We start from the raw sequence: 57,671 nt of genomic DNA, 5'->3' as shown, positions 1-57,671 counted from the left end.
TGGTAGTGATCCCATGCCTCGGTGGACTCAAGATCGTCCACTGCATCGGGGCGGAGCGCGGCGGCTTGGGCGGCGACTGCGGGTGGCAGTGTGGGTTCGGGGGTAGGGGTGGGACTCACACGAGGGGCAATGAAGCGATCAAGCGGTATCCAGGCACTTATCGTTGATACGCTACATCCGCTGAGGAAGAGGCTGCATAGGAGAAGTAGGCTGAATAGGGGGCGGTTCATGGGGTCTACCTTCAGGTAAGGAACGATTCTCGCACCCCAGCGGGGTGATTTCTCCCTAGTATCGTCGGGTCTCTTGTGCTATGCTCATAGTAACGGCTGTTGACACTGTACCACAGAAAGAAGGTGGCGTTATGGTGTCGAACAAAAAACATTATGAGCAACTGAACCAGAGCGACACCTCTGTTGCAGAGATAGCTGAAGCCCCAGTCCATACTCGCTTCTCGGTTGCCCCCCAGCCGCCAACCCTAGTCAATGAGCCACGCTATATTCATGCTCTCATGCTTGCTACATGGTTTGGGCGGTTGATCGATCCGGTGGATGTTGTGCACCACCCGGTGCGTAGGAACTAAGCATGCCATTGTAGCGACGCAAGATCTTGCGTCGCTACGGGCTTTACAGGACTCGCAATACATCCTGCGGTGTCATAACTGTGACTATAGGTGCAGCACGTTTGGCTTGTTCCTGATCAAGCGTCACCAACGTGCAACCATATCTATGGGCAACTGCGATATAGACGGCATCAGCACCTTTGACTGCTCGATCAGCCGCAATGTCTGCTGCTGCCTGTCCCAATGTGCGGTCAAGGTCAACAAACTCCATAAAGGGCAGGCTCTGTAGTGCATCAACAACTAAGCGTGCGCGAATGGGATCGCGACGTACCCGACTAATGGAAGCGGCGAGTTCAGCTAACAAGAGGGTTGGCACGATAATTGACACATCCCCTCGCTTGAGGCGCTCAAGCAAAGCGTGACAATCCTCAAAGTTGGGATCGTTTGGGTCAATGTCGCGAGCATAAATGTTTGCATCAAGGGTATACATTGGCAATCGCCTCCCGTTCTAGCGGCGTGATGCCGCAAGATCTTCAGCGATAGTCGGTGAGACTGGCCCTTGAGCCGCAAAATGAGCACGTACCGCATCGAGGGTGGCGTAGGCTTCTTCATGGCTCATTCTCGGTCGGCGGGCTGGCTCAGGTACTTCGCTCACAGCCTCACTGACAAGCGCACTCGCGAGTCGTAACCGATCAGCAAGCGATAAGTGACGTGCAGCATGGAGCAGGATGTCATAGGTTGCTAAAGACATATTGTGGCTCCCTTCGTTTATCACCCCACCAAAATAACATGCACCTCTGGTGGCCCGTGGATGCCCAACGACAATGTCATCTCGATGTCGGCGGTGCGCGAGGGGCCGGTGATGAGGGTGAGGTTGCTGGTGGTGGTGAAGATCGCTTCATCGTAGCGGTTGCGCAGCAGCGCCAGCGCCTCGCCTAGCCCGCGCACCAGTTGGCTGCGGCGCAGGATGGCGATGTGGCACGGGGCGAGAAGTGAGGCCAGCCGGGGCCTTCCGGGGCCGTGGCGCAGTACGAGGCTGCCGCTCTCGGCAATCCCCGCCTCGACTCCAGAGATGCAGATCGCCAGCGGCTCCATGTTCTGGAGGTGGGCACTGCGGCTGGCTCCGTGCAGGTCGCTTGCGGCGAGCGTTACCCCGTGCGCTTCGAGCAGTGCGGGTAGCCCCGCGAGGCCGATCTGCTCCACGTCCCAGGCGATGATCTGCGGGCTGGGGCGCTCTGCGAGGAGGGCTGCGATCTGATTTAGGGCGGCGCGCTCGTCGGCTACCACGTAGACCTTGCCCGCAATGGTGCGCAGTTCCGCCGCGAACTGTTCCACCAGATCATCAGCGGCGGGCATGACGTAGGGCGGAATGGTGTGCGGCGCACTGTTGGCCACGCTTTCGAGCCAGGGGCGGTTCGAGGCGAGGCTGGTGTGGAGGTTGGCGAGGATCTGGCTGCGGGTCATTCGGGTTCCTCTTCCCACATCTCGCTAAAACTTTTGGCGGGGAGGGTGGGGAAATCGCGCTCCCGGCTCCATGGGTGCAGGGGTGGCGGTAAGCGCCGGATGCGCCCTTTGCGCCCCAGTAGGCGGCTGCCGTTGCGGGCGGCGCGTCCGGCGGCGCGGTAGAGGAAGGGGTTGGTCATCATGCGCTTGTAGCTGCTCATCGCGGCCTGTTCGATGGGGTGGGCTTTGCCCGCCTTGACTGCGTCGGCGCGGTGGCGTAGCAGCAGATCGGGGAGGGCGATTCGCACCGGGCAGACCTCTTGGCACGCGCCGCAGAGCGAGCTAGCCTGGGGTAATAGATGCACATCGGGCAGATCGGGTTGCAGGATGGGGGTAAGCACCGCCCCGATGGGGCCGGAGTAGACCCCGCCGTAGGCGTGGCCGCCAATCGCCTGGTAGACCGGGCAGGCGTTGAGGCAGGCTCCGCAGCGGATGCAGAGTAGCGCTTCGGCGTATTGGCTGCCCAACATCTTGGAGCGCCCGTTGTCGAGCAGAACCAGGTGGAACTCCTCTGGCCCGTCGGCCTCGCCGGGGCGCGCCGGGCCGTTGATGATGCTGGTGTAGACGCTCAGTTTCTGGCCCGTGGCGGAACGTGCCAGTACTTGCAGCATCACCCCTAGATCGTCCATGCGCGCTACGATCCGTTCGATGCCCATAATGGCGACATGGATGCGCGGTACACTCGTGGAGAGGCGCGCATTGCCCTCATTCTCCACAATCACTACCGCGCCCTCGTCGGCGACGCCAAAATTGACCCCGCTAATCCCCATGTCGGCCTGGAGGAAGCGCTGCCGCAGCGCACGCCGCGCAGTCTGGGTCATGGTGGGGATGTCGTCGGTGGGTGGCACGCCCAGGTGTTGGTGGAAGAGATCACTCACCTGCTCGCGGGTTTTGTGGATGGAAGGGGCCAGGATGTGCGAGGGGGTCTCGCCCGCCAACTGGATGATATACTCGCCGAGGTCGGTCTCGATCACCTCCAAATCGGCGGCTTCGAGCGCCTGGTTGAGATGGATCTCCTCGGAGGCCATAGACTTGGATTTGACGATGCTCCGCACCTGGCGCGCCTGGGCCAAGTTGACGATATAGTGCTGGGCTTCGGCGGCGTCGCTGGCCCAACAGACATGCCCGCCGCGTGCTTCGACCCGTTCCGCCAGTTGCACCAAAAGGGTATCGAGTTGCGCCAACGCCCCGGCGCGGATGGCCCGCGCCGTATCGCGTAGCCCATCGGCATCACTCAATGCCCGCAGCGCCCCGGCGCGATTGCCCACAAAGCGCCCGGTCGCCCGGCTCAGCGCCGTCTTCAGCGAGGTATCATCAAGCGCCGTAGCGACCCGATTATAGAAGGAGATGGACTGACTAGGCATACAGGCTTCCTTTGACTACGGGCGTTCGTTGGTCATATTCGCCAGCACCTCAACCAGATGGCGGGCACGGGTGCGGCGACCCTGACGGCTCAACCCGCCGCCGATCTGGGTCATACAGGAAGCATCGCCCATCACGACGAGATCGGGGTCGGTGGCTTCAATATCGGTGAGCTTATTCTTGAGCATCGCCTCCGAGATCGCTGCCTGCTTGACCGCGAAGAGGCCACCAAAGCCACAGCATTGGTCGTGGCTGGGGAGCGGGCGAACGTCAGCCTGGGCCACATGGCCAAGCAGGGTACGCGCTTGGCGACCGAGGCCGAGGTAACGCAGCCCGTGGCACGAGTCGTGGTAGGCGAGGCTGCCCTGGAAACGCGCGCCGACATCTTCCACACCGAGCACATCCACCAGGTACTCGCTAATCTCATAGGTGCGGGCGATCAGATCGGCAGCCGGATCGGCGTAGGGGCTACGCTGGAAGAGTTCGGGGTAGAGGTGGCGAATCATGGCGGTGCAGGAACCCGAAGGGATGACCACATCACCCTGGCCACGCAGCACCTCAATAGTGCGGGCGGCCACCGCGTATGCCTCGTCGCGGAACCCGGCATTAAAGGCCATCTGGCCGCAGCAGGTGAGGCCACGCGGAACATGCACCTCGATCCCCTGGGCTTGGAGCAGCTTGGCCGTGGCAAAGCCGATCCCAGGGTAGACCTGATCCACGATACAGGTAACAAACAGCGTAACACGGCGGCCGGGCTTCTTTGTCACGGCGGCACTCCTAGGTGGGAAGGCGGTAGGTAGTGGGATTATACCAGAATCAGGTATCTATGCTTGGGGCTGCGCCCCAAACCCGCTTTTTTCTCGTAAGAAGGAGGGCATCATCCTCGGTGGTACACCCTATCAACCGCAGAGGACACAGAGGTACGCAGAGGGATGGGGCTCGCGCTTTGGGGTTACAACCCATGGTTCTTCCTCTGCGTTCCTCTGCGTCCTCTGCGGTCAACAACCAGGGCGCAAGAGGACGCTTAACCGAATGCCCATAAGGCTTTGCCTCCCCCGAACCCCCGACGGGAGGCTCACAGTTACGAATGCGCCACCTGCAAGTGCAGCGTATGACGCTGATAGAGCGTCCCGATCCCCACCCCCAGCAGACACAGGGTTGCACACATCAACAACGTGTTGGGCACCCCGATCACATTCGCCGCCCCCCCGATGAGCAAGCCACCAATCGGCGTACTGCCCGCAAAGAGCGTGAAGTAGAGGCTACTCACCCGACCACGCAGTTGGTCGGGGACGCGCAGTTGGATGCTGGTGTTGGCGGCGGTGGTGAAGCTGATGCCGGCGAAGCCGAGGGCGAAGAGCAGCCCAAAGGCCAGCGGCAACCATGTTGTGAGTGCCAGCGCCCCCAGCAACAGGCTGAAGGCCGCCGCCGAGATGATCATGCGTAGCGGGGTGAAGGTGCGCATATAGGCGTTGGCCAGCGCCGCCGCGAGTGAACCCAGCCCTAGGAAGGCACCGAGCATGCCATAGCTGACCGCATCGGTATGCAGGACAAAGCCGCCGATTAGGGGCATCGTCACACTAAAGTTATAGCCGAAGGTGCCAATCGCGGCCATCAGGATCATCACCAGCAACACCTCTGGTGTGCGCCACGTATAGGCTAAACCCTCGCGCAGTTGGCGTAGCACCGGCTGCGGGGGGCGCTGTTCATTCTTGATCAGGCGCGTGTCCATCAGCAGCAGGCCGATCAGCATGGCCATGAAGCTGGCCGCATTCATATAGAGCATCGTGGCGATACCCAGCGGGCCGATCAGGATGCCCGCCATGGCCGGGCCGATGATACGCGAGCCATTAAAGACAATCGAGTTAAGCGCCACCGCATTGGGGCGATCCTCCTTACCCACCAACTCTATCGCAAACGCCTGGCGCACCGGCGCATCCAGCGCGTTCACGAAACCCTGTAACAGCGCCAGCAGGTAGACCTGCCAGAGTTGGATCAGATCCAATGCCACCAGACTGCCAAAGATGATCGCGAGAGTCATCGCAATTACCTGGGTACTCAAGATCATCCGGTAACGTGGCACGCGGTCGGCGATGACCCCGCCAAAGAGCGAGAAGAGCATTACCGGCAAGAACTGGAAGGTGGCCACCAAGCCGACTGCAAGTGGCTCGCTGGTGAGTTGCAGCACCAGCAGCGCCTGGGCGGTGGCCTGCACCCACGAGCCGGTCATGGAGACCAGTTGACCGAACCAGTAGAGGCGGTAGTTACGCACGCGCAGCGCACTGAAGCCACGGAGCAGGCGGCTCGGTGGGCGCGGAGTAGCAGGTGTGGTTGACATAGTGATTCCCTTATTGATCGGCGAGGGCGTGGTGGAGTAGTGGCAGGGTTGTCTGAAGCGTGGCCAGATCGGAACTGCTGAGACGTTCAGCCAGCAACGTGGCGAGTTGGCGCAGCGCCAGTGCATAGGTAGCGGCGTAGCGCTCCTGACCGGCAAGACTGAGGGAGAGTTGGTACTGGCGGCGGTCTTGCGGATCGGGACGCCGCTCAACCAAGCCGCGCTCGACCAGCGCTTGCGCGAGTTGACCCATGGAGGCCAGAGTCACCCGGCGGCGGCGGGCAAGTTCACTCACCGTCTTTGGCCCGTCACTCAGGTGGGCCAAGACGCGGAACTGGGGCATGGTGAGCGCATCTGGTTCATCCACCTGAATGGTGGTGAGCACGGCGCGGTTGAGTAACGGCAGCATGTCGAGCAGCATCTGGGCAATGCTGGCAGCTTCAGCAGACATGGGGCGGCCCTTCGCACGAAACAAAAAACATCAGGTATCCTGATAGTAAGGATACCTGATGTTTTTGATTTGTGCAATCGGCGAATATTCAGGGGCAGCGCCCCCAACTCCAATTCTTGTTGTGTTTTGGCGGCGAAGCCGCCAAAACACAACAAAAAAGATCTTCGGGGGCGGCGAAGCCGCCCCAATGTGCTACACCCGATCCACCCAAGGCAAAAACGCCTGACAGAACGCCTCCGGCGTCTCGTCGAAGGGGCAGTGGCCCGTAGCGGGGAGCACCACAATCTCGGCTTGGGGGATGAGATGCGCCTTGATCGCCTCGGCATCCGACGGCGGGATGGAGCGGTCTTCCGCCCCCCAGATCAGCAGCGTGGGCGCGCGCACATCACCGGGGAATGCCTCCAACGTCAGCCCCCGGAAGTTGCGCGATGCTGCCAGGTAGGAACTCGCCCCATACTTGCGCAACGGCGCAGTGAAGGTCTGCACCAATTTCGGGGTGACGCGCTCTTTGTTGTGGTAGGCCGAGAGCAAGCCCTGGCGCACGCTGTACTCTAGGGTACACGGGTTGGTGAAGGCACAGGTTACAGCTTCGCCCAGGATCGGCAAACTGAGCGCATTCATCATGACTGTATCGAAGAAGGTGGGCGGGCGCTCGTACATCTGCATGCCAGAACTATTCACCAGCACCAGCGCACGGGTCAGATCGGGGTAGCTGCGCGCCACCTCGGTGGCGACCACGCCGCCCATCGAGTGCCCGACCACCACCGCCGGTTCGCCCACCACTTCGCGGATGAAGGTGGCTACCTGGGCCGCCCAGCGCTCACGGCTGGGTTCGCCGCGTGGCCGCGCCGATTCGCCAAAGCCGTAGAGATCGAGGGCGTAGAAGGTGTGGCTGCGGGCCACTTGGAGTGCGATGCGTTTCCAATGTTCGACCATGGCGGCATAGCCGTGGATAAAGACGACCGGCACGCCTCGTTTGGGTTCCGAAACCCAGTAGCGCATCGGGCCGTGTTCGCCCTGGAGCCAGTCTTGGTAGATGCTGGTGCCATGCTCGCTCATCGGGGTGGTGGGTGTATCAGATGTTGTGGTTGACATGGTTGGTATCCTTGCAATAGGCTTGGGTGTTTGGTGTTCCCTTCTAGCATACCACAAGTTGCAAAGTTTTTGCACTGGTTTTGCAAAGAATTTTAGGGCCGATAACGAAAGATCAGAATGAATTGATGCATCTGGTTGGACACAAAGGCGAAGGGGTAGCCGAAGGGGTAGAGGTTCTGGCTCTGGTCGTGCCAGATCTGGTAGCCCCGATACTCCAAGCCGGGCAGGTCGCGCAGGTTGGCCACGATGTCGGCGTGGAGCATGTTGTGGTGGTCGGGGCTAGGTTGCAGGTCTTTGGTGAAGAGGACGAGGTGGCCGCCGGGGCGCAACAGGGGGATCGCGTTGGCGAAGAGGTCGCGCAGGGCGCTCAGGAATTCCCAATAGCCCAGGTTGCCTAGATCATCTGCCGAGTCGGTAAACGGGGTTGCCTCACCCTGCCCGCGCTTCTTGCGCTCGCCGGTCTTCGGTTTGGCCAGCATCTGCGCGTAGGGCGGATCGGTCAGGATCAGGTCGAAGGGCTGTGCGGTGATGGCCGGGTAGCTGTGCAGGTGGCGCGAGTCGCCAATGATGTAGGGTTGCGGTGCGATCTCCAATGTGGCACATACTTCGCTGTAGCAAGCGGCGTACACTTCGGAGAGATCCACGCCGATGGCGCTGCGGCCCTCTAGCGAACAGGCGAGCAGGGTGCCGCCCACGCCCGCAAAGGGATCGAGCACATGGCCGCCGCGTTTGGTGAAGAAGCGTACCAACTCGGCCATGAGTTGGGGCGGCTTGGGCGAGGGGTGCAAGCGCCGCAGATGATGCGCGTAGGCTTCGGGGCCACGGGTGGGGTAGCGTGTGCTGATCACCGAACGTAGCGCGTAGGTCCACTCGCGCCCGCTCAGGTCGTTCAGCCGGTTGCGTGGGTCGATCCGGGTTGGTTCTTCTTGCGCATCATCCATGGTCGGCTTTCGACAAGGCTTCAGAGGGACTGCGTCAAGGCATGGGATACATCCCAAACCTAAATGTTTGGTGGTGTTTGGCGGCGCAGCCGCCAAACACCACCAAACAGTATCTTCGGGGGTGGCGCAGCCACCCCCGAACCCCCACACTACATCCGGTACAACACATCCGCATGGGTGATGATCCCCAACGGCGGTTGGTCGCGCTGCCCGTCACGAGTGACGATCAGGGCGTCAATGCCGGGACGCCGCAGCGCCTCGACGACGGCGGGTTGGCTGGCGTCGGCGGCGATGACCCCGAAGCGGCGGCGCGACTGGGGTGTCAGTGCCTCGGCCACCGTCATGCCGTCGGCTTTGCCGCCGGGGATGAGGTCAGCAACGACAAGGTCGCGCTCACTCAGTAGTGCCACGACGGTCTCCTTGCGCAGCACGGGCAGCCGCCCAAAGCCCTCGCGCAGCATGGTGTCGCGGGCATCAACAAGGCGCGATGTTTCATCAATACTGCGGATGTGGCGGCTCATCATCTGGGCGGCGGTGTTGGCCTCTTGCTGGATGAGTACCCCCAGAAACTCGATCACCTCGGCGGCGAGGTCGGGGCTAGTTTGTAGCCCGTAGGAGTGGGCGAGGCAGTTGCGCACCTGGGCGTAGACTTCGGCGCGATCCAGCAACGCATCAGGGATCGGCCCGCGCCGCCGCAGCCAACTGGCGTAGCGCCCGATGCTGCCATGTTCTTGGTGGTAGCCTACCTCAACCGCCTCGTACTCCAGGTACTCCTCAAGCAGCTTGAGACCCTGATCCCCGGCCTCCGCCGCATCACGCGCCAGCAGCCCGCGCAGGTGGGCGAGGCGGCGGGCAAAACTGCCGATGATCGAGTGCTCGCTCATGATCACCTCTGAAGGGTGGAGGATTCAGTATTGACGCAAAGACGCAAAGGCGCAAAGGCGCAAAGGCTTGAATAGTATGACCAATGACAAACCTTTGCGTCTCTGCGCCTTTGCGTCAAAAGGCGCACAACCTAACTCCGCCGCGCCGCCATCATCTGGGTGAACTCGTGGAAGAGGTAGCTGGCGTCGTGCGGCCCCGGCCCGGCTTCGGGGTGGTACTGCACGCTGAAGCATCCCATCCCCACGTGGCGTAGCCCTTCCACCGTCTGGTCGTTCAGGTTGATGTGGGTGATCTCCACCTCCGGCGGCAGGCTCTCCGGGTCCACCGCAAAGCCATGGTTCTGCGAGGTGATCTCCACCCGCCCAGTGGGGATGTGGCGCACCGGGTGATTCACGCCGTGGTGCCCAAAAGGCAGTTTGAAGGTCTGTCCACCCAGCGCCAGACCCATCAACTGGTGGCCCAAGCAAATGCCGAAGACCACCGTCTTGCCCAAGAGGCCGCGCAGGTTCTCGAAGGCATACACTGTCGCCGCCGGGTCGCCCGGCCCGTTCGAGTAGAAGACGCCATCCGGCTTGAGCGCCAGCACCTCTTCGGCGCTGGTCGAACCCGGCACGACCGTCACCCGGCAACCATGATCCACCAGGCGGCGCAGGATCGTGCGCTTGAGGCCAAAGTCGTAGGCCACCACATGGAATTGGGTGGAGCGGGCAATGCCGTAGGAGTAGGGCGGGCTGAAGGGTAGGCTGTTCTCATCCCATTCGTAGGGAGTCGTGCAACTGACTACCCGCGTCAGATCTTGGCCCTCCATAGGCGGGGCCGAGCGCGCCTTCTCGATCAGGCTCTCCACCGACTCGCCGGTGGTGGAGATGATGCCGCGCATTGCCCCGGCGGTGCGGATGTGGCGCGTCAGCGCCCGTGTATCCACATCACTGATCGCCACGATCTGGTAATCGCGCAATAGTTGGGCCAGACTGCCCCGCGAACGCCACGAGCTATACTCCTCGCTGTAGGAGCGCACAATAAACCCCGCCACCTGCGGGCGGAACGATTCGGGGTCAAACTCATTCACCCCGGTATTCCCGATATGCGGCGCGGTCATCGTTACCAACTGGCCGCAGTACGAAGGGTCGGTCAGGATCTCTTGGTAGCCGGTCATCCCGGTATTAAAGACCACCTCGCCGATCCGTTCGCCAGCCGCGCCAAACGAGCGCCCTGCGAAGACTCGACCATCCTCAAGTACAAGCACTGCGTCCATAGACTCCCTATTTTCCATGTTGCCGATCATCATCGGCTGGCTATTGTAGCATGGATAGACGATTTATAATCAGGTACTATGCACATCCTCAAGGGCATGTGCATCGTTCTTGGGGCTACGCCCCAAACCCCAATTTGTGTTGTTTTTTGGCGGCGTAGCCGCCAAAAAACAACACAAAAGATCTTCGGGGGCGGCGCAGCCGCCTCCAAACCCCCACCGGAGGTGATTTACACATGCTCTGGCACATCCTCCATATCTACAAAGACTATTACCCCGTGATTGGGGGAATCGAAAATCATCTGCGCCTACTCGCCGAGGGCTTGGTGGCGCGTGGCCATCGGGTGACGGTGCTGACCAACGCGCTGGATGGGCGAGGTGGGGAGTATGAGGTTGGCGGGGTGCGGGTGGTGGCGGTGGGGCGGCTGGCGACGCTGGCCTCTGCGCCACTCAGCCCGGCGCTGCTCGTGCAGATGGTGCGCCAACGTCCTGATCTCGTCCACCTGCACATGCCCGATCCTACCGGCGATCTGGCGCTCGCCCTGGCGGGGCCGCGCACTCCGTTGGTGGTCTCCTACCACAGCGATATTGTGCGCCAGCGCCGTTTGCTCCAACTCTACGCACCGCTGCTGCGCCGCACATTGCGCCGCGCCACGCGCATTATCGCCTCAAGCCCGGCCTACAAGCGCAGTTCGCCCTTCCTGGCTGCGCACCAGGATCGTTGCGTGGTGGTGCCATATGGGATCGATCTGTCGCGTTTTGCCCATGCCGATCCGGCTAAAGTGGCGGCCATCCGCGCCCGCTACCCCGGCCCGCTCAGCCTCTTTGTCGGGCGTTTGCGCTACTATAAGGGCGTTGAGTATCTGGTACGCGCCATGGCCCATGCCCCCGGCCATGCCCTGATCATCGGGGCCGACGCGACGGTGCGCCGCGCCGATCTGCAATGCCTAGCCCAGCAGGTGGGGGTGGCCGAGCGGGTTCACTTTCTGCAAGCAGAAGATGACGCCGCGCTGCGGGCCTATTTTCATGCCGCCGATCTCTTCGTGCTACCCTCAGTTGAACGAAGTGAAGCCTTCGGCATCGTTCAGATCGAAGCCCAGGCCGCTGCACTGCCGGTGATCACCAGCGAATTGGGCACCGGTACCAGCTATGTTACTCAGCACGGGCAGACCGGCATTGTGGTGCCACCCGCCGACCCACGCGCGCTGGCACGGGCCATGCGGGTCATTCTGGAGAACCCCGGCTTGGCGCGGGCATGGGGAGCCGCCGGACGCCAACGGGCGCTGATGGAGTTTGATCATACCCGTATGCTTGACCGCATTGAGGCGATCTATGCTGGAATTATTCCGTAGGGGCGAAGCATCGCCCGCCAACTTCGTTCGGGTTCCCCTGCTGCATGGAGGGCGATGCTTCGCCCCTACTACGCCCATACCGAGAGGAATCTAATCCATGACCAACCTGCTTGACCGTCTGCGCACCAACCTGCGCGCTGCGAATATCCCGGTGAGTGTTGCGGATCTGGAGGGCATGAGCGCGAAGGGCTTTCTGAGCCGGGTGGCCGATGTTGAGCGCCTGCTTGAGAGTTTTTCCAGTGCTACCTTGCCCGATTATCTCGATATTGATGTCTTGCCGGTGGCGGATACGGCGCTGGCCAGCCCGCAACCGATGACAAGTATCCCGCCTGCCAACACCATCACCGCGCTGGCACCCCAATTGCGCACTGGCCGCCTCTCGCCGGTGGAACTGACCCGTCAGGCACTCGATCTGCTGGCCGCGCACGACCCGCACCTGAACGCTTTTCAGCTTGTGCTGGCCGAGCAGGCACTTGCCGATGCGCAGGCGGCTGAGGCCGCGATCAGTGCCGGGGAGTACCGTGGCCCCCTGCACGGGGTTCCCGTGGCGGTCAAGGATCTGCTCGATCTGATGGGAACTCCCACCACCGCCGGCTCAAAGATCCTCGCCGACCACTACCCCAGCCAGGATGCGACCAGCGTGGCCCTGTTACGCCAAGCCGGTGCGATCATCATTGGCAAGACGCGCATGTCCGAGTTTGCCTACTCGCCCGGTTCCAATAACGGCCACTACGGGCCAACCGCCAACCCCCACAACCCCGAACGGGACAGTGGGGGATCGAGTAGTGGCTCGGCAGCCGCCGTCGCGGCGGGGATTGTGGCGGCGGCACTCGGCACCGACACCGGCGGCTCGATCCGCATTCCCGCCGCCCAGTGTGGCATCGTGGGCCTCAAGCCCACCCACGGGCGCACCAGTCTCGCCGGGGCAGTTACGCTCTCCTGGTCACTCGATCACCTGGGGCCACTGACGCGATCTGTCAGCGACACCGCGATCATGCTGGAGGTACTCGCTGGCCCCGACGGGCATGACGGACGCACGCTGCGCTCGGTGCCGCCCTTCCACGCCAATGGACTCCAGCCACTTGCACGCGGAATCCGCGTGGGCGTGTTGGGTGCGGATGGCAGTGGCGCACCCCAGGCCGACCCGGAGACGTTGGCGGTGGTACGTAGCGCGGGGGCGCAGTTGCGCGCTGCCGGGGCTGAGGTGGCAGAAGTGGACGTGGCTGAAATCGAGGCGCTACGCCTGCTCAACCCGGTCATTCTGGCCATGGAGGCGGCGGCCTTACACCTGCCCAACCTGCGCACGCGGCTCAACGACTACGCCGAATTTATGCGCCAGCGCATCCTCGCCAGCTTCGTCTATGGCCCGGCCACCTTCGTGCAGGCCCAACAGGCGCGGGCGGTGCTACGCCAGCGCATGACGGCACTCTTTGAGCAGATTGACATCCTGGTGCTGCCGGTCGTTCCCCACCCCGCCCCGCCCTTGGGCGTGATCACCGCGACCACCTTCACCGGCCCCTTCAACTGTCTGGGCTGGCCCGCGATCAGCATCCCCGCCGGGTTTAGCCGCGAGGGCTTGCCGCTGGCGGTGCAGTTGGTGGCGCGTCCGTGGGAAGAAGCCGAGTTGTTGCGGGTGGCGATGGTGTTGGAGGCATGATCCAGGGGGCGTGTTGGCGGCAAAGCCGCCAACACGCCCCATTGGCGTTCGGTTAAGCGTCCTCTTGCGTCCCGGTTGTTGACCGCAGAGAACGCAGAGGAACGCAGAGGAAGAACCAGAGGTCGTAACCACAGGTAGCGCAAAATCCATCCCTCTGCGTACCTCTGTGTCCTCTGCGGTTGATATGTGATGCCCTCCGTAACCGAATGCCTATGCCAACACGCCCCCCCTAGATCATCCCTACTCCGTCCGGGCCGCTGCCTCCAGCAGTCGCAGAATACGCGGCACCATCGTGGCCGGGTTCTGGTGCAAGCCCTCCAACAACAGCGCGTTGTCGTAGAGTTGCTCCGCCGCCGCCGCCAGAATCGGGTCGTTGGGGTCGGCGGCAGCCCGGTGGGCCAGCGAGACAATCAGCGGGTGGGACGGGTTGAGTTCGAGGACTCGCGGCAGGTTGATTGTCTCGCGCCCCAACATCTGCTGGATGCGCTGCATCTCGCGCCCTGGCCCGTCATCATCGCTGACGAGGCGCACCGGGTTGTCACGTAGCACCTTGGAGGCGCGGATCTCCTTGATCTCCTCGCCCAGGATGGCCGCCAACTGCTCGGCCAACGTGCTGAACTCGGCATCGCTCAGGCGCGATTCGGGCGCATCTACCTCACCCGGCAACTCAAGATCGGCCTCGTCCACGTTGCGCAGCTTCAGCCCCTCATACTCGCGCAGCCCGGAGAGCATGAAGCCATCCATCAGTTCGCCGAAGAGTAACACTTCAATCCCACGCGCCGTGAAGGGGTCGAGGTGCGGGCTGGTGCGCGCCGCCTCCAGGCTGCCGCCCATCACATAATAGATCTCCTGCTGGCCCTCGACCATACGCCCCTTGTAGTCCGCCAGTGTGATCAGGTCATCGCCGCTCGTCGTGCTGTTAAAGCGCAACAGCTTGAGCAACTCCTCGCGCTGCTCATAATCGGTGGCCACGCCCTCCTTAATAAAGACACCGAACTCCTTCCAGAAGGCAGCGAACTTCTCCGGCTCCTTGTCGGCCAGTTCGTTCAGTTCGCGGTGCATGCGTCCGGTGAGGGTCTTGCGGATGCGCTGCTGCACCGGCGACTGAATATTGGCCCCGACGTTACTCTGCACACCCTCACGCGAGACGTTCAGCGGCAGATCTTCGCTATCCACCACGCCCTCGATGAAGCGGAAGTAGTTCGGCAGCAGATCCTTGGCATCCTCCTGGATGAGCACCTTGCGCGAGTAGAGCTTGATCTTGCCCTCGATACGACGCTCGATCAGCCCACGCTCACGTTTCGTCGGAACAAACAGAATGCTATGCAGATCAATCGGCACATCAGTGGAGAGATGTAGCTTATGCAGCGGCTCATCATAATCCATCGTCATCTGCTGGTAGAGGCTCTTATATTGCTCGGCCTCCACCTCACGCGGCGCACGCCGCCAGAGCGCCTTCTGCTGATTGACCTGGCGCTCGCCCATATAGATCGGGAACGAGACAAAGTCGGAGTGGCGCTTGATGATCTGCTCCAACTTCCAATCGTTGGCGAACTCAGCCGCATCATCCTTGAGGTGCAGCGTGATACTCGTGCCGCGCTCGGCGCGCTCGGCCACCCCCAACGTAAAGCTGTTGCCCCCCGTAGACTCCCACACCGCCGCTTCCGCATCGGGGTGGAAGGAGCGCGACACCACCGAGACCTTATCCGCCACCATAAAGACCGAGTAGAAGCCGACGCCAAACTGGCCGATAATCTCACTCGCGCTGGCCTGCTGCTCCTTGGCCTGCTGCACAAAGGCGCGCGCACTCGATTGCGCAATCGTCCCCAGGTGGTCAATCATCTCCTGGCGGGTTAGACCGGTACCCGTATCGCGCACGGTGATCGTCTTGGCCTCTTTATCCACCTCGATCCAGATCCCCAACTCGGCTTCAGGATTGAGCACGTTCTGGTTGGTGAGCATCTCAAACTGCAAGCGGTTGATCGCATCAGAGGCATTCGAGATCAACTCACGCAGAAAGACATCGCGGTCGGTATAGAGCGAATGGGCCAGAATATGTAGAACCTGCTGTACCTCAGCACGGAAGGACATCGCCTCCGGCGGTGGCATCGTCTCCTGGTCGGTCGTCATCGTGGCAAGCTCCTTTGTTGCTTATCGTGTACCCAATCATGCTGCATTGTACGATACATGACCAGTATTAGATTCTCGTTAGCGGAGCGCAAAAGGTGTGTTAGAACCCCCACCGCAGGTGACTTTGCACATGCCCTGGTACTAGCCTATTGTAACTGTTCACACTTCTCCTAGCCTCCAGGCTTTGACGCAAAGACGCCAAGGCGCAAAGCCTGCAACAACCCTTTGCGTCTTCGCGCCTTTGCGTCAATCAGAAGCTTCCTTTACCCCAAGTGTGAACAGTTACAGCCTATTTCGATATTGACAACCCACACCACCCTATGCTATCCTAACCGCTAGATATCCGGGCTTAGCCGCAGAGGAGTATGTTGATGAACTTGACAGCCTACAACAACACCGCCGGTTGCACCGGCGCGGGCTACGCAGCCCGTGTTGTGCGCCGCATCAACGCTCGCGATGATGAGCCTGGTCTCCCTTTGCACCTACTCAGGAGTTGAACACAACTCCATTTAGTGAGTATGAGGCTGTGGGGAACCAAGAGGTACCCACAGCCTCAACTGTTTCCATGAGGCTGTGGCGTCCCATCAAGGCGACCACAGCCTTTTTGTGTTCTCTCGCAGGGCGTCGCAGTGATCGCATCGTTCGGAAGTAATGAATTCAGTAAAGGAACCGTGAAATGATACACATCGAACAATCGGTCGGGGTCACCCATCTGCCGCCGTCGTCAGATTTGCAGCCTACCTGCGAGAGGAACACGACCTTGATTATTCTTGAACGCGATGGCACCATCAGCCATTCTGCAACAGATATAGCACCAAAGAACATACATCGCGCACGGGTTGAACTCCCTGCCGATCTTGAGGCTGGTCAACCGGCCCCTTCCATGATTGAGCGCGTGCTCGATTTTGCCTGCGATATTCTGGGGATTCGCAATCTAGAGGTACGCATCTATGAGCCCCAGAAACGCTAAGTTGTCCGCTCCTAGTGCCACAAAGCCCGACACGATCAACGGGGTTATCCTGCGTGCCCAGAGCGGCTTCTTCTGGGTACAGACCGCGCAAGGCGTGATCGAGTGCCGTCTACGCGGGCGGCTCAAGCGCGAACGCCAGCGCAGCGACATTGCCGTCATCGGTGATGATGTTGCGATCAGTATTGTCAGCCCCGGCCACGGCGCGGTGGAGGAGGTGCTGCCGCGTCGCTCGCGCTTAGCGCGGCGCGCCGCTGGCACCCGTGATGCCGAGGATGTCATGGTGGCCAATGTCAGCCAGGTGTTGCTGATCTTCGCCTGTGCCCAACCCGCCTTCACCCCGCGCATGCTGGATCGTTACTTGGTGATCTGCGAGCATAGTGGCCTCGAACCACTGATCATCGCCACCAAAGTCGATCTGGTCAGTGCCGAGGCCGCCCAGGCCATGCTGGCTCCCTACGAGCGCATCGGCTATCCGGTCATCTACGCCAGCACCCACACCGGCCAGGGGCTTGCGGAAATCCACCAGCGCCTAGTTGGTCAGATCAGCGTCGTCACCGGCAAATCCGGGGTCGGCAAGAGCAGCCTGCTCAACGCCGTCCTCCCCGGCCTAAACCTCGCCACCAGTGCCGTCTCGACACTGCTCGGCAAGGGCCGCCACACCACCACCGTCGCCGAACTGCACCCCGTAGATCTGGAAGGTGGTGGGTATGTCGCCGACACCCCCGGCATCCGCGAGATCGGGCTGTGGAACCTGCCGCCCGAAGATCTCGACTGGTGTTTCCGCGAACTGCGCCCATTTCTGGGCCAGTGCTACTACGCCGGGTGTACCCACGTTCATGAACCCGACTGCGCGGTGCGTGCGGCAGTCAGTCATGGGCAGATCGATCCCGTTCGGTATGAGAGCTACACTCGCTTACGCACCGGCGAGGCAGAGGCCAGGTAGTAGGTCACAACATCAAAAGAGGAAGAACATGCCCCGTCTACGCATCAACCTGCGCGATATGAGCGCACTGGACGAGTTCGACCTGATGGACGAAGTGGATCAGATCAACCCAAGTGAAGAACGCGGGAATGAGCGCGATGATCGCCGCCCGATCAACCCGGTCGCGCTCCAGCGCCGCCAGGACTCGCGCAAGTTTGGCAAGGACATCGCTCGTGTCCTGCGCCAGACCAAAGATCGCCTCAAGCCATAATATCCGCACACAATCGGTTTGCTCATACTGGCGGCGAAGCCGCCAGTATGAGCAAACCGATTACACCTCAATCTCCTCACCCTCACGCGCCGCATCAAACAACAACGGACTCCCCTGCGCCACTAGGCGATCCTGATAGTGCCTCACAATCGCGTCCAACTGCGCATCGGTACGGGTTGGCGCGTGGTGGAAGATCATCAACTGTTCCGCCCGCGCCTTCTGGCTCAACTCAATCGCATCCTCCACCCGGCTATGACCATAATCCTGCACCTGCTCGTGGCGCGTATAGGGCGCACTATGCACCAGGATGCTGGCCCGGTCGGCAAAATGCAACGCCTGCTGCCAGATCTGATCGTTGGTGTAGCGCACATCGGTGATGTAGACGACTGAGCGACTGCCCTCCTCGATCCGGTAGGCCCAGATCGGCGAGTGTTTGCGCTGTGAGAGCGGCATGGCACTAATCCGCAACCCGCCCACCATAAACGGCGTGGTCGAGATGGGCTGGAAACTGTGGGTTGCCCCGATATGCGCAAGGCCATAGACGGGCGAATAGACGGGCGAGAGCATCCCATCGTAGACCATCTGCAACGAACCACGGGTACTATCGGGGCCATAGATATGCAGGCGGTTGCCGGGGATATGTACGAGAGCCGGAAAGGGCAACCCCAAGATATGATCCCAATAGGTATGGCTAATCAGCAGGGTCATCTCGCCGCCACCACGGCCAAACTCGCGTCCCACCAACGCATCGCCAAACTGACAAAAGCCGGTGCCGGTATCAATCACCACCAACTCGCCATTGGCCCCCGTGAGCGCGGTACAGCAGGTATTCCCGCCATAGCGCAGATACTCTGCGCCCGGCGTCGGCACATAGCCACGCACCCCCCAAAACTGTAGTCTCATAACGCAACTCCCTTGCGCAACTCCATGCCCTCGAAGGCTGCGCTGATCCTCAGGTTGGGGTTGGGGGGAGTCTGTTGGGCAGCCAGCATAGCATCAATCTGCGCATCGGTATGGTGCGGATCGTGGTGGAAGAGGAGCAGGTGCTTCACCCCCGCCGCCTCGGCGATCTCGCGTGCCTGCCCAGGGGTGCTGTGGCCCCAGTGCGGGAAGCGGGCATACTGCTCATCCGTAAACTGCGAGTCATAGATCATCCAATCCGCCCCTTGCGCCAAGGCCACGATCTTCGCCCGCATATCGGCGAGGATAGATAGCTCTTCTTCTGTATTCGGCAAGGGTCGCCCCGTCCATGCAATGCGTTCATCACCAAAGAGAATGGTGTGGAACGGCCCCGTATCGGGGATGAAGACCAGCGCACCCGCATCACTTTCGATGCGGTAGGCGAGTGCCCGATAGGGATGGTTGGCTTGGGCGGTTGAGATGCGTACCTGTCCTCCAATCTCAAACTCTACCTCATCATGAATTTCGTGGAAATTCATTTCGGCCCGCAAATCCTCTAAACTAATCGGCATCAATGGGTCACTCAGCGCATTGGCGATGGTGGTGCGTAGGCTTGATTGTGTGCGTTGAAGGCCATAGATCTCGATGCGTTTGTGCGGATTGAAGATCGGCGCAAAGAAGGGAAAGCCAATAATATGATCCCAATGGGTATGGGTGATCAGGAGGTTGATGGTGTCGGGTGGGTTCGCTTCGCGGCTTAAGGCTTCACCGAGTGGGCGTAGCCCGGTGCCAGCATCGAGAATGACACAGATCTCGCCGACTCGTACTTCGACACAGGTGGTGTTGCCACCATAACGCAGCATCTCCGCACGAGCCACCGGATAGGAGCCACGGGTTCCCCAAATTCGTATAATCATAGGTATTCTTGATGGTTGATCTGCATCACCAAAGTCTAGTTTACAGCATAAACGAGCCTTTTTGTAGGTTTAGGAGCCATAGAAGTAGGGCAGGGGTAAAGTTCTTGGGGTTACGCCCCCGAACCCCCATTGGAGGTGGAAACACAAACACGGCCTGCATTGCAGGCCGTGTTTATACACACAGAGAAGTGCTACCCGCTACTCTAATGTGCTATACCAATCGGTATATAATTCCTCGAACGTCTTCCCGTAGATGCCTTCATAGTTGGCCGAACCCGGCGCACGCCCATTCCCGGTGGTGTAGAGCAGGTTAAACTTCTCCCAGCCATACGTGCGGGCGAGGTAATCCACAAATCCGGCCCACATATCATAGGCATTATCAATACTGGTCGTCTTGCCGAGAGCGGCCAAGTTACCTCTAATGCCAGATCGGTAGAGTTCACTGGCGCGTGCTTGGAACGAAGGTGACTCGGAGAGGCTCAACCAATACTCACCAGAGATCCAGCAGGCCAGCCCTTCCAGCAATACCAGATCGACACGTGCTTGTTCTTCTTTCCCATAGGCTGCCGCCTGAAGGGCGTGGGAGAGTTCGTGGACAAGGATCACTAGCGCGTTATGCTTGTCTTCACCGGCTTGGTAGTAGATACGCACATTGGTATTGCCATAGGTGTAGGCAATGCCCCGCGTTCCACGCCCCGGCGCTTGGCTGGTGTGATAGACACCTACCGAGACCCGCTCGGTGAGTTGGGCGTCGAAGCGTTTCTGGATATAACTCACCGCCCATTCGGCTTTGACCCCCAAATCAGCCACTTCCTCAGCCGAGAAGGTGCTGCTTCCCACATACACATCCAGACGGCGGCCACTAAAGACCATCTCACCAGGTAGGGTTGGCCCGCGCCCCGGTAGATAGACCGTTGGCACAAACTTGATCCCATCACCTTCGTTGAAGTCACGCCGAGCCAGGGTTGCGGTGGGGGGTGGGGTCTCAGTGGGGAGGGTTGGGGTGGATTCCTGGTTCAGGGCGGTATGGATAGCGGCATGGTTGGCCGTAGTTGAAGGTAAGCCAGCACCGGTCAACCCGATCAGAGTGATCAGGGTGGCGGTTATGATGAGCGCGATCAGGGCGCTTTTATGTCGTGACACTGAGTCAACCTCCTGCGGCACACCACGGGGTGATCGCAAAGAGCACTGCGATAGTTTGTAGAGAGACGGTATGCTTATACCACGAGGTAGTGGAGGTGTCAACTTTCTGGGGGGCGACTTCGTCGCCCCAGAAGATCTTTTTTGGTGTTTTTTGGCGGCACAGCCGCCAAAAAACACCAAAAACTGGAACCCCACCGGCGGTGGTTTTGCGGACGCAGCAGCGTCAAAAAATGGTACGATGGCATTAGGCACAATCCAAGGGAGATGATCACCATGCCCATCCTTATTGATGGCCACAACCTGATCGGGCACTTACACGGGGTGAGTCTGGCTGATCCTGACGATGAGGCGCAGTTGGTGATGTTGCTGCGCCGCTATGCCACTGCTAAGCGCGGGCGGCGTGTGGTGGTTATCTTTGATGGTGGGGTGTATGGCCATCCCGACAATCTGAATGGCTATGGGGTTGAGGCGCGCTTTGCGAAGTCGCCTAGCGATGCAGATAGCGAATTGATCCGCCGTATTCGGGCGGTGAAGCGCCGCGATGAGTGGCAGGTGGTGAGTTCCGACCGTGTGGTGATCGGTGAGGCGCGAGCCAAGGGGTTGACGGTGATTAGTTCGCAGCAGTTTGCGCACCGTCTGGAAGTGTTGAATGCTCCCAAGCCTACGGTCTCCATCCGCGAGAAGCGCAACGACCGCCCGCTCAGCCCCGCCGAGATTGCCGAGTGGATGCGTTTGTTTGGGATCGTGGAGGAGGAGGAGGAGCAGCAGCAGCCGTAGAGATGGCTCGATGGGTGTGAGGGGTTTTACCTATACTCTTCGCCTAAAACTACCGTATGGTCACGCTGAGTGGAGCGAAGAGGAAGCGTCTCCAACCGGAACCCTTCGCTGCGTCTATGGCTCCACTCAGGGTGACCACATTCCTTCTGCTCTACTGCGGCATTGGCCTTACCCCTTCACCGCATCCTTCAATGTGCTGCTGGCGCTGAAACCGGGGGTCTTGGTCTCAGGAATATGAATCTTGTCGCGGGTCTGCGGGTTGACACCCTCACGCGCCCGGCGCGAGCGAACCTCAAAGGTTCCAAAACCGGTCAAGGTCACCTTCTCGCCCCGCGCCAATGCCTCGGTAATCACGTCCAGCGCTGAATCGACGACGAGTTTGGTCTCCTTCTGCGAGACGCCCGCCTTCTCAGCCACTGCCTTAATAAAATCAGTCTTCTGCATGGGTGCAGTCCTCCCTAGTTGGTATGTTTGTACGACGTATTTCCCTTCAGAATGCAGTATACTGCGCTTGTCAAGACCCTTAAGTGATATAGAAGCCCTAGAGCGCCTTTCAGAATTTCCAACTCGGTTTTAGGGCATTGCAAAGCCATGAAATTTTAGTACATTTGTTTGATATGTATGTTCGGATTACACAAACACACGGAGGCCGTTTTCTGCATCCTAATGCAGAAAACGGCCTCCGTGTGGAGCGCAAGCAACGTTTAAGAAGTCTCACAACTGATCAGCGTTGGTTTGACTCCGACGGGCGCGGCTTGGGCGCGCAGGAAGCGCAGCAAGACATCATTGAAGAGCGTGGCTTCGTCGAGGAAGGGGAAGTGGCGACTGCGTGGCATCATCACCACCTCGGCCATCGGCACATGATCGAAGAGATCGGCTTGGTTGGGGTTGACAATGTCGTCGCGGCCACCGTGGACGATCAGCGCGGGCACCTTGAGCCGCCCCAACTCTGGACGCAGGTCGGTGCGCCACATCGAACTGACGGCTCGGCGTAGCGAGACCGCGCTCGACTTGACACTGTCATCAATCATCTCGCTGATCGCGTGGTCGCTGGTTTCGCCCAGGAAGAAGCGGAAGAGGCGGCGGCGCAGCCAGGGCATACGCGCAAAGGCATCGGCGAAGAAGGGGCGGTCGGTGAGTTTGAGGAGCCACGAGAGCGAGTCGCCATCAATCGGGGCACCTACGGTCGCCACACGCTGAATCCGGTTGGGGTAGCTAATCGCCGTCTTGAGCGCGACCATCCCACCCATCGAGTGGCCCACCAGTTGCACGCGATCAATACCGAGGGCATCGAGGAAGCGAATCACCTGATCCGAATAGCTCTGGATACTCTCTTGGGTCAGCTTGCGGCGCGAATCGCCAAATCCCCAGAAGTCAAAGGAGTAGGTACGGAAGTGATCGGAGACCACCTCCATGGTGGGGAACCAGTAGCGCCAACTGCCGAGCCACCCGTGCAAGAAGAGCACCGGGCGACCTCGACCGAATGCCTCATAGTGAACCGCTTGATTGTCAATGACAACGATGCTCATAGGAGTCTGCTAACGCTACGTGGGCGAATCTTACCAGTCGTATATCCATAATAACGTAAGTATATAACGGTTTTGGATTGGGCCGGTTGAAACCGGACTGTAGGCCCGGCAGCAGAACATGTGCAAAGTCCTTGGGGCTGCGTCCCAAACCCCCAAAAAGATTTTCGGGGGCGGTTTCCGCCGCCCCCGAACCCCCACCGGAGGAGACCTTGCACATGCCCTGGGCCCAGCGGGCCATCTACGGACTGGTGCGCGCCCGCAGCGAGGGGATGTTGCTCTCGCGTTCGTGCAGCGAACGCCGCAAGCGCCATTGGAGCGTCGAAATATCCTCGGAGATACCGCGTAGTTGGGACATCTCTTGCTCCAATTCATCGAGCAGCGCCCGCGCATGCACACTTACCTGCACATTACCGTGATCCACCGAGATCTGGCCCACCCGCTCCTGGATCGCGGCCAGCAGACTCATCAGATAGGCCCAGGATTCATTATCCTGCGTACTCGCGACACGCTGCGCCTTGCCGCGTGTATCGAGCCAACCCTGGATCTGGGCCTGCAAGGCGCTAATCCGATCTTCAAGTTGATGCAACGCGGCCTCATCGGCGGCGCTACGCGGGCCTGCCCCACGCTCTCCCGCTGTGTGCGCTTGGTTCACCATCTGCTCAAGTTGTTCTTGCAGGTAGGCGATGGATGATCCAAGCTGTGATTGGCGCATCGTCACCGCTTCCTGTTCATTGAGCATATCGAGCAACATATCCCGCAACTTCGCGGCCTCGTCGGAACTGCGCAGCGCCTGCTGGTGGAGCAGGTGCGGCACAAACCAGAGCAACAGGGCGAGCAATGTGATAACGGCAATGCCGAGTGCAACAAAGAGTGCTGTCATAGATCCTCCTCCTACCTATTGCTAGTATAGGAAGAGGCTGCGCCGTTGACTACGGCTATGGATGACAGGTGGATTACGTTGCGGTGGCCACGCGCACCACCCGTGGATGTCCGGCCAGATCATGGAAGAGGCGCACCTCGGCCATGGGGAAGGCGGCCTGTGCCAATGCGCTCACGATCTCGCCCTGCCACGCGCCGATCTCGCACAACACGCTACCGCCAGCCCGCAGATACCTGGGGGCAGCCGCAAAGATACGCCGGTAGAGGTCGGCCCCATCTGCGCCGCCACCCTCCAGGGCTAGGTGGGGTTCGTGGGCCAGGACATTCGGCTCGACTTCGGCGAGGATGGTGTAGGGCGGGTTACTGACGATCAGGTCGTACTGCCCGGCCAAGGGTGCGCAGAGATCGCCCAGCACCAGCCGCACCCGCCCGCTGAGCGCGTGGCGCTCTACATTGGCCGCCGCCACCTCCAGGGCAGCGGGGGAGAGATCCACCGCCTCGATCTGCGCGTGGGGGAGCTGTAGCCCCAAGGCTATCGCTATCGCCCCGCTGCCGCTGCCGAGGTCGGCAATGCGCCACGCGGCTGTATGATCGCCCAGCATGGCCAGCGCCACCTCCACCAGCAGTTCGGTCTCTGGGCGGGGCACCAGCACGCGCCGATCTACCAGTAGCTCGTAGCCGTAGAACTCCTTGTGGCCCACCAGATAGGCCACTGGCTCTCCACTTGCGCGGCGCTCGACCAGCGCCATGAACGCCTCGGCCACCTGCGGCGGGATCGGCGCATCGCGCTCGGCCAACAGCCTAGCCCGCGACCAGCCGAGTAGGTGGGTGAGGAGTAGCTCTGCATCCAGGCGCGGGGTGGTACTGGTGACCACGAGGCGTGTGGTGGCGAGGTTGATGAGATGAAGGAGGATCACTGGTACCTGTTCATACTTGTAGGGGCGAAGCATCGCCATGCAACCCAGGTCGTGTTCTCCAGACCCCATGATGAGCGATGCTTCGCCCTCCGGCTGGTTCCTAATCTATCCGCCGTTCAGTGAAGTCACTGCCATCAAATGAGAGCAGGCGCTTCTTGTCATCAATACGGGTCTCCAAGTGTATCGGGCGTGACCAGATGTGATGCAGATTGCGAATCGTGTCGCGGGCGTAGTCCATCTTCAGATCCACGCCTTCGTGGCGATGGCGTAGGTAGATTTCGCCGCGATTATTATAATTACCATCTTCAATTGCAATGAAGGGTTGGCCAAAGTTGGTGAGCCGGAAGAGCAACTTCTGCTTGATCTCCTGAAACTCACGCGAGGCGATCTCGTAGAGGTCGGTGTCGCGGTTGTAGCGGAAGGAGAAGAGTTTGTTCTCGATCACAAACTCCGGGGTGAGGAACTCATCAATAAAGGTGACATCATTATACAGCTTGCGGATCTCAAAGATCTTCTGTCGCCCCAGGCCCAACTGGCGATCCCAGGTACGCTTGGCGGCGATGTCGTCACACTCCTCGTACTCCTTGCCGAAGCGGCCCCGGTTCCAGCGATCTTCCACATCGCGCAGCAGTTCCAGCCCCAGCTTGTACGGATTCAGCCGCCCGCCGCCCGTCGCCACCACCCCACTATGCAGATCAGCAAACGCGACGATCTCCGCCGCTGTCGCCACCTTGCGGGTCATGATCATGCTGTGCCAGTAACTGGCCCAACCCTCATTCAGAATCTTGGTCATGCCCTGGGGCGCAAAGTAGTAGGCTTCATCGCGCACAATCTCTAGCACCGTATGTTGCCAACGCTCCAGCGGCGCATAATTCAAGAGGAAGAGCAGAATATCGCGCTGCGGATGTTCGGGGAAGCGGCGCTGTTTGGCCCGTTCTTCCTCGATCTTCTGGCGCTGCGCGGCCAGATACTCCGGCGGATTGATGTAATCGCGCATATAGTCGCGCTCTACCCGCAAGCCCTGCGCCACCTGTGGCTCCTCTTCGCCCACCAGCGGCTGGGGGGTGTGGGAGTCGGGGCGCTTGATGTAGGGCGAGTGGTAGTCAATCAGGTTTTCGAGCGAGAGGCAGGTGTCAATGAACTCCTCAACTACATCATAGCCAATCCGATCAATGATGCGCTGGATGCGTGTGGCATGGTTGGCCATGGCATCAAGCATCTTGCGGTTGGTGTGGGCAAACCACATATTGTGTTTGAAGAAGTCCACATGCCCGGTCACATGCGCCATGACCATCTTCTGGGTCACATCTTCGTTGCCCTCCAGCAAATAGGCGTAGGAGGGGTTGGTATTGATCACCATCTCATAGATTGTTGAACCCTGCCAGATATGGCCCTTCATCAACTGGTCAAAATCCATGCCGAAGCGCCAATGCGGGTAGCGCGTCGGAAAACCGCCCATCGCCGCCGTCTCATAGAGCGTGCGGTAATCCAACACTTCATAGATGATGGGGAAGAAATCGAGGCCATAGGCACGCGCATGGGTCTCGATCTCTTCGCGGGCGGCCTCTAGGTTGGCAGGTAGGCGGGTGTTGCGCATAGAACCCCCTCTCTCACCATAACTATTCACACTTGGGGTAAACAGAATTCTCGTGTTGACGCCAAGGCGCAAAGACGCAAAGATTGTGATTGGACTCTCTCGTGAAGGCTTTGCGCCTTGGCGTCTTTGCGTCAAAACCTGAATGCTAGGAGAACGGTGAACAGTTACCTCTCACCACGAGATACGCAGGATGCTGCGGAAGATGAGACTGTGGACGAAGAGGGTGGTTAGCAGCAACCCAGCCACGACAATCTGGGTGCGTCGCCCTCGTTCTTCATCCATGATACCACTAGCTAGGGTTGTGGCGATGAGAATATGGCTAAAGAGCCAGATACGTTCAATCTCGCGGAAGAAGAGTCCCGACCCAAGCATCCCACCAATAAGCAGCAGCATCCCCAGGCCGAGCGCATTGTTCTGCTGCGCGGCTGTGGCCGGGTTGCCAAGCCGCCCAACCGCTTGGTTGGCACTGTTCAGCAGCCGATAGAGTGGCCATGGCCCCAGGAACCAGCCATAAGATACCGCGTTGACCGCCAAGAAGAAGAGGTAGCTGGAGAGTCCTAGCGGCGAGATGCGGTTACTGACATCAATGGTATTGTTGGCCGTGCCCATAACGAAGGCATCCAGGCTGTTATAGCCAGTGAAGATCCACAGCCCCAGGTGTACCAGCAGCATCATGGCCAGCACCCGCACTGCCAACCCGACCCAGCGGCGCAGCGCCGCCGGGTCGTAGGGCCGCTGCCAGAGTTGCCAGAGCAGCAGCGCCGCCGCAACCAACGCCACCATTAGCGTGGTAAAGCTGAAGAAAAGCCCCAGTGCGAGGAGTAGCCCCGCAACCAGTGCGGCACGTTCGGCATTGTCACCCATCGGGGCGAAGGCCACATAGAGCGCGTAGATCGCCCAGGCCAAGAGGGTTGCCAATAGTGCATCCATCGAAACCACATTGTAGGCCATCGCGGCGGGCAACAGGGTGGTGATCGCCGCCGCCAGGATACCCGCCCGCCAGCCGCTGATGCGCCGCGCCAGCAGGTAGGTGGGCCACACCGCCAGCGCCGCAATGGCAACCACCACCCAGGTGGCGGGTTCTGGCCCCGCGCCGAAGATGCGCTCGACCACCCAGAGGAAGAGCGTATTACCGGGTGGGTGGGTCTTGTTATGCAGCACCAGATCGGGCATCTGCGCCACGTAGCCACGCACAAAGGCCAGCGGATCGTTGGCAACCAGCGGCACATCGCGGATATAGTCGCCCTCTTGCAGCGCAAAGGTCTGGAAGAGCGTATCCCAGCCGCGCACGCTGGCTTTGAGCATCACTGGCAGGCTGAAGGCGGCCAGCCAGCTACTCCCAACCACCAGCGCCGCATGGGGCGGTGTTTCACGCCGCAGCCAGAAGAGCACCAGCGCGATGAAGAGCGCGGCACCCAGGGTGGGCCAGATGGCCATCCATGTGAGCATCGTGCCACCACGCGCCATCAGCGGGAAGGGCCAGATATAGCCGGGGAGATGCGCCAACTGGTACCACCCCACCCCCAGCAACATGCTGATCAGCGTCACCCCGGTTAGCTCGCGCTGCCAGATACGCAAACGCGGAGCGACACCCTGGTAGAGTAGCAGCGCGGCCATACTGGCCGCCAGCGCCAGCGCGGCAAAGGCGCTCCAAAAGGGCAGGTTGGGGGCCACCCGCAGATGCCCTTGGATCACTCCTAGCCCGATCAGGAGCAGCAGCAGCAGCACCGCCCCTAACCCCAACCACCACGCTACACGCAGCCGCCGCAATAGCCAGTAGCCGCCCACACTCAGCCAGAGATTCACGCTGAGTTGGCCCCATGGCGGGAAGGCGGGGACAAGCAGGCGGAACTCGGCCACCCGCAAGCCAACTCCGGCCACCCGGCCATTCCCTGGCACAAAGACTTCACTCAGCATGTGTAGGCAGAGTGCGCCGGGGCTAGGGTCGGGCGGGATGAGTAGGTGGTAGCGCCGGTGATCCGGGGCGAGTTGGAGGGGCAGACTCACCCCGACCATACGCAACTCCAGATCGGCAATGCCAGAGAAGGAGCTACCTACCAGATCCAGACGCAACATACCGAGCGGGCGGGTCGCTCCGGCAGCGGGCAAACAGACGACACCCTCGCCCTTCGTCCAGCGATAGGGTAGCTCGGTGCCACCCTCTAGAGACTGAAAGCCAACGAAGATGTCACGAAAGCGATCCTCGGCCCGCACCTGTGTGCGGTAGGCACCACCATAGTAGACCAGAGTCAACACCAGGGTACACAGACCCAAGAACAGTGGTGGCAGGATGCGCCATGGTGGATCGGTATGAAAGAGCGACTTCACTTACCCTTGCCTAAAAAATCTTTGATCGTATCATAGATGTCATCGCGTTCGGCGATCTCACTCACCACTACGCGCTCATCAACCCCCAACAACTCCTCAAGATCATGCGCAAAGCGGCCAGAGCCGTAGAGCGAGCGTACCTGCCCATAGCAGAACTGGTTGACTTTGGGTAGGATCTCATTCCTGAGCAACTCGACACACTCGCGGGTATCGCCGCCACCCCAGTTATCACCATCGGAGAAGTGGAAAGGGTAGATATTCCACTCACTCGCCGGGTAGCGCTCATCAATCAGGCGGTTGCAGAGCTTATAGGCCGAGGAGATCTTGGTGCCGCCACCCTCGCGGATGTGGTAGAAGGTCTCATGATCCACCTCCTTAGCCGCCGCATCGTGGACAATATAGCGGATCTCGATCTCCTTGTACTGCGAGCGCAACCAGGTCTCGATCCAGAAGGCGGTGATGCGCACCAACTCCTTCTGTTCGGTGCCCATCGAGCCAGAGACATCCATAATATAGATGATAACCGCGTTACTCTCTGGTTGCAGCGTCTCCTTCCAGGAGCGATAGCGCATATCCTCACGGATGGGCACCACAATCGGATCGGCCTGATCATACTCCCCCGACGAGATCTGGCGGCGCAGGGCTTCGCGGTAGGTTCGCTTGAAGTGGCGCAGCGAGTTGGGGCCAGTGCGGCGGATGCCGACATAGCGATCCTTCTCGCTGATCAGGTTCTTGCGCCCCTTGGGCTGGATGTTGGGCAGTTGCAGCTCCTCACCCAGAATCGCCGCCAGTTCCTCCAACGTCATATCTACTTCGAGCACATGCTGCCCCGGCTCCGCTCCGGCTTCACCCTGGCCCGGCTGCGGATCACCCTGACCCACCGGGTCGCCCACATCGCCCTCGCCCTGCCCCACCCCGCCGCCCTGTTTGGCCCCGTAGCGGAACTGGGGTAGGTCAATCGAAGGCAAGGGGATGCTGACCAAGCGCTTGCCTTGCCGCCCGATCATCTCGCCGTGCGACATGTACTTACGCAGATCCTTCTTGATTTTACCGCGCACAATCTGCCGAAAACGGTTCAGGTCGCGGTCAACACGTTTCATTGACATAGGTTTATTGTATCCATGCCAGTGGGGGGGCGGGGGCGGCTGCGCCGCCCCCGCAGGATCTTAGGTGTTGGTGTTTGGCGGCGTAGCCGCCAAACACCAACACCTAAGATCTCCCCTGTACTAATAACTCCCCCGCGTATCACCACGTGCAAAGATCGAGGCCACATAGTTGAGCACATCGGTGGCGCTCTGCTCATTGTAGCCAAAATCGCGGATGAGGCGCGCCTTGACCACATCAATCTTCTCTTGGGTGTCCTGGTCAATCACCCGCGAGACGAGCGAGGTGAGCTTGATACTGTCCTTCTGATCCTCAAAGAGCTTGAGTTCGAGTGCCTTGTGCAGCCGCTCGTTGGTGCGATAGTTGAAGGTCTTGCCCTCAACTGCCAACGCGCCGATGTAGTTCATGATCTCGCGGCGGAAATCGTCCTTGCGCGATTCGGGGATGTCAATCTTCTCCTCAATACTACGCATCAGACGCTCATCGGGTTCCTCGTACTGGCCGGTATAGCGGTTACGCACCTTCTCGCGCTGGGTATAGGCTTTGATGTTGTCAATATAGTTGCCCGCCAGACGCTTAATCGCCTCCTCATCGGCGGAGATGGCGCGCTGCACCTCGTTCTTGACGATCTCGGTATACTCCTCGCGCACCGTCGCCAAGAGATCGCGGTAGCGTTTGCGATCTTCCTCATTACTAATCAGGGCGTGGTTCTTGAGGCCACTCTCCAACTCGTTGAGCACCATGAAGGGGTTGATATAGCCCTCTTCCTGATTACTCACCAGCGCATTCGAGATCTTATCCTGAATATAGCGCGCCGAAATGCCCTCCATGCCCTCGCGCATGGCCTCCTTGCGCAACTCCTTGATGTTATCCTCGGTGAAGCCCGGCAGGGTCTTACCGTTATAGAGCTTCAACTTCTGAAGCATGGTCAGATTGGGCTTCTTCGGATCTTCCAGGCGCGTCAGCACTGCCCACATCGCCGCGACCTCAAGGGTATGTGGCGCGATATGCACGCGCACCTTACGATTGTTGAAGTCGCGCTCATAGATCCGCACCTCATCGCGCAAGCGCGTGACATAGGGGATGTCAATGCGCACAGTGCGATCCTTGAGTGCCTCCATGAATTCGTTGTTTTCGAGGCGGCGATACTCAGGCTCGTTGGTGTTGTGGCAGACCACATTGCCGACCCCACACACAAAGTTGTGCAGGCCGACGCACTCGATGTCATATACCCAGAGATCATCAACCGCACGGCTATGCAGGCGCGCCTCGAAGCGATCATGGCGACCGCCGCGCTTACCCTCACCAGAGACAAAGCGGATGCGATAGGCCGGCTCGCGCTCCGGGCGTTCAGCCGCATAGACGCTATAGTCATAGCCCAGCATCGTCGCCAGCGTACCCACCTGCGCCGCCAGCATGGGCGAGATGCTCTTATACTCAAAGAACTGCTCGCGGTAGGTAGGCGAAGCCGTGCGGGTAAGCTGCGCACTCAGCTTGCGCGAGCCATCGGTACGCATCAGTTCATCGAAGGCATGCTGGAGCAGATCGGATGGCAGGCCAAAGAGGAAATCGGGCAGGCGCTTTTGGGCCGCGCCCTCACCACAATGATGCACCGCCAAGCGTGCAATCGCCTGCGACCCCAAGTAGAGCCGCCACGCCGAATCGGTCTTGGCCCCAGCATCAATCGAGCCATCAGCGGTAGAGATCCGCGAGTATGCTGCCCGCACCCGCTCAAGCTCCTCACGATCCGCCTGACTAATCACGATGCCGCCATTCTGTCCATTCACATGGCCCTCGGTGGCATACCAGACTAGCACCGTGATGAGATCCTTCAACGCCTCGGCATCAGCCAACGGATGGTACTGGCTACGAATCGCCGTCGCGTGGCGTGGCAGATCGAGCCGCGCCCAACCGGGCTGGCATGGCCGCGTGATCGGCTGGCCATCGGCGAAGGTGCGCGCCTCACTGCCGATAAAGCCCGCAATCTCGGCCACCACATCAATCAGCGCAGCATCGCCATCAGCCTCGAAGGCCGCATCAAAGCGGCGTAAGGCCATCATCTCGTGCCGATCTTCCGGGTAGAAGGTGTGGCCTGTCCGATCATAGATCGAGTGGTTCGGCGTCGTCTCGATCACCCCCCACTTCTGTGAGGAGGTGTACATATCGCCCGTGAAGCGGTGGCGAAAGACCGACTTGACCGGTGTCCACTGCACCTGCTGGCGCTCAAAGTCGTAGGCGAGCACTTCGAGGCCCTCAGCGGAGGCGGCGAAGGTCTCATGCATGCGCTCCAGCGTCGCCCACTGCACCGTACCCCGGTAGCGATAGGGAATGGGCGTATCACCCGCCACACTATGCCCAACGATGACCTCATCAATATCGGTTTGGGCGAACTTCTTCGACTTGATGCGATGCTCCTGCGACGCCCCCAGTAGATCGTAGAGGAAGGCCACATCCAGCTTGAGCATCTCGACAAACTCGATGATACCTCGGTTAGCAATATTGAACTCACCATCAAAGTTGAAGGCACGCGGATCAGAATCCGAACCATAGATCGCAATCTTGCGATAGTTAATATCGCCAGTCAGCTCGGTACTATCCTGGTTCTTCTCATCCTTGGGCTGGAAGGTACCGATCCCGACCCGATCCTGCTCACTAAAGAGCAGGCGACGCACGCGGATATGCTGCGTCACCCGGCTCCAATCGCCATCATAGCGGCGCATCAGTTCGCGGAAGTGGTAGCGACAGACCGGGCAGAGGTCGCCAACGATGCGCACATGCTCCTCGCTGGGGCGGCCATCGTTCATCCGTTCCAGCATCTGCTCGCGCAGATCCATCGGCACAAGGTGCAGCGGCTCCTCGTGCATGGGGCACTTCTCCCACTCAACTTCGGGCACCTTCAGCGGATCGAAGCTGGCGGGATCATCAATCGGCCCCAGATACCAATCGTAGGTATAGACAGCCCCGGCATCAGTCTTCGAGTAGTGCTCCATGCCCTTCTTCAAGCGGCGCACAATCGTAGACTTGGAAGAGCCAACCGGGCCATGCAGCAACAACACACGCTTCTCGGTGCCATAACCCTTGGCCGCACCCTTAAAGAAGTTGACCAACCGCATCAGCGGGATCTCAAGACCATAGATCGCATCATTGCCATCAAAGGTCGCATCCGAAAAGAACTTGTAGCGGATCAGCCGCTTCTTAGCATCAATAAACTCCTCGGTTCCATAGTCCATGATCATGTCATAGACTCGCTGGAAAGCGTTGCGCGTCACCTTCGGGTCTTGCGCAACCAGATCGAGATATTCGACAAACGTGCCGCGCCAATTGAGTTGGCGAAACTGCTTGCGATCCTGTAATTCACCGAGGAACTGCATCAGCGATGAGCCGGTCGTAGTCATATCGGGTAGCCTCCTGCTGAGGGTGGTCTTGCTTCGCAATCAAGTGATTGTGAATGGGACAAATAACCGCCGCACTGGGTACGCCATCAATCTGACGGTTCAGATTGAGATTCAGCGAGCGGTATTGCTAACGTGCAGGTGTGATCATGAGGTGTGCGGATGATCTGACGCTCTGCTCAGTGCGCATGGCGCTGAACAATCCGCCGTAGGTCATGTTCTATACAGCTTCGAGGGATTCGGGATGAGGAGTACCTGTTCAGTACAAGTATAATTATTATAGCAATAGGGGTGGGGGGCGTCAATGGATAATTGTTAGGGTATGGCAAATACCGAAGGTGCTATACTACCCCCCAGAGGTATCCGATCCTAGGTACAAGAAAGCGCTACACGATGTCTGTTCCACCTAGCCAGGCACAACCAATCTCCCGCCGTCTGATCATGGCGGTTGGCGCGATCATCATTCTGATCGCCCTCGTCTTGCTCTCGCTCAATAGTGGCCAGGATGTCAGTTACTTGACGGGTGGATCGAGCCTGTTGGTTCTTGCATTCCCCGCCTTTTTGGCCGGAATACTCAGTTTTCTCTCACCGTGTACCCTGCCCATCCTCCCGGCCTACTTCGCCTTCACCTTCCAAGCCGGGCGGCACGGGGTCTTTCTGATGAGTGTGGCCTTCTTTTTTGGCCTCGCCACTACGCTGACGCTCTTGGGGGCGAGTGCCACCGCACTGAGCGGGCTGATCTTCGCGAATCGTCAGGCGCTCACCTTTTGGGGTGGGGTGGTGGTGATCATTTTTGGCTTGATGGGGATGGTGGGTAAGGGCTTCGCTGGCCCGCAGATCCAGGAGCGCCCCGCCGCCACCCTCTTCGGCTCTTACGTCTACGGGGCGACCTTCGCCCTGGGCTGGACGGCCTGTGTGGGGCCGATCTTGGGCGCACTGCTCACGTTGTTGGCGGCCACGAGTGGGGTGGCGATTATTCAAGGTGCCGTTCTGGCTTTCATCTACGCGCTGGGGCTGGGGACACCACTCATCCTGCTTTCAACTTTCTTTAACCGCCTGGGTAATGGCTCGAAGTTCTGGCAGATGATCCGGGGCAAGGGCTTCGAGGTGAAGCTCTTTGGTCAGAGTCTCTTTCTGCACAGCACCAGCCTGATCAGTGGTTTGCTGATGGTCTTGATGGGGGTGCTGCTTGCCAGTGGCCAACTGGAGGCGCTCTCGCGGCTCTCCAATAGCACCAGCCTCGCGCAGTGGTGGGTGGAGTTGGAGAGTTGGGTAAGCCGCTTGTTCGGGTTGCAGTAGTTTCTCCTACATCTCCGCTCCGGGTGGCCTGATGCGCTCCAGGGCAATAAAACTGACTGCCGTGGTCAGCATGAGGATGCTGCTCATGGCCAGCGCCTGCCCGTAGTTGATGGCCCCCGGCTGGCCGAGCAGCCGGAAGATCATGACTGGGAGGGTGGGGGCGTCGGGGCGCACCAGTAACAACGAGGCTCCAAACTCGCCTAGCGAGACGGTGAAGGCGAAGACGGCCCCGGTGATGATCGCGGGCATGATCAGGGGTAACTCGATCCACAGCCAGGTGCGCCACGGGCTGGCTCCCAGCAGTGCGGCTGCTTCGGCGAGGCGCGGGTTTAGCCCGCGTAGGGTGGGGAGTAGCGCACGGATGACAAACGGTAACGCCACTAAGCTGTGGGCCAGTGGGATGAGCCAGGGCCAACTGCGTAGCCCCGCGAGTTGTGGGGTGCTCAGTGCCACCAGGTAGCCTAGCCCCAGCGTGACCGCACTTGTGCCCAGCGGGAGCATGAAGAGCGCGTCTATCAGGTTGAAGATCGCCCCACACCATGATCGCGGCTGCTTGCATGGCGCGTTGCCTAGCAGGTAGGCGGCGGGAATGCCCACCAGCAGCGCGATGATTGCCGTGGCGCTGGCGATGCGTAGCGAGTTGCTCAGTGCGGTGAGTGGTGCGACAAAGAAGGCCGAGTTGCTGCGGTTTTCACCTAACGCGAGGTAGTAACCGAGGCTCAGCCCCTCCGGGCCAAGCAGCGAGCGTACCACCAACGCCACCAGCGGTGTCGCCAGCAGCACCAGGATCACCAACACGTTCGCGCCTACCAGCAGGTGTTGCGCAACCCCCTGCGGGCGTCGGGCCACCGCCGTGCGCGGGAGTCGGTCGAGCGGGATGGCGCTGCGCGCCGCCAGCCGGGTGTAGATCAGGCTGAGCAGCAGGGTGCATCCGGCTTGCAGCAGCGCCAACGTGGCGGCAAGATCGAGCCGCAGCAGTTGGGCGGTTTGGCGGTAGATCACCACTTCGAGCGTCGCCATGCGTGGCCCGCCCAGGATCATAACCACCCCGAAGCTGGTGAAGGTGAAGATGAAGATCAGCAGTGCGGCGGCCCCAATCGCGGGCGCGAGCAGTGGCAGTGTCACCTCGCGGATCGCCCGCCAGCGCGAGGCGCCCAGCAGCGCGGCGGCCTGTTCGAGACGCGGATCGAGGTTGGCCCAGAAGCCGCCGACCATGCGCAGCACCACCGTGTAGTTGTAGAAGGTGTGGGCCAGCAGCACCAGACCGAGTCCGTTGGGGATGCGTAGTGGTGGTTGGGGCAGATCAAACAGTGCTTGCAGCCCCAGATTGATCAGCCCACGCGGGCCAAGCAGTGCCCCCAACGCCGCCGCCACCACCACCGTGGGCATGACAAAGGGTACCCCGGCCACGGCACGCAACACCTCGCGGCCAGGGAAGTGGTAGCGCGCAAAGACATAGGCTCCCGGCAGCCCCACCAGCAGGGTCAGCAGGGTGGAGAGCGCGGCCTGCGCGGCGCTAAATCCCAGCACGCGCCAGGTATAGTCATCGCGCAGCACCGCCCAAAACCCCGCCAGCCCCTCGGCAAAACTCAGGCCCAGGATGGCCCCCAGCGGGTAGAAGAAGAAGACCAGCAGGAAGGCCAGCGCCAAACCACCTGGGAGTAGCCGTATAGGTTTTGACGCTAAGACGCTAAGGCGCAGAGTCTTCACAATATGCCCCCCACCAGTAACTGTTCACACTACTCCTTGCCTCCAGGTTTTGACGCAAAGACGCCAAGGCGCAAAGCCTGCAACAACCCTTGGCGTCAAAACGAGGTTTCTTTTACCCCAAGTGTGAACAGTTACCTCCATCAAAACCTTTGTGGCGTTGCGCCTTTGCGTCAACCAAGGGTTGTTGTTTACCGCAGCACAATCTCCATCCACTCGCTGAGCCAGATCTCCCGGCCCGCCTCGATCTGCTCCGGGGTGAGGCCAGCGGGCTGGCTGGGCACCTCAGCAAACTGGGTGAAGACCTCAGGCTGGGGGGCACTCGGCAGCGCCGGGTAGACAAACATCTGCAAGGGGATGTCGGCCTGGAAGGTCTCACTCAACATAAAGTCCACAAACTGGCGTGCTAGATCTTCATGCTGGGTACCCTTGAGAATCCCGACAAACTCGATCTGGCGGAAGCTGCCCCCCGGCACCAACAGGTTGCCCGTGGGTGGCGCGCTCAGTGCCCCTTCACTAAAATAGACCTCAGCCGCCGGGCTGGTGGCGTAGCTGACCACCAGCGGATAAGCACCCGCGCCGCTGCTGCCACTGAACTGAGTGTAGTAGGCGTCGCTCCAGCCGCTGCTCACAAAGACCTCATTGGCACGCAGATCGCGCCAGTACTCCTTCCAGGTATAGTCGCCCTCCTCACCAAAGTGGCTGATTGTGGCCAGTAAGAAGGCCAGACCGGGCGAAGAAGTGCTGGGGTCTTCCACCACCAGCTTACCGCGCCACTCCGGCTTAGTCAGATCCTCCAGGCTGGTCGGCGGGGTCAGCCCGGCACTCTCCAGCGTCGCCGTATCGTAGTTGATCGTCACATAGCCATAATCCACCGGCAACAGGCGATTGCTGGCATCCAGGCGCAACTCGGCGGGGATAGCCGCCAGCGCCGGGGAGTCATAGGACAGGAAGATGTCGGCCTCCAACGCCCGGCTGAGGAAGGTATTGTCTACCCCAAACAGCAGATCGGCCAGTGGCGCATTCTTACTGAGGATCGCCTGGTTCAGCACCGTTCCGGCATCGCCCGCCTTGAGCACCTGCACCAGAATACCGGTCTGGGCGGTGAAGGCGGCCAGCACCTCTTCACTAACACTAAAACTATCGTGAGTCATGATCACCAGGGTCTGGCCCGCAGAGGCCGGGGCATCGGTAGCGACGGGGTAGGCGGGGACGCTGGTGGGGGCATCGGTAGCGACGGGGTAGGCGGGGATACTGGTGGGGGCATCGGAAGCTGCCGGGTAAGCTGCCGCCGTTGCGCTGGGCACCGGCGTCGGCGTGGCGGCGCTCTGGCCACACGCAGTGAGCAGCAGCGTCAGGGTGAGCAGGGCGATCAAACGCTTCATAGGAACTCCTTGTTCAACACCAACAACAAAAAAGCCACCGACCTGTGGGGAGGTACGGCGGCCAAAAGGCTGCGGTTGCTTCCCTACGCTGGAATAACCCAGGTCAGGTTCCACGGGTCAGCGACGTAAATGGTCGCTATCTCAGCCAGGCTACCCCGGCCCCCCGAGCGTTATCAGTTCGGTGACGGGCGGCATGGTAGCACAGGCGTTGCGTGGCGTCAATTGGGGAGTGTGTAGTAACTGTTCACACTTGGGGTAAAAGAAACCTTATTGTTCACGCGAAGGCGCGAAGCCGCGAAGGTTTTGTTATAGACGTTGCATCTTGGCGTCAAAATCGGCATACATGGAGAAGTGTGGCTAGCTACGTGTGCTACAATCACCCGTGGGTTGTTCTGAACCAAAAGATGGTACCCGACCTATGCCCGCTCCTGATTTACAACAGCGCATTGCCGATCTCAATCTACTGGCGCAGACGCTTAATCAGACGCTCGATCTGCGTGAGGCGCTTGATGCGGCCTTGGTGCAGATCTGTCATCTGATCGGCCTGGATACGGCCTGGATCTTTTTGCGTGGTGAGGCGGATACGTTCCTTCTGGCGGCGCGCCATCAACTCCCGCCCGCGCTCAGTTACCCCGGCCCGGCCTGGGATGAGCGTTGCGACTGTCAGACGCAGTGTGCGGCGGTACCGCTGGATAAGGCGGTGCAGATGGTGCGCTGTTCGCGGCTGCGCGAGGCTGTGGGCGATAAGTGGGGCTTGATGCAGCATGCCTCGGTGCCGCTGCGCAGTGGCGATGAGGTGCTGGGGATTCTGAATGTGGCGACCACCCAGTGGGGACGCATCGCGGCCCCCGAACTGCAATTGCTCTCGGCAATTGGTTGGTTGCTGGGAACGGCGATTGCACGTGCCCAACTCTACGCCCATGTGAAGGTGCGCCGCGTGCAGGAGCAGCGTACCCTGCTGGCGCTCTCGCAGGATCTGTTGGTCAGCGAAGATCTCGAACCGGCGCTCCAACGCCTCGCCCGCGTCGGGGCGCGCCTGCTGGACGCCGATGCCTGCGCGTTTGTCGAGGCTGATGAGTTGGCCGGGCGGGCGGTCTTGCGCGCCGCGTTTGGCTGGAATCTGCCCGCCAATCTGCCATGGCCGCTGGCGCTTGATCCCGCCAGCCCGCACCTCTGGTATCTGCCGGAGCGTACCAGTATACTCGCCGATGAGTCACTGACACCCCTCCCGCCGCTGCTGGCCAGCCAGGGCTTCCACGGCCATCTGGGGCTGGCGGTTGATCTGGGTGGCGCTCCGGTGGGGACGCTCATGGTGAATAGCCGTGTGCCGCGCCAGTTTCTTGATGATGAGGTCCAGTTGCTGGGGCTGCTCGCCAACCAACTCGCTCAGACCTTAGAGCGTGAACGGTTGCACCAAGAGGCGCTGGCGCGCCAACGCTTGGAGCAGGAACTTGATCTGGCGCGTGAGATTCAGGCCAGCTTTTTGCCTCACTGCTGCCCCAGCCTCCCCGGCTATCAGATCGCGGCCTACTACCGCGCTGCGCGGCAGGTCGGCGGGGATTTCTACGACTTCATTGAGCTTCCGCCGCCCCCCGGTAGTGCGCCGACCGCGCCGGGTAGCCCGCCGCGGCGCGGGGAGACTGTCTTTCGCGCCGGGCGGCTGGTGGCTCCCGATCCGCAGGATCTCTCCTCGGCGCAACGCTTGGGAATCGTCATCGCCGATGTCACCGACAAGGGCGTACCGGCGGCCCTCTTCATGGCGCTCTCGCGCACGCTGCTGCGCGCCACCGCCATTGATGGCCGCCAACCGGCTGAGGTGCTGCAACGTGCCAACCGCCTCATTCTGGCCGATTCGCGCTCCGGCCTCTTTGTTACCTGTTTCTACTTGACCCTGGAGACGGCGAGTGGCCACCTCACCTATGCCAACGGTGGGCACAATTATCCGTTACACTATGCGACTGCGACTGGCCAGGTGCAGCCGCTCCGCGCACGCGGGATTGTGTTGGGGATTGTGCCTGATCCGCAGTTTGAGCAGCATGAACTGATGCTCCAAGTGGGGGATGTGGTGTTGCTCTATACCGATGGTGTGACCGAGGCGATGAATCCCGCCCGCGAACTCTTTGGCGATGAGCGGCTCCACGCGCTGCTCCACGCCCATGCCCAGCGTTCACCCCACGAGATCATCAATGCGGTCTTAGCGGCGGTTACGGAGTTTGCCGCTGGCCAGGCTCAATCGGATGATATTACGATGGTGGTGTTGAAACGCAATCCACTAGGGTAAAGGAATTGCCCACTCCTACACGAAGCTTCTTTATTGACGCCAAGGCGCAAAGACGCAAAGGTTGTGATTGGTGTCTATCTTGAAGGCTTTGCGCCTTGGCGTCTTTGCGTCAAAACCTGGATGCTAGGAGCAATGTGAACAGTTACTGTTTGAAGGAAGCCTCTTCGTGAAACGTCCCGTCCTACCCTACATCGTGCTCTTTATCGGCGTCCTGATCGCTTCAACCTCGGCCATCCTGATTACCGCCGCGATCAACCTGGGGGTGGCCCCGCTCAGTGTGGCGGCGGGGCGCATCACCCTGGCCGCGCTGATCATTACCCCGATTGTGTTGCTCCGTTCGCGTGATGAGTTGCGGCGTATCAGCCAACGCGATCTCATGCTCGCAGCCCTCTCCGGCATCTGTCTGGCCGCCCACTTTGCGACATGGATCAGTTCGCTCGCCTATACCTCGGTCGCCTCATCTACCGCGCTCGTCACCACCAACCCGGTCTTTGTCGCGCTAGTGACGTGGCTGGTCTTCCGTGAACGGCTGGCCTGGGGGACATGGCTGGGTGTGCTGATCACGGTGCTGGGGTCGGGTCTGATTGCGCTTAGTGATCGTTCGGGGAGTGGGAGTAACCCACTGTTGGGCGATCTGTTGGCGCTCATGGGTGCAATGACTGTCTCTGGCTATTTTCTGCTTGGCCGCCATCTGCGTAGCCGTATTAGTCTGCTACCCTACATCTGGATCGTCTATAGTACCGCTGCGCTGGCCTTGCTGCTCTTGGCGACACTCCTCGGTCACTCGCTGATCGGCCTGCCGCCGCTCGGCTACCTGCTCATCCTCGGCTTGGCGCTAGGGCCGCAACTGCTCGGCCACACCGCGTTCAACTGGGTGATCAAGTATCTCTCACCCACGCTGGTGACGGTGGCGATTCTGGGTGAGCCGATTGGCTCTGCACTGATGGCGATCTTCTTCTTTGAACAACCGCTGATGCCGTTGCAAATGGCGGGCGGTCTGCTTTTGCTGATTGGGATTGGGGCCACGGTACTCGCAGAGCGCCCCGCTACACGCACGAAGAAAGGTAACCTGAACCCATGATCTTCGATTTTGACACGATCATCCCCCGGCGCGGCACCGACAGCATGAAGTGGGCCGCCTATCCTGAAGACGTGCTGCCCATGTGGGTGGCCGATATGGATTTCCGCTCCCCGGAGCCGGTCATCCGTGCGCTGCACGAGCGTGCCGAGCATGGCATCTTTGGCTATGCGATGCCACCCCACGAGTTGGTCACGACGATCTGCGAGCGAATGCAGCGCCTCTATGGCTGGCACGTTGCCTCCGATGAGGTGCTCTTCCTCCCCGGTCTGGTCACGGCGATCAATCTGCTCTGCCACGCCATTGGCACACCCGGCGACCATGTGGCAACGCTCACGCCGGCCTATATGCCGTTCCTCAGTGCTCCGCTCAACCAGGGCCGGGTCTGCGATACCTTCGATATGACCCAGATTGATCACGGCGATGGAACGCTCAGTTATCGCCTCGATCTGGATGCTTTCGCGGCCAGCCTGCACCCCCAAACCCGCCTACTGCTGATGAGCAATCCGCACAACCCGATCGGCATGGCCTACGACCGCGAGACTCTCACTGGCTTGGCTCAGATCTGTCTGGAGCGCGGGATTGTCTTCTGCTCCGACGAGATCCACTGTGATCTGATGCTCGATGGCACACCCCACATTCCCGCCGCCGCGCTCTCGCCGGAGATTGCCGCCAACACCGTCACGTTGCTGGCCCCCAGTAAGACCTTTAATGTTCCCGGCCTGGGCTGTGGGATCGCGATTGTCCAGAACCCCGAATTGCGCCACCAACTTGTGCGTGCCGCCATGGGCATTGTGCCCCACGTCACCGCCTTTGGCTACACGGGAGCGCTGGCGGCCTACCGCGAGGGTGGCCCGTGGCTGGAGGCGGTGCTGGCCTACCTGAGCGAGAACCGCAACACGCTGCGGCGCTACCTTGCCGAACACCTGCCCCAGTTGCGTACCACCGTGCCCGATTCGACCTATCTGGCTTGGATTGATTGCAGTCAGGCCGGGATCATCGGCAGCCCGGCCACATTCTTCCTGGAGCGCGGCAAAGTCGCACTCTCGGACGGTGTGACCTTCGGGGCCAACTGGGGCAACTTCGTGCGCCTCAACTTCGCCTGCCCGCGCTCGGTCTTGCTGGAGGGGCTAGAGCGAATGCGCAAGGCGCTGGCGTGATGGGGTAAACAACAGCCCTTGATTGACGCCAAGGCGCCAAGACGCAAAGGTTTTGTTGCTGGCTTTGCGCCTTGGCGTCTTGGCGTGATCTATTCAGCATCCAATACTGTACTCACCTCGACCGCGAAACCAGTGAGCAACACCGAGGTTGCCACCTCATCGCGCCCAAACACCCCGTGGTTGAGATACGCTGTGCCCTCTAGGCGCAACACGGTTATCGTTTCCACTACGGGGTTGACGATCCAATACTCAGGGATACCCGCCTCAGCATAGTCGTTCACTTTCTGGATCAGATCCCGATCTGGCGCATCCGGGCTGACGATCTCGACCACGAGATCAGCACCGAGCCAGTAGCTGTTCTGGTTACGCGGATCGTGCGCATCACGCAGCACGAGGAGATCGGGTTCACGGAACTTCCCCGCCCGTATCTGAAGCCGCAACGGTGCATAGTAGACGACACCTAGTGGACGGATGTAGGCCAACAGCTTGAGCAAGAGGAAGAGCGAAATCGCTTGGTGTTTGCGAGTTGGCATAGGGAGTACATCCAGATACCCATCGGTGAACTCGATCATGCGCTTGGTATGATCCGTGAGCCGCAGATACATCTCCTCCGACCAGTGGCCCTGTAACTGGTCGAAATCAATGATGAGTTGGTTGTGCTGGTCAACGATGCGCAGTTCTGGATTCAGTGCCTGTTTGGTCGTGACCATAGGTGTGTTCCTTCCCGGTCTGGTTGCTGGATGTACTTTAGCACGTATGTACTTAGTATGTCAAGGGGTTGGGGATCATTTTTCATCCTCTGCGCACCTCTGTGTCCTCTGCGGTAGACTCCTTCCCTACCCATCCCGCGCCTCAACCCAATCGGCAATGATCGTCAACAGCGCGGCCTGCGGGTCGCGCCAGTAGCGTTCGGGGTCTATCGGCATGCTCGGTGGCCCATTGGGGCTGCCGCGCTCGGCGTGGGCAAAACGGCGCACCACGCCCGCCGCCACCTTCTCGCGCCCATCGGCGCTACTCAGACCCCAACTGCGCACCGGGATAGCCCGATCTGCGGGTGTAGCCCCCCACAGACTCGCGGGCAGATCGGCGTAGCCTGCCAGCCACACCCCGCCCGCCCCGGCCAGCCACAGCGCCCTCAGTGCCGCTTCCAGGAAGCCCGCCTGACGCTCCTGGTCGGCCAAGAAGGCGGGAGCCTTTTCACCATAGGCGTGGCTGGCGACCCAGCCCGCTCGTCCGTCCACTTCGGTTGCCAAGCCCAAATCAGTGATGCGGATCGGTGTTGAATAGCCCTCGGTGCGCAGCAGCGCCGAAGTGACGGCGTGTAGCAGCGAGGGATAACTGATCTCCCAGGGCCGTGCGACATGCGGCGGAGTGAAGGTGGCTACCGAGATCGCCACGTCGGCTCCCGTGCGGGCAATCTGGGAGGGGCGTAGGCTATCGGTACGCATCAGGTCGCTACCGTCAACCACGCCGCTGATACGGGTCGCCTCCAAGCGCCGCGCCTGCTCCACCAGATCGCCCCACCAGTGGCCCGCCACCACGTGCGAGTGGGCACGCCGCACCCGCCCCAACCCGGCCCCAAGTTGCCAACCCTGAATCGCCGGGTGACTCGCAAAGTTGCCGATGGTTTCCCGCAACAGATACCGGGTGGCCGTGCGCAGATCGGGATCAGTGTAGAAGTCGCGGGCTGGCTCGTGGCGGTAACGACTATCCACCAGCAGCGGCGGCGGTGGCGGCAGGTTCTGTGCCTGGAGCGCCTCCTGCGGATTGCGGTAGCCCACCGCCCAGCTTGGCATCTGCATGATGCCCGCCAGCGTCCCCGCCATCAGCCCCACATGCGCCTGCAACCCCGCCGCGCCTACCGCCTCTAGCCCCCGTTCCAGCCCGCGCAGCACCGCTGTACTGATGCGCGTCTGGCCGGGTTGCACCTCCGCCCAACGCAGATCGAGATGCACACTGTCACAACCCAGCCCCGCAATCTGCGCCAGATCCTCGCGCACTGCTCCTGCATCATATTCGCCCCAACTATTTAAGACCGCCACCCCCGACGCACGCGGGCGCGGCCAGTAGGTCATACCGAGTGTGAAAGAATGTGTCATAGTAATACCTTAAAACCTCAAGGAGTATTCCGTTTTTGACGCAAAGACGCCAAGGCGCAGAGCCTCTAATAGAAGTCTCCATCAAAATCTTTGTAACTGTTCACACTTCTCCTAGTCTCGTAACAGTTCACACTTCTCCTAGCTTCCAGGTTTTGACGCCAAGACGCAGAGGCGCAAAGCCGGCAACAAAACCTTTGCGTCCTTGCGCCTTTGCGTCAACACGAGGTTTCTTTTACCCCAAGTGTGAACAGTTACCTAGTCTCCAGGTTTTGACGCCAAGGCGCAAAGCCTGCAACAACCCTTTGCGTCTTCGCGCCTTTGCGTTAAAACGAGGTTTCTTTTACCCCAAGTGTGAACAGTTACAAATCTTTGCGTCTTTGCGCCTTAGCGTCAACTAAAAGTTCGGCTTACCCCAAGTGCGTAATCCGCAACACCCGACTGATCCCATAATACCCCCCCGCCCCCACTCCCGCCACCAGCCCCAGCCAGAGCGTGAGCGGCAGGATCTCGCGCTGCCAGATATACGGGTGCTCCAGCGCCAAAGCGGGCAGGAACCCCATACTTAGGCTCCGCGCCAGTAGCAAGAACCCCGCCAGCAGCAGGGTCGCCCCGCCCGCCCCGGCCAGCCTGCGCCACATGCTCACATCGCGCCACATACCGGGGATGGCGATGCCCAGCAGCCCAAAGAGGAGCAGCGCCTCAATATTGTTGGCCAAACTGAAGGCTAACGCCAAGGCTCCAATATCTCCACCACGGGTGAGCAACCAAGCTCCCAGACCGATATTCAAGCCGACCTGCAACAACCCCACCAACACTGGCGTCCAGGTGCGTTGCAGCGCATAGAAACTGCGGATCAGAATCTCAGAAGCGGCGAAGGCGGGTAGCGCGGCTGCATAACCAATCAACGCCTGGGTGGTGTAGTGCAGCGAGAGCGTATCGAAGGCACCGCGTTCAAACAACACCCGCGCCGTTGGCATACCCAACACCAGCAGCGCCACACTCGCCGGCAGCGTCAGCCAGAGGATCGTACCGAGCGTGCGGCGCACATCAGCGGCGAGTTCGCCATAGCGCCCCTCGGCCACCAGCCGCGCCAGACGCGGAAAGGCGACTTGACTCAGGCTGAGCGAAAAGACCCCGAAGGGCAAGAGCATCAACTGGTAGGCATAGATCAACCCGGCCACCTTCGCATCCCCATCCACCAACCGCGCCGCCAGCGCCGAGGTCGCCACGATACTGATATGCGCGGCGGCCTGCCCCAGCACACGCGGCCCCATCTGGTGCGCCACCGTGCCCACTTCGGCCATCTGACGGCCCAGGTTCAGATAGAGGCGCATCCCCATCCCACGCAATGCCGGGAGTTGCACCAGCAGGTAGCCGAGCGCCCCGATTACCACCCCCCAGCCCATGCCCCAGATCCCCAGCCACGGCGCTGCTAGTGCCCCCAGCATAATCCCCAGGTTGTAGATCGTCGGTGCGAGCGCCGGAGCCGTAAAGCGATCCCGCGCATTCAGCGCCGCCATCGCCAGCCCGCCCAGGCCGAGTAGCAGTGGCGAAAAGAGAAAGAGCCGCGCCAGTTGGGTCGTCAGTTCGAGCGTCGCTGGCTCAAAGCCCTGCCCGCCATAGATTACCTGCACCAGCCAGGGCGCGGCCAGAAAGATCAGCCCACTCGCCACCGTCAAGATCAGCAAGGCCCAACTCAACACCGCCCCGGCCAACCGCCACGCCCGCTCTTCCCCATCCTGCTCCCACACCTGAATAAAGACCGGGATGAAACTGCTGCCCAGCGCTCCCCCGATGATCACCAAATAGAGCAGATCCACAATCTGAAACGCCGAACGATAGGCGGTCATCTCCGGGCTCGTACCGAAAAAGTAGGAGGCGATCACATCGCGCAGTACCCCCGTGATCCGGCTGAGCACGAAGCCACCCATCACAATCAGGCTATTGCCCAAGGCTCCGCTACGGGCACGGCGGAAGAGAGAAACAAGTTGCACGCAAGGCGTCCTTATGCTATAATTTCCCGCTAGTGGCTCGCATCAGCGAGCAAGCGGGAGGGGCAAGGGCAGCACCGGCTACCCAACACCCCTCTTCACCATGTACTATCGTATAGATGATCATATCGGAGGATCGGAGCCTTGGCAAACACGAAGTCGGCCCAGAAGCGCATTGGCACCAACGCCCGCAAGCATGCCCGCAACCAGATGTACCGCTCACAGGTGAAGACGGCGGTCAAGAAGGCCGAGCAGACAATCTTCAGTGGTACGCCCGATCAGGAGACCATTCGTGCAGCGCTGAGCATGCTCGACAAGGCCGCCGTCAAGGGCATCATCCACAAGAACAACGCCGCCCGCCGCAAGTCGCGCTTGGTCAAGAAGCTCGGCGAGGGTGCTGCTGTCGCGGTGTAATACGCCCACCTGCGGTGGGGGTGCGGAGGCAACAAATCCGCCCCCGCAGATCTTAATTGGGTGGTTGGTTAGCGGCACAGCCGCTAACCAACCACCCAATTAAGTATGTAAGTAGTCCCGCACCTGCATGATCCAGATCATCAGCCCGTACCCCATGATGATCGCCAGCGTTCCGAGGGCGACCAGCCGCTGCATCCGCCCGCGTTGCCACAGCACCCCCAGCATCGCCCCGGCACTCAGGCACAGCCCAGGGTAGAGGAAGAGCGCCCAGCGCACCCCTTGATCAGCGACGAGCAGGATCGCCTGGCTCAGCACCATACCGATCCAGAGTCCCCCCAACCCCATGCGTAGCCCGGTCATCTGCGCCTCGCGCTGCCTCCACAGCCACCCCAGCCCCGCCACTGCAACCACGCCCAAGAGTGGTGGGAGCGGGTGCCCGCCGGGTGCGCGTACCCCCACGATACTGCCGAGTGTCCACCCGATGATCGCGCCGAGCGGTCGCCCGCCACCTCCGCCGGTGTCGCTGCTCCCCACTCGCTCCAGCATCCCATTCAGGTAGACCGGGGCGCTGTAGTAGATCAGCAGCACCAAGCCCAGCGCACCACTCGCCACCAGCGTTAGGTGCGGCAACCCGATCAGCCCGGCATCACGCTTGCCACGAATCCAGCGGATCAACGCCAACAACCACAGCCCCGCCGTAAACGCCCCCAGCGAGAGCGTTACCCCAGAGTGGGCCAGCAACCCCGCGCTGAGTAGCCCCACTGCCCCGATCAGCCAGGCTTGCGACCACGCCCGCCTGTCGCTGACCACCACCAGCGCCACAAACCCAAAGGCGATGATCTGCCCGCCCACATTCGCCAACTCACCCACCGAAAGCGATTCGAGCACCGGAATGGGCAGCAGATAGCACGCCGCACCCAACAGCGCGGCGGCATGCCCCAACCCGGACGCCACGAGCAACAAGGCGATACCGGCTACCACGAGGCTGTCCAGCGCGGCGGTGCCGATCTGCACCAGCGCCAGCCGATCCTCAACCAGCAGTTGCCCCGGCAGCAGCAGCATGTACATCCCGGTTGGGTAGGGAGCCATCCCGCCCCCGGCCTCGCTCGGCAGCCCGGCGCTCTGGAAGACGTTGCCCAGGCTCAGCGCGAAGAGCTTGTTGGCGTGGAACATCGAGTCGGAGTAGCGTGCATGCGGGTGGAGCATCCCACCGCTGCGTAGCGCCAGCGCCAGGATGCTGAGCGCCACGACTTGGCGCACAAAGGCACGGTGGTTGCCGAGGTTGCGCGTAGCCAGCCAACCCATCCCGGCCAGCACGAGCGCGACTCCGGCTATTCCGGCCAGGGTGGGCGCAAAGGTCGTTGTGGCGAGGCGCGCCAGTGCTAACGCCAGCCCCCCCGCCAGCCCCAACCCCCACAGCAACCCCAGATTCAGCCGGGGGCTGCTCGTCAGCAGGTGTGCCCCGGCATAGACCGCGATCAAGCTCAGGCTGAGCCACCCCAACACCGGCCACGCCGGGCTACGCGGCCCCGCACCAAGCTGGGCGATGCCCAACTCATACCAGACAAACCCTAGTTCACGCGGATCGCCCCCGGCAATAAACGGGGCGGTATGCAGGCTGAGGTTCAGGTTCCCCGCCGCATCAGCCTGCGTCAGAATATGAAAGCGCCGCACCTGATTGGCCGGTAACGCCACCTGGAGCGCCACCGCTCCCATTTGCCACGTGCTCAACGTCGGCTGCGTGCCGGGCTGCCCGCGACCACTCAGCGTCACCCGGTAGGCTCCGCCACCCACACCATGCAGCGCGATCTGGGTTTGCGCCTGAGTCCAGCGGTAGGGCCGCTCGCCCGGAGCCAACACTTCCCACCACCAGCAGGTCTGGCTGGGGTCATCAAGGCATGCCGTGCGGGTCGGCGGTTCTGAAGCATGTGCCCCACGGATGAAGGCATCCTCATCCATGCGCCGCTGGCTCGCCACATCCCCACCAATTGCCCAGGCCATCTGGAGCGGCGCTTGGTAGGCGGCGAGCCAGAGCAACCAGATGCCCAACAACGCCACAACCAGATCGCGCATCCGTTTCATCACGTTCATTATACCGCCGTTATCAGATGTTCGGCCTGAATAGTGCGCCGGGTGCGCGTCTCGCAGCGCAGGATCAACGAGTTGGTGCTGGCGCGATCATGTTCAAAACTGACCCCCTCAAGCAGCAACCCAGAGGTGATTCCGGTGGCCACAAAAAAGACCTGATCCCCGGCGACCATATCCTCACAATTGAAGATACGCTTGGTCTCAACCCGCGCCTCGATCAAGGCAGCGCGCTCCTCGGCACTCTGCGGGGCCAATCGCGCCAACATCCCGCCGCCCAACGCTTTCACCGCGCACGCCGAGAGCAACCCCTCGGAGGCTCCACCCACGCCGATCAGCAGATCCACCGGCCCATTTGGAGCCGCCGCCAACAGCGCCCCCGAAATATCGCCATCATCGGTGAGCATCACCCTAGCCCCGGCGGCCCGAATCTCCTCCAGCAGATCCTGATGCCGGGGGCGATCCAACAAAAAGACGACCAAGTCGCGCACTGCCTTGCCCTTCGCCCGCGCCACCAGCGCCAACGTCCATGCTGCCGGGGCATCCAAACACTCCGGCACCAGCGCGGCGGCGGCGGTGCGGTTGACCACCATCTTCTCCATGTAGGCGGCGGGGCTAGGCGACCACATCGAGCCACGGGTGGCCACCGCCGCCACCGAGATCGCCCCGGCGCGCCCATAGGCCAAGAGGCGTCGCCCATCAATCGGGTCTACCATCACATCGGTGGGAATGCCGCGCCCGGTGCCGACGGCCCGACCCGCGTGCAACTCAGGTAGCCCGATCCCCACCCGGCTATCTTCACCCATTGCAATCTGGCCATTCATCTTCAGTCGGTCGAGCGCCCGCAACATAGCCGCGCTTGCCGCCCGATCCGCCTCATCACTACGCCCCAACCCCATCCAGCGCGCCGCACTAATCGCCGCCGCCTCGGTCGTGCGCACCAAATCCAAGCCCATATTACGGTAGAGTTTGACTTCACTCATCCCGGTACCTCAACTGCCTCTAACAATGCCGCTGCTTCCCAGGACAACATCCCCCCATGAAGGATCGTCAGATCATAGTAGCCGTTGGCGTGCAGATGCGCCGCCGCCCGGATACTCCGCCGTCCACTCTGGCACACCAACACAATCTGGCGGTAGCGCGGCAGATTCTCACTGTCGCGCAGAATATTGAGCAGCGGCACCAACTTCGCCTCTGGGATATGGCCCTGGCGATATTCACGCGGCTCGCGCACATCCACCACCAGTGGCGGCGTCTCACTACGCAGATGTTGCCACAGATCGTGGACATTGATCTCTGGAATCTTCGGCAACGGCCCGTAATCGGCCAGACTCGCCACACCACCCGGAAATTCACGCTTGGGCAGATCCTGACACTCGCGGAAGACCCGCAGTTCACACTCATAGATACAAACCGCCGGATCGAGCACGCGGTGGAAGATGCGGCTAATCGCCTCATCCTCATCCAAAAAGCCCTGTTCACCGAGCAACTTCACAAACCCGGTGCGCTGCATCACCCGCAGCACCGGGTCACGCACGCGCACCAGAAACATCCCGCCACCGCGATCCCGGCAGACCTGCAAGACATTCTCCAAGGCCCGAATACCACTAATATCACAGTGTTGGACGCTATGCATGCGCAGCATCAGGAAGCGCTGGTGGGGCTGGCGGGCGAGAATAGTATACAGACTCTCCTCGACGTGATTAGCTGCACCAAAGTAGAGATCGCCCAACAGATCCACCACCGCCAACTGCGGGCAACTAGGGCGCTGCGGCTGGTGCGCCCAATGCTGAAAGCTCTCATCGGGCACCACATCCAACACCTGGGGCATACTCGTCTTGAGCAGATAGTAGCCCAGCGACATCAACACCCCAGTCAGCACCGCAAACTGCAACGGCAGCACCAGCGTCGCCGCCAGCGTCACCAACATAATCGCGGTATCTCCCTTGGCCCCGCGCCAGATCCGCAGCATAGCTCGGCGGTCAATCATACTATAGGCGGTCACCACCAGCGTACCCGCCAACACCGCACGCGGCAGATGCGCGATGAAGGGCGTTAGCACAAAGATCGCGAGCAGCACAAACAGCCCCGAAAAGGCGTTGGCCATCCCAGACTTAGCCCCCGACTGGTAGCTCAAGGCTGAACGATTAAACGACCCCGACACCGGGTAGCCACTGAAGAACCCGGCGGCGATATTGGCCAAGCCTTGGCCAACAAACTCCTGGTTACTATCCAGGCGCTGGCGTGAATGGCTTGCCACCGCGCGCGCAATTGCCACCGCCTCCACCAACCCAATCATAGCCAACGCCAAAGCCCCATTCGCCAACTGGCCAATCAGATGCAGATCGAGCAGTGGCAGGTGCGCCAGCGGCGGCAGGCTACGCGGCAACTCGCCCAGAACCTCGACACCCCAATGCTCCAACCCCAACCCCCACGAAACCAAGCCGCCAATCACCACACTCAGTAGCACAGCGGGCAACTTGCGCTGCAACTTGGGCAACATCACCAAGAGCGCAATCGTCCCCAGCCCCAACAGCATCGAAGGCGCATGCAACTCGCGAATCTGGATCACCGTCGAGCGTAGGGTCGCGAGTAGACCGCCATTGCCTGCTAGATTCATGCGCAGCAGCGGCTCGATCTGATTGGACATAATCAGGATGCCAGCCCCAGCAGTAAAGCCCACTGCCACCGAATCGGAGACAAAATTGACCAACAGGCCCAGCCGAGCCAGCCCCATGATCAAGCGAAAGACCCCGGCCATCACCGCGATCAGACCCGCAGCAGCCACAAATTCTGGGCTACCTGGTGCTGCAATCGGCAACAGCACCGAAAAAGCCAGGATCGAAGCGGTATTGGTGGGGCCAGTATGCAAATGGCTGGAGGAACCCCAGAGCGCCCCGATGATCCCGGCCACTACCGCCGCATAGAGGCCCATGGTGGGGGGCAAGCCAGCCAAGAGCGAGAAGGCTAGGGCTTGGGGCAGTAACACCACCCCCACCGAGGCTCCAGCAACCAGATCCGCCTGAAGGTTGGGGATCGAATAGCCACGTAGAAGCCGGAGCGGCTGCGTGAAGAGCGTTGATGTACTACGCATGTAGGCCAGCATGGCCACCACCTCCAAGATACTGGTTGGGGTGGCTCATAGTAGCATGCTCTCGCTGTAACCTCAACCGCACCCCACGCATCTAAACCACAAACAACCCACACATGGAGGTTCATTTCGTATGCCGCTTTACGAATATCAATGTCCCGATTGCGAAAGCCGCTTTGAGCGCCTCGTGCGCAGCACCGAATCGGCCCCTAAGGTCGTCTGCCCCACATGTGGCGGCGATCAGGCCGAGCGCATACTCTCGATGTTTGCCACCTCTGGCCCACGCGGTGGTTCGGCCTCCTCCTCCTCCTCCTCCGGTGCCTCCTGCGGCCCGGTTGGCTGAGGCTTCCCCTCGCGGTCGTGAACCGCGTAACCCTCCTCCACCTGAAACGCAAACCCGCCTCCCTATTTTTTGGTGTATGTTGGTGGCGAATCCGCCAACATACACCAAAAATTGGAGTTTGGGGCGCAGCCCCAAGGACTTTGCCCATGCCCTACCATTCTAGGCTGCGCAGTGTATATTAAGTTATAAGTCATGTATAATGGATGATAACCTTGCTAAAGACATCCAGAGTGACTCATGAATACAATCGCCCTGACGCAGCGTCAGATCAATCTTGGTCTCCTGATCTTTCTCTCTGTAAGCAGTCTTGCCCAAGCCTTGATCTTTGTTATCAAGGGCGGACAGAATCAGATTATTGCCTTCGGTATCGGTGGCATAATCTTACTGGTGCTATGTATCGCCTACTGGCGTGGCTGGGAGCCAGCGCGCTACCTTGCGGTGATCACAGTGGTGGGGTTCGTTGCGAGCTTTCTTCAAGAACCCTTTCTCTCCCAGTCCATGGCCCCCGAAATCTTCTTGCCGCCGGTTGTGGCGCTGATCCTCGCCGAGCCGATCTGGGTCGTTGCTACTGGTGTGCTGCTACTGACGGTCGTCGGGTTGCGCACTGGCGGCGAAACGACCTATCTGGAAATTGATAACCTCATAACCTACATGATGGTCGTTGTCGGTATGGTTCTCAGTCGGCTCTCTGTTGATACTGCACGTCGTCTGAGCGAGGCCAACGAGCGCGCTAACCAGGCGCGGGTTGCAGCCGATCAACGCGCCGAGGCGCTCGCCCAGCGGAATGAAGAACTACACGCCTTGCTCGTCGAGAATGCAGCGCAGCGCAATGCTATCCGCGATCTCACCGTCCCGCTGCTCCCAATTGCCGATCAAGTATTGGTGTTACCCCTCGTTGGGACACTCGATAACGAACGCTTGGGGTTTATCGAGGAGCGTGCGCTCAAGACGATCCACGAGCGCCATGTCAGCACGCTGATCATTGACTTGACCGGAATCACCGTTGTTGATACCGATGTGGCGCGTCGGCTGATCGTACTGGTCAATGCCGTCAATCTGCTCGGTACCCAAGTGCTGCTGGCTGGGATACGCAGTGAAGTGGCCCAGACCCTCGTCGAACTCAGGATCGATTTTGGTAGACTGACCATCGTGCGTGACATACATGCAGCGCTTGCCTATGCCTCGAATGGAGTGACATTGTCATCTCTATGATGCTGAATGCTGCGCAAGACAAACCAGAGTACCCGCCACTTTGCCGCGTTCTTGGTATAATCGCCCTATGCATCTGCCACTTGCCCACGCCGCACCCGCATGGGCCGCCTATGCTCGTGTTGAATCCGCGCCGCTGCCGCTGCTGCGCGATCCGCACCTGCCCCTCGTCAGCGTCATCACCCCTTCGTATAACCAGGGGCGCTACCTGCGCACGACCATCGAGAGTGTCCTAACTCAGGACTATCCGAACCTGGAGTACCTTGTTGTTGATGATGGCAGCGATGACGAGAGCCACGCGATTCTGCGCTCCTATGCCCACGAACCGCGTCTGCGCTGGCTCGTTGCGGGCCAACGCAGCCAGAGTAACGCGATCAACATGGGCTGGGCACGCAGTCGCGGCCAGCTTCTGGCCTGGCTGAATAGTGACGACACCTACTTGCCCGGTGCAATCTCCACCCAAGTTCATGCTTTGTTGCGCAACCCTGGCGTCGCAGCGGTCTATGCCGATGCGCAGTATATCAACGCCGCTGGTGCCCCTCTCACCCGCATTTATGCGCGCCCCTACAGCCCGCTGGCTCTCTTGCGGCTCGAAATCCCGGCCCAACCAACCGTCTTCCTGCGCCGTGAGATTGTGGCTCAGGTTGGCCCGCTTAGCCTGACCCGCCGCTACAGTATGGACAGCGACTACTGGGCGCGGATTGCCCATCTGGCTCCGTTGCTTCATGTTCCCGCCCTCGTCGCGACCTACCGCCTCCACGCTACCTCCAAGACGGTCGCCCATACCAGCGGCTTCTACCAGGAGTGGCTGGACGTGGCCGAGGCATTTTTTGCCGACCCGCGCACTCCGTCCGAGTTGCAACGGGAACGTCCAGCAGTTCTGGCTGACATCTACGCTGCCATGGCGAACCTGGAGGCCCAGAACGGACAATCCGCGCAGGCACTGCGCTACCTGGCCTATGCATGGAGCTTGGCGCGGCTGCGCCCACGCATGCTCAAGTTCCCCTTGAGCCTTGTTGAACACCACATTCCACTCGGTCTGGCCGCGCACTTTAGTGCCGCGTGGGGATGGGTGCATCGCCGCCAACACCATCACAACCCCGTGCTATAATAGCGCGGCTTTTTTCCTCACTGATTTTTCATGCTCAGTAGTAAGAAACTATCTGAAAATAGACATATACCACAGATAAAGGCGCTATTATGTCAGATCGGGTGCTCATCACCGGCGGGGCCGGGTTTATCGGCTCGTTTCTTGCCGATTACTACCTTGCCCAAGGCGCAGCGGTACGTATCCTCGATAATCTCGATCCTCAGGTACATCCCCAGGGCCGCCCGGAGTACCTCGCCGCCGATGTTGATCTCCACATCGCTGATGTGCGCGATAAAGATGCGCTCCGGCGTGCACTTGAGGGCGTGGATGTGGTGATCCACGCCGCCGCCGCCGTTGGGGTGGGCCAGTCAATGTATCGCGTCCAGCACTACATAGACACCAACGCGGGTGGTACGGCGGCGCTGCTCGATGTCTTAATCGAGCGCAAACAGAACCTGCGCAAGCTGATCGTCTTCACCTCGATGACTGGCTATGGCGAGGGGTTCTATCGCCGCCCTAGCGATGGTACGCTGCTGCGCGTAGATGTGCGCACCCAGGAGCAGATTGATCGTTGGGGCTGGGAACCAGTTGATCCGGCTACCGGTGAAGTGTTGGTTGCAGCACCCACGCCCGAGCGTGCCGCACCCATGGCCAAAAACGTCTATGCGCTCTCCAAGCGCTACCAGGAAGAACTGGCCCTCAGCCTAGGTGAGTTCTATGGCATCCCCACCACCTGCCTGCGCCTCTTCAATGTCTATGGGCCGCGCCAGTCGCTCAGTAACCCCTACACCGGCGTGCTCGCCATCTTCCTCAGCCGGATCATGGCCGGGCATGCCCCGATGGTGTATGAGGATGGCCAGCAGACCCGCGACTTCGTCTCGGTGCATGATGTAGTACGCGCCGCCGCGCTGGCCGTTGAGAACCCGGCGAGTGATGGGATGGTGTTGAATGTGGGCACCGGGAAGGGCCGCACGATTGCCGAGATTGCCAGCACCCTCGCCCGTCTGCTCGGTCGTGCCGAGATCGCCCCCACCGTCAGCGGACAATTCCGCAAGGGCGACATTCGCCACTGCCTTGCCGACATCAGCCAACTCCAAACCACGCTCGGCTTTACCCCCCAGACCGATTGGGAAGCCAGCCTGACCGAGATCATCAACTGGTCGGCGACCGCCCCCCAGCAGGACTCCTTCCAGCAAGCGGATCAGGAGTTGCGGGCGCACGGGATTATTAAATAAAGGATAGTGACGATGTCCAGTACAGCACGGCGGGTCTTAATTACCGGCAGTAGTGGCCTGATCGGTTCCGAGGCCGTGACCTACTTTGATCAGCGCGGTTGGGATGTCCATGGCGTGGACAACAACATGCGCCGCGACTTCTTCGGCCCGGATGGGGACACCACCTGGAATCTGGAGCGCCTGCGGCACGCCACGCGCCACTTTACCCACCACAACCAGGATATTCGCGACCGGGCGGCGATGCTCAAGCTGATGGCTGAACTGCATCCCGACCTGATCATCCACTGTGCCTCGCAGCCCTCGCACGATCTGGCCAAGGATCGCCCCTTTGATGATTTTGATGTCAATGCGGTCGGCACCCTGAACTTACTTGAAGCCACCCGGCGCAGTTGCCCCGAGTCGCCCTTCATCTTCATGAGCACCAACAAGGTGTATGGCGATGCACCCAACGAGATCCCACTGGTAGAACAAGCGACGCGCTGGGAGTATGCACGTCCAGAGGACTACCATGGGGTGAGCGAGAGTTGCCGGATTGATGCGTGTCTGCACAGCCTCTTCGGAGCCTCCAAGGTCGCCGCCGACGTGATGGTGCAGGAGTACGGGCGCTACTTCAACATGCCCACCGTCTGCTTGCGGGGCGGCTGCCTGACTGGCCCCAACCACTCCGGGGCCGAGTTGCACGGCTTCTTGGCCTACCTCGCGCGCGCCGTGCGCGAAGGGCGCACCTATCGCATCTTTGGCTATAAGGGCAAGCAGGTGCGCGACAACATCCACTCCTACGATGTCTGCACCTTCTTCGAGGCGTTCTACCACAACCCACGCATCGCCGCCGTCTACAACCTATGTGGTGGGCGCGAGAATAGCGTCTCGATGCTTGAGGCGATCAGCCGCTTTGAGGATCTGATCGGCAAGCGGCTAGATGTCCAGTATGTGGACGAGAATCGCGTCGGCGATCACATCTGCTACATCAGCGACCTGCGCCGCATCCATGCCGATTACCCCACTTGGCGCCAGGAGTACACCCTGGAGCGCACGTTTGCGGAGATCAGCCGGGGGCCGCAGGGCGATGCCGCATGAAACTATCAATAGTCATCCCCGCGCGCAATGAAGCGGGTAATATTGGAGCTACGATTGATGGTCTACGAACACGTCTGAGCCAAGCGGCGATCCCTTATGAAATCCTCGTGGTAGATGATGGGAGTAGCGATGCAACCTGCGCCGTGGTGGAGGAGCGTGCGGCAACTGATCCGGGGGTGCGTCTCGAACGTAACTTGGGTGCCCACGGCTTTGGCCGGGCAGTGCGCTATGGCCTCGAACGCTTCACCGGTGATGCGGTGGTGGTCGTCATGGCCGATGCCTCCGATAATCCCGACGATATTGTGCGCTACTACTATATCCTGCGTGATGAGGCCGAATGTGTCTTTGGCTCACGCTTTGTACGTGGTGGACGGATCTATGATTACCCGCGTTTTAAGTTGGTGATCAACCGGCTGGCGAACCACTTTATCAAGACCCTCTTCCGCCTGCGTAGCAATGATATAACCAACGCCTTCAAAGGCTACCGTGCTGAGGTGATCCGGGGTTGCCAACCCCTAATCTCGCCCCACTTTAATCTTACCGTCGAGATTCCGCTCAAGGCGATTGTGCGTGGCTATAGCTATAAGGTTATTCCGATCAGTTGGCACAACCGTAAAACCGGCGTGAGTAGCCTCAAACTTGAAGAACAGGGTAGTCGTTACCTCTTCATTGTGCTGTATGTCTGGTTGGAACATATGCTCACCAAGGGCGATTATCGGCGACCGCGCACTGAGTCATTTCAGCCGTGGGTTGCTCGTTCGCGAACAGAGCAGAAACACTCACTATCTCATTCGGTTGAGTAGTGTGTTACCAGTTCTTCTAAAAGATACCGCATAGTCACACTGCTATTCGTTCAGTATTGCTAAGCGGTATCTTGTATAACTCACCTTACGCAGTACGTATGTACGGATAAAGACGGTCTTTCGTGCCAGATCATGCTCCTTGCGTCGCCCGTAGCG

The 57,671-nt window shown here is 60.5% G+C and carries 50 protein-coding genes and 1 riboswitch (1 of these 51 running past the window's edge); of the genes, 18 read left to right on the top strand and 32 right to left on the bottom strand.

Annotated features, from left to right (window positions below; all coding sequences use genetic code 11):
- From EKD03_RS11695 to carA, 12 genes are all read right to left on the bottom strand, one after another.
- A protein-coding gene (locus EKD03_RS11695; RefSeq protein ID WP_129630793.1) for a M1 family metallopeptidase crosses the window boundary here: on the bottom strand, positions 1 to 230 show its 5' end (the start). 1,321 nt of this gene lie to the left of the window's left edge; only the first 230 of its 1,551 coding nucleotides appear in the window; the start codon lies at positions 228 to 230; its stop codon lies beyond the left edge, outside the window.
- A 393-nt stretch (positions 231 to 623) separates the two neighbouring features.
- The gene (locus tag EKD03_RS11690) at positions 624 to 1,049 is read right to left on the bottom strand and encodes a type II toxin-antitoxin system VapC family toxin (protein ID WP_129630791.1); all 426 of its coding nucleotides are present in this window, start codon (positions 1,047 to 1,049) and stop codon (positions 624 to 626) included.
- A gap of 18 nt (positions 1,050 to 1,067) precedes the next feature.
- Positions 1,068 to 1,310 carry a hypothetical protein gene (locus EKD03_RS11685; RefSeq protein ID WP_129630789.1) on the bottom strand — a complete coding sequence of 81 codons (243 nt, stop codon included), beginning with the start codon at positions 1,308 to 1,310 and terminating at the stop codon, positions 1,068 to 1,070.
- A 20-nt stretch (positions 1,311 to 1,330) separates the two neighbouring features.
- Positions 1,331 to 2,023, bottom strand: a complete 693-nt coding sequence (locus EKD03_RS11680) for a LutC/YkgG family protein (RefSeq protein ID WP_129630787.1) — start codon at positions 2,021 to 2,023, stop codon at positions 1,331 to 1,333.
- A complete protein-coding gene (locus tag EKD03_RS11675) occupies positions 2,020 to 3,426 on the bottom strand; it encodes a LutB/LldF family L-lactate oxidation iron-sulfur protein (protein WP_129630785.1) in 1,407 nt (468 codons plus the stop codon). The genes EKD03_RS11680 and EKD03_RS11675 overlap by 4 nt, the downstream gene beginning before the upstream one ends.
- A 15-nt stretch (positions 3,427 to 3,441) precedes the next feature.
- Positions 3,442 to 4,191 carry a (Fe-S)-binding protein gene (locus EKD03_RS11670; protein ID WP_129630783.1) on the bottom strand — a complete coding sequence of 250 codons (750 nt, stop codon included), beginning with the start codon at positions 4,189 to 4,191 and terminating at the stop codon, positions 3,442 to 3,444.
- 314 nt (positions 4,192 to 4,505) lie between these two features.
- On the bottom strand, positions 4,506 to 5,762 hold the full coding sequence (locus EKD03_RS11665) for an MFS transporter (RefSeq protein WP_161569252.1): 1,257 nt from the start codon (positions 5,760 to 5,762) through the stop codon (positions 4,506 to 4,508).
- Positions 5,763 to 5,772: 10 nt separating this feature from the next.
- Positions 5,773 to 6,210, bottom strand: a complete 438-nt coding sequence (locus EKD03_RS11660; protein ID WP_129630779.1) for a MarR family winged helix-turn-helix transcriptional regulator — start codon at positions 6,208 to 6,210, stop codon at positions 5,773 to 5,775.
- Positions 6,211 to 6,402: 192 nt separating this feature from the next.
- Complete coding sequence (locus EKD03_RS11655) at positions 6,403 to 7,305, bottom strand: alpha/beta fold hydrolase (protein ID WP_129630777.1); 903 nt, start codon at positions 7,303 to 7,305, stop codon at positions 6,403 to 6,405.
- Positions 7,306 to 7,397: 92 nt separating this feature from the next.
- Positions 7,398 to 8,246, bottom strand: a complete 849-nt coding sequence (locus tag EKD03_RS11650) for a DNA methyltransferase (protein ID WP_129630775.1) — start codon at positions 8,244 to 8,246, stop codon at positions 7,398 to 7,400.
- 149 nt (positions 8,247 to 8,395) lie between these two features.
- Positions 8,396 to 9,130, bottom strand: a complete 735-nt coding sequence (locus EKD03_RS11645; RefSeq protein WP_129630773.1) for a CBS domain-containing protein — start codon at positions 9,128 to 9,130, stop codon at positions 8,396 to 8,398.
- Positions 9,131 to 9,261: 131 nt separating this feature from the next.
- Complete coding sequence (carA, locus tag EKD03_RS11640) at positions 9,262 to 10,386, bottom strand: glutamine-hydrolyzing carbamoyl-phosphate synthase small subunit (protein ID WP_174842861.1); 1,125 nt, start codon at positions 10,384 to 10,386, stop codon at positions 9,262 to 9,264.
- A 233-nt stretch (positions 10,387 to 10,619) separates the two neighbouring features.
- Here carA and EKD03_RS11630 point away from each other — a divergent pair, with 233 nt between their 5' ends.
- Together EKD03_RS11630 and EKD03_RS11625 are read left to right on the top strand one after the other, a co-directional pair.
- Positions 10,620 to 11,735 carry a glycosyltransferase gene (locus EKD03_RS11630; protein ID WP_129630767.1) on the top strand — a complete coding sequence of 372 codons (1,116 nt, stop codon included), beginning with the start codon at positions 10,620 to 10,622 and terminating at the stop codon, positions 11,733 to 11,735.
- 97 nt (positions 11,736 to 11,832) lie between these two features.
- On the top strand, positions 11,833 to 13,392 hold the full coding sequence (locus tag EKD03_RS11625) for an amidase (RefSeq protein WP_129630765.1): 1,560 nt from the start codon (positions 11,833 to 11,835) through the stop codon (positions 13,390 to 13,392).
- A 240-nt stretch (positions 13,393 to 13,632) separates the two neighbouring features.
- On the opposite strand, the gene htpG is transcribed toward EKD03_RS11625, so the two are convergent.
- On the bottom strand, positions 13,633 to 15,522 hold the full coding sequence (htpG, locus tag EKD03_RS11620; protein WP_129630763.1) for a molecular chaperone HtpG: 1,890 nt from the start codon (positions 15,520 to 15,522) through the stop codon (positions 13,633 to 13,635).
- 371 nt (positions 15,523 to 15,893) lie between these two features.
- Between htpG and EKD03_RS18955 the strand changes: the two genes are divergently transcribed.
- The 4 genes from EKD03_RS18955 to EKD03_RS11605 all read left to right on the top strand — a co-directional run bounded on the left by EKD03_RS18955 (position 15,894) and on the right by EKD03_RS11605 (position 17,685).
- Positions 15,894 to 16,019, top strand: coding sequence for a hypothetical protein (locus tag EKD03_RS18955; RefSeq protein ID WP_274542413.1), 126 nt, complete (start codon positions 15,894 to 15,896; stop codon positions 16,017 to 16,019).
- Positions 16,020 to 16,198: 179 nt separating this feature from the next.
- Positions 16,199 to 16,492 carry a hypothetical protein gene (locus EKD03_RS11615; protein WP_129630761.1) on the top strand — a complete coding sequence of 98 codons (294 nt, stop codon included), beginning with the start codon at positions 16,199 to 16,201 and terminating at the stop codon, positions 16,490 to 16,492.
- Entirely contained in the window at positions 16,473 to 17,435 is a 963-nt protein-coding gene (gene rsgA, locus EKD03_RS11610; protein ID WP_129630759.1) for a ribosome small subunit-dependent GTPase A, read from the top strand. Before EKD03_RS11615 ends, rsgA begins: the two co-directional genes overlap by 20 nt.
- A gap of 28 nt (positions 17,436 to 17,463) precedes the next feature.
- A complete protein-coding gene (locus tag EKD03_RS11605) occupies positions 17,464 to 17,685 on the top strand; it encodes a hypothetical protein (protein ID WP_129630757.1) in 222 nt (73 codons plus the stop codon).
- A gap of 60 nt (positions 17,686 to 17,745) precedes the next feature.
- On the opposite strand, the gene EKD03_RS11600 is transcribed toward EKD03_RS11605, so the two are convergent.
- From EKD03_RS11600 to EKD03_RS11590, 3 genes are all read right to left on the bottom strand, one after another.
- Positions 17,746 to 18,588 carry an MBL fold metallo-hydrolase gene (locus EKD03_RS11600; RefSeq protein WP_129630755.1) on the bottom strand — a complete coding sequence of 281 codons (843 nt, stop codon included), beginning with the start codon at positions 18,586 to 18,588 and terminating at the stop codon, positions 17,746 to 17,748.
- Complete coding sequence (locus EKD03_RS11595) at positions 18,585 to 19,502, bottom strand: MBL fold metallo-hydrolase (protein ID WP_129630753.1); 918 nt, start codon at positions 19,500 to 19,502, stop codon at positions 18,585 to 18,587. Before EKD03_RS11595 ends, EKD03_RS11600 begins: the two co-directional genes overlap by 4 nt.
- Positions 19,503 to 19,700: 198 nt before the next feature.
- Positions 19,701 to 20,645, bottom strand: coding sequence for a hypothetical protein (locus EKD03_RS11590; RefSeq protein ID WP_129630751.1), 945 nt, complete (start codon positions 20,643 to 20,645; stop codon positions 19,701 to 19,703).
- Positions 20,646 to 20,918: 273 nt separating this feature from the next.
- Here EKD03_RS11590 and EKD03_RS11585 point away from each other — a divergent pair, with 273 nt between their 5' ends.
- Positions 20,919 to 21,422 (top strand): NYN domain-containing protein, encoded by a 504-nt coding sequence (locus tag EKD03_RS11585; RefSeq protein WP_174842860.1) that lies wholly within the window; start codon positions 20,919 to 20,921, stop codon positions 21,420 to 21,422.
- Between the two features lie 168 nt (positions 21,423 to 21,590).
- Here the strand turns inward: EKD03_RS11585 and EKD03_RS11580 are convergent, their stop codons facing one another.
- From EKD03_RS11580 to EKD03_RS11545, 8 genes are all read right to left on the bottom strand, one after another.
- On the bottom strand, positions 21,591 to 21,866 hold the full coding sequence (locus EKD03_RS11580) for an HU family DNA-binding protein (RefSeq protein WP_006563596.1): 276 nt from the start codon (positions 21,864 to 21,866) through the stop codon (positions 21,591 to 21,593).
- Between the two features lie 260 nt (positions 21,867 to 22,126).
- Positions 22,127 to 22,951, bottom strand: coding sequence for an alpha/beta fold hydrolase (locus tag EKD03_RS11575; RefSeq protein WP_129630747.1), 825 nt, complete (start codon positions 22,949 to 22,951; stop codon positions 22,127 to 22,129).
- 238 nt (positions 22,952 to 23,189) lie between these two features.
- Positions 23,190 to 23,831 (bottom strand): hypothetical protein, encoded by a 642-nt coding sequence (locus EKD03_RS11570; protein ID WP_129630745.1) that lies wholly within the window; start codon positions 23,829 to 23,831, stop codon positions 23,190 to 23,192.
- 73 nt (positions 23,832 to 23,904) lie between these two features.
- Positions 23,905 to 24,747: a peptide chain release factor N(5)-glutamine methyltransferase gene (prmC, locus tag EKD03_RS11565; protein ID WP_420808801.1), complete on the bottom strand. Its 843-nt coding sequence runs from the start codon at positions 24,745 to 24,747 to the stop codon at positions 23,905 to 23,907.
- Positions 24,748 to 24,847: 100 nt separating this feature from the next.
- The gene (locus tag EKD03_RS11560) at positions 24,848 to 26,344 is read right to left on the bottom strand and encodes a SpoVR family protein (protein ID WP_129630741.1); all 1,497 of its coding nucleotides are present in this window, start codon (positions 26,342 to 26,344) and stop codon (positions 24,848 to 24,850) included.
- A 171-nt stretch (positions 26,345 to 26,515) separates the two neighbouring features.
- Positions 26,516 to 28,672 (bottom strand): glycosyltransferase family 39 protein, encoded by a 2,157-nt coding sequence (locus EKD03_RS11555; protein WP_129630739.1) that lies wholly within the window; start codon positions 28,670 to 28,672, stop codon positions 26,516 to 26,518.
- Positions 28,669 to 29,778: a DUF444 family protein gene (locus tag EKD03_RS11550; protein ID WP_129630737.1), complete on the bottom strand. Its 1,110-nt coding sequence runs from the start codon at positions 29,776 to 29,778 to the stop codon at positions 28,669 to 28,671. The genes EKD03_RS11555 and EKD03_RS11550 overlap by 4 nt, the downstream gene beginning before the upstream one ends.
- Before the next feature lie 120 nt (positions 29,779 to 29,898).
- Entirely contained in the window at positions 29,899 to 33,171 is a 3,273-nt protein-coding gene (locus EKD03_RS11545) for a serine/threonine protein kinase (protein WP_129630735.1), read from the bottom strand.
- A gap of 390 nt (positions 33,172 to 33,561) precedes the next feature.
- Between EKD03_RS11545 and EKD03_RS11540 the strand changes: the two genes are divergently transcribed.
- Positions 33,562 to 34,467: a cytochrome c biogenesis CcdA family protein gene (locus tag EKD03_RS11540; protein WP_129630733.1), complete on the top strand. Its 906-nt coding sequence runs from the start codon at positions 33,562 to 33,564 to the stop codon at positions 34,465 to 34,467.
- A 6-nt stretch (positions 34,468 to 34,473) separates the two neighbouring features.
- On the opposite strand, the gene EKD03_RS11535 is transcribed toward EKD03_RS11540, so the two are convergent.
- Together EKD03_RS11535 and EKD03_RS11530 are read right to left on the bottom strand one after the other, a co-directional pair.
- Positions 34,474 to 36,177, bottom strand: coding sequence for an ABC transporter permease (locus EKD03_RS11535; protein ID WP_202976790.1), 1,704 nt, complete (start codon positions 36,175 to 36,177; stop codon positions 34,474 to 34,476).
- Positions 36,178 to 36,365: 188 nt separating this feature from the next.
- Positions 36,366 to 37,559 (bottom strand): thiamine ABC transporter substrate-binding protein, encoded by a 1,194-nt coding sequence (locus EKD03_RS11530; RefSeq protein WP_129630731.1) that lies wholly within the window; start codon positions 37,557 to 37,559, stop codon positions 36,366 to 36,368.
- A 63-nt stretch (positions 37,560 to 37,622) separates the two neighbouring features.
- Positions 37,623 to 37,735: riboswitch (TPP riboswitch) on the bottom strand.
- A gap of 242 nt (positions 37,736 to 37,977) precedes the next feature.
- Here EKD03_RS11530 and EKD03_RS11525 point away from each other — a divergent pair.
- From EKD03_RS11525 to EKD03_RS11515, 3 genes are all read left to right on the top strand, one after another.
- Complete coding sequence (locus EKD03_RS11525; RefSeq protein ID WP_129630729.1) at positions 37,978 to 39,840, top strand: GAF domain-containing SpoIIE family protein phosphatase; 1,863 nt, start codon at positions 37,978 to 37,980, stop codon at positions 39,838 to 39,840.
- A gap of 166 nt (positions 39,841 to 40,006) precedes the next feature.
- The gene (locus EKD03_RS11520) at positions 40,007 to 40,921 is read left to right on the top strand and encodes a DMT family transporter (RefSeq protein ID WP_238613498.1); all 915 of its coding nucleotides are present in this window, start codon (positions 40,007 to 40,009) and stop codon (positions 40,919 to 40,921) included.
- Positions 40,918 to 42,078, top strand: coding sequence for a MalY/PatB family protein (locus tag EKD03_RS11515; RefSeq protein WP_129630725.1), 1,161 nt, complete (start codon positions 40,918 to 40,920; stop codon positions 42,076 to 42,078). Before EKD03_RS11520 ends, EKD03_RS11515 begins: the two co-directional genes overlap by 4 nt.
- Before the next feature lie 89 nt (positions 42,079 to 42,167).
- On the opposite strand, the gene EKD03_RS11510 is transcribed toward EKD03_RS11515, so the two are convergent.
- The 3 genes from EKD03_RS11510 to murJ all read right to left on the bottom strand — a co-directional run bounded on the left by EKD03_RS11510 (position 42,168) and on the right by murJ (position 46,171).
- Entirely contained in the window at positions 42,168 to 42,788 is a 621-nt protein-coding gene (locus tag EKD03_RS11510) for a Uma2 family endonuclease (protein ID WP_129630723.1), read from the bottom strand.
- A gap of 126 nt (positions 42,789 to 42,914) precedes the next feature.
- Positions 42,915 to 44,177, bottom strand: coding sequence for a glycoside hydrolase 5 family protein (locus tag EKD03_RS11505; protein ID WP_129630721.1), 1,263 nt, complete (start codon positions 44,175 to 44,177; stop codon positions 42,915 to 42,917).
- Positions 44,178 to 44,584: 407 nt separating this feature from the next.
- On the bottom strand, positions 44,585 to 46,171 hold the full coding sequence (murJ, locus tag EKD03_RS11500; protein WP_129630719.1) for a murein biosynthesis integral membrane protein MurJ: 1,587 nt from the start codon (positions 46,169 to 46,171) through the stop codon (positions 44,585 to 44,587).
- Between the two features lie 141 nt (positions 46,172 to 46,312).
- Here murJ and rpsT point away from each other — a divergent pair, with 141 nt between their 5' ends.
- Positions 46,313 to 46,582 carry a 30S ribosomal protein S20 gene (gene rpsT, locus EKD03_RS11495; RefSeq protein ID WP_129630717.1) on the top strand — a complete coding sequence of 90 codons (270 nt, stop codon included), beginning with the start codon at positions 46,313 to 46,315 and terminating at the stop codon, positions 46,580 to 46,582.
- Between the two features lie 99 nt (positions 46,583 to 46,681).
- Here rpsT and EKD03_RS11490 read toward each other — a convergent pair whose 3' ends face one another.
- Genes EKD03_RS11490 through EKD03_RS11480 form a run of 3 tightly spaced genes read right to left on the bottom strand, consistent with a single transcriptional unit; the run spans position 46,682 to position 51,761 of the window.
- On the bottom strand, positions 46,682 to 48,664 hold the full coding sequence (locus EKD03_RS11490; protein ID WP_129630715.1) for a hypothetical protein: 1,983 nt from the start codon (positions 48,662 to 48,664) through the stop codon (positions 46,682 to 46,684).
- Between the two features lie 8 nt (positions 48,665 to 48,672).
- Positions 48,673 to 49,650 carry a class II fructose-bisphosphatase gene (gene glpX / locus EKD03_RS11485; protein WP_129630713.1) on the bottom strand — a complete coding sequence of 326 codons (978 nt, stop codon included), beginning with the start codon at positions 49,648 to 49,650 and terminating at the stop codon, positions 48,673 to 48,675.
- On the bottom strand, positions 49,647 to 51,761 hold the full coding sequence (locus EKD03_RS11480; RefSeq protein WP_338030942.1) for a SulP family inorganic anion transporter: 2,115 nt from the start codon (positions 51,759 to 51,761) through the stop codon (positions 49,647 to 49,649). The genes glpX and EKD03_RS11480 overlap by 4 nt, the downstream gene beginning before the upstream one ends.
- A gap of 130 nt (positions 51,762 to 51,891) precedes the next feature.
- Between EKD03_RS11480 and EKD03_RS11475 the strand changes: the two genes are divergently transcribed.
- From EKD03_RS11475 to EKD03_RS11450, 6 genes are all read left to right on the top strand, one after another.
- The gene (locus EKD03_RS11475) at positions 51,892 to 52,101 is read left to right on the top strand and encodes an FmdB family zinc ribbon protein (RefSeq protein ID WP_129630709.1); all 210 of its coding nucleotides are present in this window, start codon (positions 51,892 to 51,894) and stop codon (positions 52,099 to 52,101) included.
- 237 nt (positions 52,102 to 52,338) lie between these two features.
- The gene (locus EKD03_RS11470) at positions 52,339 to 53,313 is read left to right on the top strand and encodes an STAS domain-containing protein (protein WP_129630707.1); all 975 of its coding nucleotides are present in this window, start codon (positions 52,339 to 52,341) and stop codon (positions 53,311 to 53,313) included.
- A gap of 67 nt (positions 53,314 to 53,380) precedes the next feature.
- Positions 53,381 to 54,421, top strand: a complete 1,041-nt coding sequence (locus EKD03_RS11465; RefSeq protein WP_129630705.1) for a glycosyltransferase family 2 protein — start codon at positions 53,381 to 53,383, stop codon at positions 54,419 to 54,421.
- Positions 54,422 to 54,510: 89 nt separating this feature from the next.
- The gene (locus EKD03_RS11460) at positions 54,511 to 55,635 is read left to right on the top strand and encodes an NAD-dependent epimerase/dehydratase family protein (RefSeq protein WP_129630703.1); all 1,125 of its coding nucleotides are present in this window, start codon (positions 54,511 to 54,513) and stop codon (positions 55,633 to 55,635) included.
- 12 nt (positions 55,636 to 55,647) lie between these two features.
- A complete protein-coding gene (locus EKD03_RS11455) occupies positions 55,648 to 56,712 on the top strand; it encodes an NAD-dependent epimerase/dehydratase family protein (RefSeq protein ID WP_129630701.1) in 1,065 nt (354 codons plus the stop codon).
- Positions 56,709 to 57,515, top strand: coding sequence for a glycosyltransferase family 2 protein (locus EKD03_RS11450; protein WP_129630699.1), 807 nt, complete (start codon positions 56,709 to 56,711; stop codon positions 57,513 to 57,515). Before EKD03_RS11455 ends, EKD03_RS11450 begins: the two co-directional genes overlap by 4 nt.
- Positions 57,516 to 57,671: the final 156 nt, after the last annotated feature.

The organism is Candidatus Oscillochloris fontis, assembly GCF_004138135.1.
GTDB classification, from domain to species: Bacteria; Chloroflexota; Chloroflexia; order Chloroflexales; family Chloroflexaceae; genus Oscillochloris; species Oscillochloris fontis.
This window is presented reverse-complemented; position numbering and strand designations above follow the sequence as displayed.

Coding starts and splice junctions, on each gene's coding strand:
- EKD03_RS11690 (WP_129630791.1), bottom strand. CDS start 1,049: ATGTATACCCTTGATGCAAACATTTATGCTCGCGACATTGACCCAAAC.
- EKD03_RS11685 (WP_129630789.1), bottom strand. CDS start 1,310: ATGTCTTTAGCAACCTATGACATCCTGCTCCATGCTGCACGTCACTTA.
- EKD03_RS11680 (WP_129630787.1), bottom strand. CDS start 2,023: ATGACCCGCAGCCAGATCCTCGCCAACCTCCACACCAGCCTCGCCTCG.
- EKD03_RS11675 (WP_129630785.1), bottom strand. CDS start 3,426: ATGCCTAGTCAGTCCATCTCCTTCTATAATCGGGTCGCTACGGCGCTT.
- EKD03_RS11665 (WP_161569252.1), bottom strand. CDS start 5,762: ATGTCAACCACACCTGCTACTCCGCGCCCACCGAGCCGCCTGCTCCGT.
- EKD03_RS11660 (WP_129630779.1), bottom strand. CDS start 6,210: ATGTCTGCTGAAGCTGCCAGCATTGCCCAGATGCTGCTCGACATGCTG.
- EKD03_RS11655 (WP_129630777.1), bottom strand. CDS start 7,305: ATGTCAACCACAACATCTGATACACCCACCACCCCGATGAGCGAGCAT.
- EKD03_RS11650 (WP_129630775.1), bottom strand. CDS start 8,246: ATGGATGATGCGCAAGAAGAACCAACCCGGATCGACCCACGCAACCGG.
- EKD03_RS11645 (WP_129630773.1), bottom strand. CDS start 9,130: ATGAGCGAGCACTCGATCATCGGCAGTTTTGCCCGCCGCCTCGCCCAC.
- carA (WP_174842861.1), bottom strand. CDS start 10,386: ATGGACGCAGTGCTTGTACTTGAGGATGGTCGAGTCTTCGCAGGGCGC.
- EKD03_RS11630 (WP_129630767.1), top strand. CDS start 10,620: ATGCTCTGGCACATCCTCCATATCTACAAAGACTATTACCCCGTGATT.
- EKD03_RS11625 (WP_129630765.1), top strand. CDS start 11,833: ATGACCAACCTGCTTGACCGTCTGCGCACCAACCTGCGCGCTGCGAAT.
- htpG (WP_129630763.1), bottom strand. CDS start 15,522: ATGACGACCGACCAGGAGACGATGCCACCGCCGGAGGCGATGTCCTTC.
- EKD03_RS18955 (WP_274542413.1), top strand. CDS start 15,894: ATGAACTTGACAGCCTACAACAACACCGCCGGTTGCACCGGCGCGGGC.
- EKD03_RS11615 (WP_129630761.1), top strand. CDS start 16,199: ATGATACACATCGAACAATCGGTCGGGGTCACCCATCTGCCGCCGTCG.
- rsgA (WP_129630759.1), top strand. CDS start 16,473: ATGAGCCCCAGAAACGCTAAGTTGTCCGCTCCTAGTGCCACAAAGCCC.
- EKD03_RS11605 (WP_129630757.1), top strand. CDS start 17,464: ATGCCCCGTCTACGCATCAACCTGCGCGATATGAGCGCACTGGACGAG.
- EKD03_RS11600 (WP_129630755.1), bottom strand. CDS start 18,588: ATGAGACTACAGTTTTGGGGGGTGCGTGGCTATGTGCCGACGCCGGGC.
- EKD03_RS11595 (WP_129630753.1), bottom strand. CDS start 19,502: ATGATTATACGAATTTGGGGAACCCGTGGCTCCTATCCGGTGGCTCGT.
- EKD03_RS11585 (WP_174842860.1), top strand. CDS start 20,919: ATGCCCATCCTTATTGATGGCCACAACCTGATCGGGCACTTACACGGG.
- EKD03_RS11580 (WP_006563596.1), bottom strand. CDS start 21,866: ATGCAGAAGACTGATTTTATTAAGGCAGTGGCTGAGAAGGCGGGCGTC.
- EKD03_RS11575 (WP_129630747.1), bottom strand. CDS start 22,951: ATGAGCATCGTTGTCATTGACAATCAAGCGGTTCACTATGAGGCATTC.
- EKD03_RS11570 (WP_129630745.1), bottom strand. CDS start 23,831: ATGACAGCACTCTTTGTTGCACTCGGCATTGCCGTTATCACATTGCTC.
- EKD03_RS11560 (WP_129630741.1), bottom strand. CDS start 26,344: ATGCGCAACACCCGCCTACCTGCCAACCTAGAGGCCGCCCGCGAAGAG.
- EKD03_RS11550 (WP_129630737.1), bottom strand. CDS start 29,778: ATGTCAATGAAACGTGTTGACCGCGACCTGAACCGTTTTCGGCAGATT.
- EKD03_RS11545 (WP_129630735.1), bottom strand. CDS start 33,171: ATGACTACGACCGGCTCATCGCTGATGCAGTTCCTCGGTGAATTACAG.
- EKD03_RS11540 (WP_129630733.1), top strand. CDS start 33,562: ATGTCTGTTCCACCTAGCCAGGCACAACCAATCTCCCGCCGTCTGATC.
- EKD03_RS11530 (WP_129630731.1), bottom strand. CDS start 37,559: ATGAAGCGTTTGATCGCCCTGCTCACCCTGACGCTGCTGCTCACTGCG.
- EKD03_RS11525 (WP_129630729.1), top strand. CDS start 37,978: ATGCCCGCTCCTGATTTACAACAGCGCATTGCCGATCTCAATCTACTG.
- EKD03_RS11515 (WP_129630725.1), top strand. CDS start 40,918: ATGATCTTCGATTTTGACACGATCATCCCCCGGCGCGGCACCGACAGC.
- EKD03_RS11510 (WP_129630723.1), bottom strand. CDS start 42,788: ATGGTCACGACCAAACAGGCACTGAATCCAGAACTGCGCATCGTTGAC.
- EKD03_RS11505 (WP_129630721.1), bottom strand. CDS start 44,177: ATGACACATTCTTTCACACTCGGTATGACCTACTGGCCGCGCCCGCGT.
- EKD03_RS11490 (WP_129630715.1), bottom strand. CDS start 48,664: ATGAAACGGATGCGCGATCTGGTTGTGGCGTTGTTGGGCATCTGGTTG.
- glpX (WP_129630713.1), bottom strand. CDS start 49,650: ATGAGTGAAGTCAAACTCTACCGTAATATGGGCTTGGATTTGGTGCGC.
- EKD03_RS11480 (WP_338030942.1), bottom strand. CDS start 51,761: ATGCGTAGTACATCAACGCTCTTCACGCAGCCGCTCCGGCTTCTACGT.
- EKD03_RS11475 (WP_129630709.1), top strand. CDS start 51,892: ATGCCGCTTTACGAATATCAATGTCCCGATTGCGAAAGCCGCTTTGAG.
- EKD03_RS11470 (WP_129630707.1), top strand. CDS start 52,339: ATGAATACAATCGCCCTGACGCAGCGTCAGATCAATCTTGGTCTCCTG.
- EKD03_RS11465 (WP_129630705.1), top strand. CDS start 53,381: ATGCATCTGCCACTTGCCCACGCCGCACCCGCATGGGCCGCCTATGCT.
- EKD03_RS11460 (WP_129630703.1), top strand. CDS start 54,511: ATGTCAGATCGGGTGCTCATCACCGGCGGGGCCGGGTTTATCGGCTCG.
- EKD03_RS11455 (WP_129630701.1), top strand. CDS start 55,648: ATGTCCAGTACAGCACGGCGGGTCTTAATTACCGGCAGTAGTGGCCTG.
- EKD03_RS11450 (WP_129630699.1), top strand. CDS start 56,709: ATGAAACTATCAATAGTCATCCCCGCGCGCAATGAAGCGGGTAATATT.